Consider the following 55,934-nt stretch of genomic DNA (forward strand, 5'->3'; position numbering starts at 1 on the left):
CCCCCCCCCCCCCCCCCCCCCCCCCCCCCCCCCCCCCCCCCCCCCCCCCCCCCCCCACAAAAATAAAAACACCACAGCCCCACAACAGCTTTATGTGGTTGTATGGGGATCGTTTATTTTTAATACAGATTGGGGGGGGGGGGCGGGGGGGGGGGGGGGGGGGGGGGGGGCGAACCCACCCCGCCCCAGCCGGCCGGGCCCCCCCCCCCCCCCCCCCCCCCCCCCCCCCCCCCCCCCCCACCCCGCCTTCGACAGTTTCCCGCTATCTGTCGGAACCTGCTGCTGATGGTGGGTGCCGACCGTTGGTCGGCACGGGGTCAGAGCCCGTTGCTGCGCAACGGGCTCTGACCCCACTATTTGATGATTAGGTATCTGTGGGATTGTTCATGTCGTGCTCGAACAATTCCCCCTGCACCACCGGTTCCTTTTCGCGGAAGCCGCCCAGCCCGACACCCACCAGCCGATAGCGCGTCTCCGCTGGCAGGTCGACGCGGGCGCGCAGGGCCAGTGCGATGTCGCGCAGTTCTTCCATCGACTCCGGCGGACGTTCCGGGGTGAAGCTGCGGGTGAGAATGCGGAACTGCGCGGTTTTCAACTTCAGCACCACGGTATGGCCGACACGCTCGGTCTTGCGGGTCGCCTTCCAGGTCTTCTCTGCCAGCTGCACGATGGCCTCGGTCAGGTCTTCCAGCAGCAGGTCTTCGGCGAACGTGTCCTCCGAGGAAATCGACTGCACCTGCTGGTCCGGTTCCACCGGCCGCTCGTCGATGCCGCGTGCGCGGTTGTACAGGCTGCGGCCGAAACTGCCGAACGCTTCTTCCAGATCGATCAGTGCCCACTGCCGCAGGTCGCCGCAGGTGGCGATGCCGCGCGCGGCCAGCTTGCCTTCCATCACCTTGCCGACGCCAGGCACCCGGCTCACCGGCAACGGCAGCAGGAAGGCGTCCACCCGCTGCGGCGGAATCACGAACTGGCCATCGGGCTTGCGCCAGTCCGAGGCGATCTTGGCCAGGAACTTGTTCGGCGCGATCCCGGCTGAAGCAGTCAGGTTGGTCTCCTCACGGATCTGCATGCGGATGGTACGGGCGATATCGGTCGCCAGTTCGATGCCGCTCTTCGGCTCGGTCACGTCCAGGTAGGCTTCGTCCAGCGACAACGGCTCAACCAGGTCGGTGTGGCGCAGGAAGATCTCGCGCACCTGGCGTGACACCGCCTTGTAACGTGCGAAGTCGGGCGGCACGAAGATCGCATCCGGGCACAGGCGTTCGGCCCGCACTGCCGGCATGGCCGAACGCACGCCGAACACGCGTGCCTCGTACGATGCCGCGCACACCACCGAGCGTGCGCCGCGCCATGCCACAACCACCGGCTTGCCGCGCAGTGACGGATCGTCGCGCTGCTCCACCGACGCGTAGAACGCGTCCATGTCAACGTGGATGATCTTGCGCAGTCGGGTCATGTCAGGTGGAAAAGTCGGGGCCGGGCCGGGTGGGCCACACGCCGAAGTATGGTCGTTGCACATCAACAGGATGCGCGTATTCCCTTGAAAACACTACGGTTGCGTACGGTTGAAATGTTTGATCGGCGCAGTTTCCACGGGCATTCTCGGGCGCTTGTTTCCCTGTTCTCCGCTTCCAGGATTGTGCTTCATGACCCGTCTCCACGCGTTCAACCGCGAACAGCTGCTGGCCAGCGCACGCGGTGAACTGTTCGGCACCGCCGCCGGCCGTTTGCCCAACGACCCGATGCTGATGTTCGACCGCATCACCGACATCCGAGAGGACGGCGGACCGCATGGCAAGGGCATGGTACGCGCCGAACTGGATATCCGCCCGGACCTGTGGTTCTTCGGCTGCCACTTCATCGGCGACCCGGTGATGCCAGGCTGCCTGGGCCTGGATGCCATGTGGCAGCTGACCGGCTTCTTCCTGACCTGGCTGGGTGCACCCGGCAAGGGCCGCGCGCTGGGCTGTGGCGAGGTGAAGTTCACCGGCCAGGTATTGCCGGACGCCAAGCTCGTACGCTACGAGATCGACATCAGCCGGGTCATCAACCGCAAGCTGGTGATGGCCCAGTCGGACGCCCGCATGTACGTGGACGACCGCGAAATCTACAGCGCGCGCGACCTGCGCGTCGGCCTGTTCACCGAAACCGGGAGCTTCTGATGCGTCGCGTCGTCATCACCGGCATGGGCATCACGTCCTGCCTCGGCAATGATCTGGATACCGTTTCGGCCGCGCTGCGTGAGGGACGCTCGGGCATCACCGCCTTGGCCGACCACGCCGAAGCAGGCCTGCGCAGCCAGGTCGGTGGCCGCGTCGACCTCGACCTGGACGCCTTGATCGACCGCAAGCAGAAGCGCTTCATGAGCGACGCGGCGGCCTTCGCCTACCTGGCCATGCGCGATGCCATCGCCGATGCCGGGCTCAGCCCCGAGCAGGTCAGCAGCCTGCGCACCGGCCTGATCGCCGGTTCCGGTGGCGGCTCCAGCGAATGGCAGATCGGTGCCGTCGACCTGCTGCGCGAACGTGGCGTGCGCAAGGTCGGCCCATACATGGTGCCGCGCACGATGTGCTCGACGGTCTCGGCCTGCCTGGCCACGGCCTACCAGATCAAGGGCGTCAGCTACTCGCTGTCGGCTGCCTGCGCGACCTCGGCGCATTGCATCGGCGCCGCTGCGGACATGATCCGGCACGGTGCGCAGGACATCATGTTCGCCGGCGGTGGCGAAGACCTGCACTGGTCGATGAGCGTGATGTTCGACGCGATGGGTGCCCTGTCGACCAGCTTCAACGAAACCCCGGCCAGTGCCTCGCGCCCGTACGACAAGGACCGCGACGGCTTCGTCATTGCCGGTGGTGGCGGCATGCTGGTGCTGGAGGATTACGACCACGCCGTCGCACGCGGTGCCCACATCCATGCCGAGCTGATCGGCTATGGCGTCACCTCCGACGGTGCCGACATGGTGGCGCCCTCCGGTGAAGGTGCGGTGCGCTGCATGAAGATGGCGCTGCAGGGTGTCGATCGCCCGCTGGACTACCTGAACACCCACGGCACCTCGACCCCGCTTGGCGATGTCACCGAGCTCAACGCGATCCGCGAAGTGTTCGGCGATGCGGTGCCGCCGCTGTCTTCGACCAAGGCGTTGTCCGGGCACTCGCTCGGTGCAGCCAGCGTGCACGAGGCGATCTACTGCCTGCTGATGATGCGCGATGGCTTCGTTGCCGGTTCGGCCAACATCGGCGAGCTGGACCCGAAGGTGGAGAGCTTCCCGATCCTGCGCGAGAGCCGCGAGCAGAAACTGGATACGGTGATGTCCAACAGCTTCGGCTTCGGTGGCACCAACGCCGCGCTGGTGTTCGGGCGGGTGTGATGGGGACGGGCGTGCCGACCAACGGTCGGCACCCACCCAAGGATGTAGAGCCGAGCCATGCTCGGCTCTGTGCCAACCAAGGTTGGCACCTACCGGGGCACTGGGCCGACCAACGGTCGGCACCCACCTTACTTCGGCAGCAACGGCAGCAGCAGCGCGTGCGCGTCCACCAGGGATCCAACGATGCGGTGGCCCAGGGCACGCAGCTCTTCATCCGGATGCACCAGGTCCGGCACCTGGATCACGGTCATGCCAGCCGCCAGCGCCGCGCGCGTACCGGCCGGTGAATCCTCCAGCGCCAGGCAACGCCCGGGCACCTGCCCCAATCGCTGCGCGGCCAGCAGGTAGATATCCGGCGCCGGCTTCGGCCGCGCCACGTCGCCACTGGTGATCACCGCATCGAAATACGGCAGCAGGCCAGCAGCGGCCAGCTTGCGGTTGGCCCGCGGCTGCCGCGTGGTGGTGGCCACCGCCCGCGGTACCGCGTGCACTTTCAGCAGCTCCAGCAGTTCCAGGATGCCTGGACGCAACGGCAACCCGGTCTGCGTACGTGCCTCATACAGGTCGTGGCAACGTGCGGCCACCGCATCGATCACGCTGTCCTCGATGCCCTGCGCGCGCAGCAGCGCGTGCGAATCGCGGTCGCCGAGGCCGACCATGCGCAGGAACACCGCCTCGTCCAGGCCCAGCCCGAATTCATCGGCGGCCTGGCCCCAGCAGGCCAGCGAGACACGCTCGCTGTCGATCATCAGGCCGTCCATGTCAAAGATGACGGCGTCGGGAAGAAACGGCAGCGCAGCGATGGGGGTCATGGAGCGAACAGCGTATCCAGGTCGGTAGGGGTGAGCTGCCGCCATTGCCCTTCGTCCAGCCCCTGCAGGTCCAGCTCGCCGACGCGGCTGCGGTGCAGGGCCTGCACGTGGTTGCCGGTGGCGGCGAACATGCGGCGTACCTGATGGTAGCGGCCTTCGTGCAGCACCAGCCGCGCACGGCGCGCATCCAGCACTTCCAGTTCAGCCGGCAGCAGGGGCGTCTTCTCCGATTCCAGCATCAGCGTGCCGCTGGCGAACAGCGCCACCTCGTCGCCGCGCAGGTCCTCGCTCAACTCGACCTCATAGACTTTCGGCAGCTTCGACTTCGGCGAGATGATCCGGTGCAGCAGGCCACCATCGTCGGTCAGCAACAGCAGGCCACTGGTCTCGCGGTCGAGGCGGCCGACCGTGGACAGCACCGGATCGCGGTCGCGGAAGCGCGGCGGCAACAGGTCGTAGATAAGGCGCCCGGTGTCCTTGGTCGAACAGGTGTAGCCAGCCGGCTTGTGCAGCAGGATCGACAGCCCCGGCGGTGGGTCCAGCGGCTCGCCATCGACCCGGATGGCGTCATGCGGCACCTGGTCGTCGGCATACAGCACCTCGCCATCGGCGTCGGTGACGCGGCCTTCGCGGAACATCCATTGCACCTGCTTGCGGCTGCCATAGCCCAGGTTGGCGATGTGCTTGACCAGCTTCACTTGCCCTTCCCCTTCACGGCTTCCACCAGCTTGAAACCGTCGCGCTCGGCGACCACGCGCACCGCGCCGAAGCTGTCGTTGAGGGTGTGCTCGTAAGGCAGGTGGCGGTTGGCCACCACGTACAGGCGCCCGCCCGGGCGCAACGCCTGCGCAGCCACGGCGATGAAGCGCTGGCCGATGTCCGGGCGGTCAGCGCGCGAAGGCGTGTGGAACGGCGGGTTGCTGATGATGACGTCGTAGCCCGGCTCGATGCCGGCGGTGACGTCCTGCCACAGGAAACGCAGCGGCAGCGGTCGCGGCGGCGGCGCCAGATTGAGCTCGGCCAGTGCCAGCGCGCGCTGCTCGGCCTCGTACAGGTCCAGCGCGGTGATCTTCGGGCAGCGTTCCAGAAGTTCGCGCGACAGATAGCCGTAGCCCGCGCCGAGGTCGGCGGCGCGTCCGGCCAGGTCGGCCGGCAGGTGCTCGGCCAGCAGCGCCGACGCCGGATCGATGCGATCCCAGGCGAACACGCCCGGGCGGCTGAGGAAGCGACCGCCCACGATCGGGCGCACCGCATCCAGCGCCGACCAGCGCTTGGCCAGGTCAACGTCGTGCCGGCCCTGCAGCGGGGCGGTCCAGTACACGCGGCAGTGGCTCTTGGTCAGGCAGCCACCGAGGCCGGCCAACTGCTTGAGGTCGCCCTCGCCCGAACGCGCACCTTCGTTGTTGGACTGGCAGGCAACGATGCGGCCGCCATCGGCGACCAGCGCCAGCGCACGGGCGAACAGCGCACGGGCTTCTTCGCGCTGGCGCGGCGGCAGCACCAGCACCAACGGGTAGCGGCCCTTGCCGGCCGCGTCATCCAGCTGGCCGCTGACGGTCCAGCCGGCAGCCTGCTGCAGCGGTTGCGCGAACGGGGCGAAGCTCTGTTCGCAGTGCACCTCGCGGTTGCCGGCCACTTCGCGCAATGGCCAGCCATCGCGGGCACGCAGGAAGGCCACCGGGCCCTCCGGCCAGCGCAGGGCGCCTTGGGAGAACGGCAGGAGCAGGGTCTGCAGGGGGGCGTCGTCGCTGGAGGCCATCGGCGCGGGTACTTCAAGCGTGAGGGCCGTCCATTGTACCGGCTTGGCCGGGCCGGCCCCGGCGGCCCGCTTTGCGAAACCCGAACGGGGCCTTGATCCGCCAGAAACATTGAAACGTTCAGGGTAGAGGCTCCCCCCGGAAACCCAGGAGAACCTGCATGCGAGCCTTGTTCGTCGGTGGCGTGGTCGACAACAGTGAAATGGACCTGGAAGGCAGCCATCCGCCCGTGCACTACCCCGAGGACACCGGCGGCGGCCACTCGCGCTACCGGCTGCATCAGATCGGTCATGGTGCCGACGGCAGCGTTGCCTACGCCGTCTATGGGGCACCGGACCTGGCCGATGACGAGGTGGCGAGGGTTGCAGAGGAGCGTGCGTACGCACGCCGATTCGAGGCGACGCCGACGTTGTTCGAGCACTGACACATCCGTAGCGCCCGAGCCCACGCTCGGGCGGCGGCAGAGCCGAGCGTGGGCTCGGCTCTACACCGGATCAAGGCGCCTTGGGTGGCAGGCGGTTGATACTGGCGATTTCATCCAGCCACACATGGTGCTGCTGCACCGGCGTGTCGTAGTCATCCAGGCGCAACTGGCCGTTGCTGCCTTCATCACCAGTGGCGTTGCGGTATTGCTGCACAGTTGGCCTCACCGCCACCGTGCCGAGCAGGCGGCGGCCATCGTGCAGAATCAGTTCCACCTGCGTTTCGCCATCCAGCTGCGGCAGCAGGGCTTCCAGGCGCGCGATCTGCGCCGGATCGGTGTGGATACGTGGAGCTATACGGGACATCGGCGACCTCCTGACTGGAGGGTCGCCTATCGGCCGTGAATGTTCAGTGCAGCGCGCTGTCCGCGCGCGGCACCTGCACCTTGCGCACGGCAGCCACCAGCTGCGCTACCGAGTACGGCTTGGCCACATGCTCCTGGAAGCCCGAGGCCAGCGCGCGGCGACGGTCGTCGGCACGCGCCAGTGCAGTCACCGCCACCGCAGGCAAGGTCGCCGCATCCACGCCCATGTCCTCGCGCAAGGTGCGCACCAGCCCATAGCCATCCATGCCCGGCATGCCGATGTCGGTCAGCAGCACGTGGTATTGCAGGTGGCCGGTGTCGGCCAGCAGTGCCAGCGCTTCGCCGGCCGAACTGGCCGCAGACACGCTGGCGCCCTGCTCTTCCAGCATGCGCCGCAAGTACTCCAGCACTTCCGGCTGGTCTTCCACCGCCAGCACATGCATGCCGCGCAGCGGATACGGCTCGACGATCACCGGCTCCAGGATCGGCCCGCTGATCACTTCGCGCAGCGGCCGCCGTTCGGCATCGGGAACATGCTGGGGCAGGCGCACGGTGAAGGTCGCGCCGTGGCCGTGACCCTCGCTGGCCGCAGTGACCGTGCCACCATGCAGTTCGACCAGCTGCTGCACGATCGCAAGGCCCAGGCCCAGGCCGCCATGGCGGCGGGTGGTGGTGCCGTCAGCCTGGCGGAAGCGGCTGAACAGATGATTGAGGAATTCGGGTGCGATGCCATCACCGCTGTCACGCACGGTGATCTCCCAGTAGTTGCCGTCGGCCCGCAGCTGCAGGTCGATGCGGCCTTCAGCCGGGGTGAACTTGATCGCGTTCGAGAGCAGGTTCCAGAACACCTGCTGCAGGCGCGTGGCGTCGCCCAGCACCAGGCTGGGTTGCGTGGGCAGCTGCAGGTGCACGTCCAGCGCCTTGCCTTCGGCCACCAGTTCCTGCGCGCCGATCGCCTCACCCAGCACCGCGCACAGGTCCAGCACTTCCACCTCCAGCTGCACCTTGCCCAGCAGCATGCTGCTGAGGTCGAGCATGTCCGAGATCAGCCGCTTCTGCGCACCGGCGCTGTTGGCGATCACGTTCAGGCCCTTGTACAGCGGACTGGTGTTGTCCACTCGCTGCAGAAGCAATTCGCTCCAGCCGAGGATGGTGGTCAACGGCGTACGCAGCTCATGCGACAGCGTGGCCAGGAATTCATCCTTCAGCCGCGCCATGTTTTCCGCAGCACTGCGCGCGGCACGCTCGGACTGCAGCAGTTCCTCGCGGGCCAGCTCGATCTCGCGGCGTTCGGTCACGTCCGGGCTGCTGCCGGCCAGGCCGATGAAGCGGCCCATGCGCGAGAAGCGCGGGCGGGCGTTCATCTCCAGCCAGCGCCACTGGCCATCGGCACGGCGTGCGCGCACCAGCGCATGCATCGAGCGCTGCGCCTTCAATGCTTCCTGCAGTTCGTACTCGAAGACCGATGCGTCGTCCGGATGCACCAGGCCGCGCCAGACGTCCTCCGGCACGCGCGTCTCGTCACCGCCGAAGAACTCGCTGAAGGCACTGTTGACGAAACGGGCATGGCCGCGCTCGTCCAAGACCCACACCGGCATCGGCAGGCCGTCGGCCAGCGCACTGAAGCGGGCTTCGCTTTCGCCCAGCTCCACTTCCATCTGCTTGCGTGCGGTGATGTCGAAGAACAGGATGCCGACCTTGTCCTCGCCCGGCCGGCCCACGCGCACCGCATCCACCGCGAACGAGCGGCCCAGCGCACGCGCTTCCATCTCGAACTGGGCCGGGCGGCCGCTGCGTGCGACCTCGCCATAGATGCGGAACCAGTCCTGCTCATGGCCGGGCTCCAGCGCCGTCATGCGCTTTCCACGCGCATCCTTCAGCCCGGTGTGGCGCTCGAAGGCATCGTTGACCTCGATGAAGCGGTAGTCGACCGCACGATCACCCTCGAACAGCACCTGGATCACGCAGAAACCGGCGTTGATGCGCTCAAGCACGCCATGATGCAGGTCGGGTTCGGGCGCCGGCACCGTCATCGGTGGGCGCTCCACAAGGGGCGGCAGTGTGGACAAGGGTGTCTGTGCAGGCCAGGTTGGAGGCACAGCATCTTCCAAAGGGCGTATTCACAGCGTCAAGCGCCGTCAGTCATGGTTGACGTCGATGAATTGGCGGCAACCGCTCTTGCAGACGACGCATGCGGCCATTGCCGACACCGGGAAGCAGGATCACACTCGATCTGTGATCAACATCGCCCCCATCGAGGGGACGCAGGAGACCGTGATGAAACGCTCACTCGCGATTGCCCTGTTGGCAGGCGCCCTGGCGGCGGGCGGCGCCAGCGCGGCCCCGCGCACCGTGACCGACCCGGAAGCTCCCCGCGCATTGCAGGCCGATGGCCCGGTCAGCGTGAAGTGGGACGATCCGGCCAAGTTCACCGAAATCCGCCAGAGTACCAACCGCTTCGAAGCCGAGCGTGGCGACTGGGTGCAGCAGCTGGCACGCTACCTGCAGACCGCTGCCGCCAAACCGCTGCAACCGGGACAGACGCTTGATGTGACCCTGGTCGACATCAAGCGCGCCGGTGACTACGAGCCGTGGCACGGCCCGCGCGGCCGCGACATCCGGATCATGCGCGACATCTACCCACCGCGGATCAGCCTGCAGTACACGCTGAAGGACGCCAGCGGCCGCATCATCAGCGAGGGCGACGCGCGCCTGAGCGATACCGGCTACCTGCACAACATCGGCCTGAAGAGCGACAGCGATCCACTGCGCTACGAAAAGCGCCTGATCGACGACTGGGTGAAGCGGCAGCTGACAGCGCAGGCCACCGCAGCACGGTAGGCCGTAGGCCCATCGGCAGGTGTCGACCTTGGCCGACACGCATTCACAGCGCCGACCAGGGTCGGCCGCTACGGAAGCCGAGCCTGCGCTCGGCTCTACACGTACACCTTCGCCACGCGCTTGACCGCGCACGGCAGCTGGTAGGCACTGACGCCACAGCGCGGCGCCAGCTCCGACAGCGTCGGCGCGGAGCCCCACAGCTCCACCACGCTGCCGATGCCGGCCTGCGGATGCGCGGTCAGGTCCACCGTCAACATGTCCATCGACACGCGCCCGATCAGCCCGCCGGGCTGGCCGTCGATCAGCACCGGGGTGCCATTCGGGGCGAACTGCGGGTAACCGTCGGCATAGCCAAGCGCGACCACGCCCACGCGGGTGCGCGCCTTGGCCACGAAGCGCGCGCCATATCCCACCGGTTCACCGGCTTCAATCCAGCGATCGGCGATCACCTTGGACTGCATCGTCATCACCGGGCGCAGTCGCGCGGTCAACGCGGTGTCATCCGGCAGCGGGTTGGCGCCGTACAGCATCAGGCCCGGGCGCACCCAATCGCTGCGCACCTCCGGCCAGCCCAGCAGCGCCGGCGAGTTGCACACGCTGGTCTCGCCCTCCAATCCATCAATGGCGCGCGCGAAGGTTGCGGCCTGCTCGCGGGTGCGCTCGCTGTCCAGTTCGTCGGCACGTGCCAGATGGGTCATCAGCACGATGCGCTCGACCTGCGGCAGCGCCGACAGGCGTGCATGCGCCGCGCGGAAGCTGTCCACGTCCAGGCCGAGGCGGTGCATGCCGCTGTCCAGCTTCAGCCACACCGTCAACGGGCGCGGGCTGTCGAACGCCGCCAGTGCCTCCACTTGCCACGGCGAACCGACGGCGAACCAGAAGTCATGCTCAGCCACCAGCGCCATGTCGCTGGGCTCGAAGATGCCTTCCAGCAGCAGGATCGGCGCACGGATGCCGGCCTGGCGCAGCTCCAGTGCCTCTTCGATGGTGGCCACGCCGAATCCATCGGCCTCGCCCTCCAGCGCCTGCGCACAGCGCACCGCGCCATGCCCATAGGCATCGGCCTTGATGATCGCCAGGGCCTTGCCACCGCCCAGTTCACGGGCGAGCCGGTAGTTGCTGCGCAGGGCGCCCAGATCGATCAGCGCGCGGGCAGGACGCATGTGCGGTTCTCGAGTTGCGGCGCGTGACCGTACTGGCCGTAGCGGAAAATATCCAGGCCTTCGGTGCTGATCTGCGGCTGTCGCGCGCTCATCAGGTCGGCAAGGTAGCGGCCTGAGCCGCAGGCCATGGTCCAGCCCAGCGTGCCGTGTCCGGTATTGAGGTACAGGTTGCGGAACGGCGTGGCGCCGATCACCGGCGTACCGTCCGGCGTAGCCGGGCGCAGGCCGGTCCAGAACTGCGCGCGCGACAGGTCGCCGCCCTTCGGATAGAGATCCCTGACCACCAGTTCCAGGGTCTCGCGGCGGCGCTGCGACAGCGACAGGTCGAAGCCGGCCACTTCGGCCATGCCGCCGACACGGATGCGGTCGTCGAAGCGGGTCACCGCCACCTTGTAGCTCTCATCGAGGATGGTCGAGGTCGGCGCCATTGCCGGGTCGGTGATCGGCAGGGTCAGCGAATAGCCCTTCAGCGGGTACACCGGCAGGCGCATGCCCAGCGGTGCAACCAGCGCTGGCGAGTAGCTGCCAAGCGCAACCACGAAGCGGTCGGCGGTTTCCAGCTTGGCGTCGATGCGCACGCCGGTGATGCGGTCGCCATCGAATTCCAGGCCGGTGATGTCCTGGTCGAAGCGGAATTCGACGCCGGCATCCACGCACATCTGCGCCAGGCGGCGGGTGAACAGCTGGCAGTCGCCGGTCTGGTCACGCGGCAGGCGCAGCGCGCCGACCAGGCCATCGACGTGGGCCAGGGCCGGTTCGGCCTGGATGATGCCGGCGCGGTCCAACACCTCGTACGGCACGCCGTACTGGGCCAGGATCTCGATGTCCTGCGCCGAGGCATCCAGCTGCTGCTGGGTGCGGAACAACTGGGTGGTGCCCAGGTCGCGGCCTTCGAATTCGATGCCGATCTGCGCGCGCAGCTCGTTCAGGCAGTCGCGGCTGTACTCGGACATGCGCACCATGCGCGCCTTGTTGATCGCATAACGCTCGTGGGTACAGTTGCGCAGCATCTGCCACAGCCAGCGGTACTGGGCCAGGTCCATGCCCGGCTTGATCGCCAGCGGCGCGTGTTTCTCGAACAGCCAGCCGATCGCCTTCTTCGGCACGCCCGGCGCCGCCCACGGCGAGGTGTAGCCGAACGACAGCTGGCCGGCATTGGCGAAGCTGGTCTCCAGCGCTGGGCCGGGCTGGCGGTCGATGACCGTGACTTCAAACCCGGCCTGTCGCAGGTACCAAGCACTGGTAGTGCCGATCACGCCGCTGCCGAGAACTAGGACTCGCATGGGACTTCTCCAACCCGATCATTCCCTGCACTGGAGCGTGCCGGGGCCATAATTGGGGAAGTATAGACAGCCAATACCAGTTGATTTGCCTGAATTGAAATCAACCGGCAGGATGTTCTCCTGCAATTCATTCCCCAAGGTTGACGGCCATGGCCACCCGTACCCGCGAACTGGACAAGATCGACCGCAAGATCCTGCGCATCCTGCAGGCCGAAGGCCGCATCTCCTTCACCGAGCTGGGCGAGCGGGTCGGCCTGTCGACCACCCCGTGCACCGAGCGGGTACGCCGCCTGGAACGCGAAGGGGTAATCACCGGCTATCACGCCCACCTCGACCCGGCCGCGGTGAAGGCCAGCCTGCTGGTGTTCGTGGAGATCAGCCTGGCCTACAAGTCCGGCGACATCTTCGAGGAATTCCGCCGCGCCGCGCTGAAGCTGCCCAACGTGCTGGAATGCCACCTGGTTTCGGGCGACTTCGATTACCTGCTGAAAGCACGGATCAGTGAAATGGCCTCCTACCGAAAGCTGCTCGGCAGCACGTTGCTGACACTGCCGCATGTACGTGAGTCGAAGAGCTACATCGTGATGGAAGAGGTGAAGGAGACGCTGAGCCTGCCGATTCCGGATTGAAGCTGGGAACCGGTTGGGGTCAGAGCCCGGTCATGGCGACAGTCAGCGCTGCTGCGGATGCTTCTGCGAGCGCTGTTCCTGCTGCTTGCCGCCCTTGTGCGGCGGCTGCGGCTCCATCTGCTGTTGTTGCTGTTGCTGCTGCGGGTTACGGCCCTGCGGTTCCTTGCCGGGATGACGGTTCTGCTGGTTTTTCATGGTCGCGATCCAGTGGACGAAGGACATGCGGCGGCGGAATGCCGGCGCAGGGCCACGGTGGTCCCGCAACGGTTAATCGCAGGCGAAAAAGCAGTGATCGGCTGGATGCTGTTTTCGTGCGTTCAGCCCGCTCAGCGTCAGCCAGCAGCAAACCCTGGTGGCACCAGGGCTCAGCGCTTGATCTGCTGCCCGTCGCCGGCCGGCACGCTGTCGTAGTAGCGGCCGGTGCGCGAATCGAACACGCGGTTCGGGCCGGCCGGGCGCACGCCGGGAACAATGCGGCCATTGCGGTCATAGACCTTGTCGGCCGGCTTCGGTACCGGTGCCGGCGCGACCCGGGCCGGACCGGTGGACTTGATCGGCTGCACCGGCTGCGGCGACGGCAGCACCTGCGGTTGCGGGCGAGCGGCCTGTGGCGGTGGTGCCACGGGCTGCGGCGCCACGGTGGTCGCGCTGCGGGTCGCAGTCGGGTCGGCGGTCGGCACCTGCGCCAGCGCGACGATGGGCAACAGGGCCAGCAGCAGGGGAAGGATTGGTTTCATGGCACGCTCCGGCGTGGATCGCGTTCACCTTGCGCCCGCCCCTGTGTGCCGCCCATGAACGGCCATCACACTTGCAAGGTTGCGCTTTCACCCCCACGTTTTCCGCCATCCCCAGGCCATCGACCCCACGGAGCGCCGCCATGACCGCCTTCGACCTGACGCCCCCCACTGCCACCCAGACCGAGGCGCTGATCGCTGGCCTCAGCAGCGAGGAGCGCCGCGTGCTGCTGCAGCACGGCACCGAGGCGCCGTTCTGCGGCGTGTTCCTCGACAACAAGCGCGAGGGGGTCTACTGCTGCAGGCTGTGCGCGCTGCCACTGTTCCGCTCCAGCACCAAGTTCGATTCCGGCACCGGCTGGCCCAGCTTCTTTGCGCCGTTCGACCCGGCGCACGTGCGCGAGATCCGTGATACCAGCCACGGCATGGTGCGCACCGAGATCACCTGCGCGCGCTGCGGCAGCCACCTGGGCCACGTGTTCCCGGACGGCCCGCCGCCCACCTACGAGCGCCACTGCCTGAACTCCGTCTCACTTTCCTTCACCGGCAATGGCGAGCCCTGGCCCGATCCGTTGCAGCGTGGCGGCGCAGAAAGCGGCGTTGCGGGCTGAAACACCCCGCTGACCGATTTCACAGATTCCCTCTTCAGAAAACCGGGCGACGGGCCGACAAGGAGATATCCCCTCTCCTTGCGTCGCCCCATGCTCATCATCGTTGGATTCCTGGTCGTCATCATCAGCGTGATCGGGGGCTACCTCGGTGCCCACGGCCGCCTGGGTGCCCTCTGGCAGCCCTATGAGCTGGTCATCATCGGCGGCGCCGCGCTCGGCGCCTTCCTGGTCGGTACCCCGGCCAAGACGGTCAAGCAGACCCTGCAGGCCATGGTGGGTGTGTTCAAGGGCCCGCGCTACAAGCAGCAGGACTACATCGATGTGCTCAGCCTGCTCTATGAACTGCTCAACAAGGCCCGCCGCGAAGGCTTCATGGCGTTGGAAGACCATGTCGAGCGCCCGGCCGAAAGCGCGCTGTTCGGCAACTACCCCAAGGTGCAGGCCGACCACCACCTGATCGACTTCATCACCGACTGCCTGCGCCTGATGATCGGCAGCAACATCGAGCCGCATGAGCTGGAACCGCTGCTGGAACTGGAGCTGGAAAAGCACCACGCCGAGGCCATGGCACCCTCACAGGTGCTGACCAAGGTCGCCGACGGGCTGCCCGGTTTCGGCATCGTCGCCGCGGTGCTGGGCATCGTCATCACCATGGGCTCGATCGGTGGCGACATCGTCGAGGTCGGTGGCCACGTGGCCGGTGCGCTGGTCGGCACCTTCCTCGGCATCCTGCTGGGCTACGGCTTCGTCGGCCCGATGGCAGCCGCGATGGAAGCGCGCGCCGAGCAGGACAGCCGCATCTACGAATCGGTCAAGACCGCCCTGCTGGCCTGCCTGCGCGGTTACAACCCGAAGATCGCGCTGGAGTTCGCCCGCAAGACGCTGCCGTCGAACGTGCGCCCGGCCTTCTCCGATTTCGAGCAGCACCTGAAGACGGTCAAGTAAGCCATGGCCGAGACCAAGCCCACCGTCATCGTCCGCCGGGTCAGGAAGGCCGGCCACGCCGCCCATCATGGTGGTTCGTGGAAGGTGGCCTATGCCGACTTCGTGACCGCGATGATGGCGTTCTTCCTGGTGCTGTGGCTGATGGCCACCACCAACAAGAACGACCGTGCGGCCATTTCCGAGTACTTCCGCAACCCCAGCCCGTTGAGCGGTCAGAGCGCCACGCCGGCGCCCGGCATGGCCGGCCCGGGCGGCGCCAGCACCTCGATGATCAAGCTGGGCGGTGCCACCGACATTTCGCGTGGCAACAGCAACGACCCGTTCCAGAACCAGAAGGAAGCGGTACCGCAGCCGGTGGACCAGCAGCAGCGCGACAAGCAGCAGCTGGAAGCACTGATGAAGGAGCTGCAGGAAGCGATCAGCAGGAGCCAGGCCCTGGAGCCGTTCAAGGATCAGCTGCTGCTGGACCTGACCCCGGAGGGCCTGCGCATCCAGATCGTGGACAAGCAGAACCGGCCGATGTTCGACCTCGGCAGCGCCACGCTGAAACCGTACACGCAGCAGATCCTGCACGAGCTGGCCAACTACCTGAACCACGTGCCGAACCGGATCAGCCTGACCGGCCACACCGACATCACCGCCTATTCGGCTGCACGTGGCTACGGCAACTGGGAACTGAGCGCCGATCGTGCCAATGCCGCCCGCCGCGCGCTGGTGGACGGCGGCCTGGAGGACAACAAGATCACCCGCGTGGTCGGCCTGTCTTCATCGGTGCTGTTCGACAGGGCCGACCCGCAGAACCCGGTCAACCGCCGCATCAGCATCGTGGTGATGACCCGGGCCGCCGAAGCGGCCGCCTTGGCCGGTGCCGGTCCGCAGGTGGGGCTGTCGGCGCCGACCGCCGACCCGGACGTGCAGGCCGCGCAGGGTAAGGCGCACTGAACCGGGGTCAGATCCCTTTCCCCTGGAAAGGGATCTGACCCCACCTGCGTGCGGCCGCTACAATGGCGGTCTTTCCGTTTCCAGGTGACCCCACCCCATGTCCCAGAACTCCAAGGCCAAGCGCGACAAGCGCAAGAAGCAGCAGGCCAAGCGCCCGTTCCTGCGCCTGAATGCCCAGCAGCAGGTGCAGAACCATGCCGTGCTGACCAACGAAGACGGCCAGGTGGTGGCGGCCATCGGCCTGCAGGGCCGTGAATGGCTGCTGGCCATCGGCGGCCAGACCATGGGCAACGCCGAGAACCCGGTGCCGATGCTGGCCATGCTCAAGCACCTGGCCAACGTGCAGGAGAAGGAAGGCCGTAAGGTCAACCTGGAGTACTCCGAACTGCTGCAGAAGCTGCTGGACACCCTGGCCGCCGAATCCGGCCAGACCGCTGACGAGTACCTGGACAAGCTGGTGTCCGAGTTCGAGACCGTGGAAGCCGAAGAAGGCGAAGAAGCCGCTGAGGCCGCCGAAGGCGATGTGGTTGAAGCTGCTGCCGACGCCGAGGCCACCCCGGTCGCTGACAGCGACAGCAAGCCGCAGGCCTGAACCGGCCGCGGCGGTGACGGTCTACGTCGATGACGCGGTGCATCCCTGGCGCGGACAGCGCTGGGCGCACCTGATGGCCGACACCCTGGCCGAGCTGCACGCGATGGCGGCGCAGCTCGGCATCCCACCGCGGGCCTTCCAGAACAAGGCCAGCGGTGCCCATTACGATGTCACGGTCGAGCTGCGCGCGCAGGCGATCGCGCTTGGCGCACGAGCGATTTCCCGGCACACCGAGCGCGAACTGGTCAAGGCGGTGATCGCCAACGCCCGGGCGCAATACCGGCCATAGGCTCGGCTGCCGTTTACCTCCTGTAGAGCCGGGCCGATGCTCGGCTGCTCTACGCGAAATGCAGCCGAGCGTGGGCTCGGCTCTACATGCGCAGCGCTGCCTGCCCGCTCAGAACGGGTCGCTGCCCAGCCGGATTTCCACGTTCAGCAGCGAGCACAGCGCCAGCATCGCGTCGTCGTCACGGGTCAGCGCCATCACGCCGGTGAAGCCGTCGCTGCCGGCATCCACGCTCCACAGCGTGTAGTTGTGCTCGCGCAGGCGGTCGAAGGCGGTGGCCATCAGCTGCACGCCGTCCAGGCCTTCGGCAAAGTCCTCGTCGTCCAGGTCGCCACCCCAGTCCAGCTGCAGGTTGAAGCGCGCCGACAGCTCGTTGACCGCCGACTGCAGCGATTCCAGGTCGTCGCGCTCCACATCGAAACCGGACTGCCAGGCGATGGCGGTGAACAGCGCCGGCAGCCAGTCGCTGTCCGCTTCCAGCGGCTGCCCGTCCTCGGACAGGTGCTCGCGCCAGCGGTTGAACTGCTGCAGGGCCAACTCTTCGTCGCCCGGGTTGATCAGCACCAGCAGGTTCCAGACCCGCGCCTCGAATCCATCCTCGTCGAAGTCGTGGATGTCTTCCTCGAAGTCGAAATAGTCGCTGTTGTCGGGCATGGCGGAACGTCCTCTGGGGCAGGCCGGCATTCTACGGTTTATCCTGTGCCGCTGAAGCCGGCCTTGGTGGCCGTCACTGTGAATGAAGCGATGAGCGATACCCCTCCCGACCACCTGGCGATCAACCCGGCCAGCCCCTTCCATGATGCGCAGGCGCTGGAGCGCGGCGTCGGCGTGCGTTTCAACGACGTCGAGCGCGACAACGTCGAGGAATACTCGGTCAGCGAAGGCTGGATCCGCGTGCAGGCCGGCAAGGCCCGCGACCGCCGCGGCAACCCGATGACGATCAAGGTCAAGGGGAAGGTCGAGGTGTATTTCCTGGACCAGAAGCCGGAATAACCGGCACCGGCATGTAGAGCCGAGCCTGTGCTCGGCTGCTTTTCGTTCCGGGTTCATGACGCCTGAAGCAAGCGCAGCCGAGCATGGGCTCGGCTCTACATGCCAGGGCGGAATCCGCGTCAGCGTCTGCAACGCCCGGTCCCAGGCGTCATTCGCGCTTGCGCGATTCCAGCAGGTCCAGGTTGCGGATCAGGCGCCGCGAGATCTCATCGGAGATCACCCCGCGCCGGGTCAACCGGAACAGTTCCTCGCGCTCGGCATTGAGGCCGGCGCTGCGCAGCTGGCGGTACCCCAGCTCCATGCGCCGCACCTTCTCCGGGTCCACGTCGGGCCCATCGTTGTCCTTCTCCAGGTGCCGCTGGTACAGCAGGCTCACCCGCGAGGCAGCGTCGTTGTACAGCTGCACGTTCTCGGTGTTCTGGTTCATCACCAGCTGCTGGCGCATGCGCTCGACCCCGGCCAGCGCGGCCTTTGACGACAGCCGGCGTGCCAGGTCCTCTTCCTTGCGCTCGCCCGAATCGGCCGGCAGCTGCAGGCCCTTCAGCAGCTGCGGCAGCGCCACGCTGGCGCCGACCAGCGAGAACAGGATCACCGCCGCGGCCAGGAAGATCACCAGGTCGCGCGCCGGGAACGCGCTGCCATCAGGCAGGAACAACGGCAGGGTCAGCACGCCGGCCAGGGTGATCGCACCGCGCACGCCGGCCACCGAGGTCGCCACCACGATGCGCCAGTTCGGTGCCTCGCCGCGTTCCAGGCCTCGGCGGCGTGCACGCAGCAGGTTCCAGCGCAGCGACAGCCATACCCACAGCAGGCGCAACAGGATCAGTGCCAGGTTGATCACCACTACGTACACCAGCAGCCACCACGCGCTCTGGTGGCCGGTCTCGTTCATGGTGGTGGTGGCACGTTCGACAATACCGGGCAGCTGCTCGCCCAGCAGCACGAACATGATGCCGTTGAAGCTGAACTGCAGCATGTTCCAGACGCCCGCGCGCTGTACGCGCATGCTGCCGGAGACACGGCCGGTCAGCTCGACGTAGCTCATCGCGATACCGGCGGCGACTGCGGCGAGGATGCCCGAGGCATGGATTTCTTCGGCCAGCAGGTAGGCCGCGAACGGGATCAGCAGGTTGACCAGCATCGCCGCACCCGGTTCCTCGCCGAAGCGGCGCCACAGCCAGCGCTGGAACGTGGACACGCCGAGGGTAACCGCCACGCCCACGGCCAGGCCGGCCACCGCCACCCACACGAAGGTCAGCGAGGCCGTGGCCAGCGAGAAGGAACCGGTCATCACCGCCGCCACCGCGAAGCGGAAGCAGACCAGGCCGGACGCATCGTTGAGCAGCGACTCGCCTTCCAGGATGTGCATCAGTCGCTTGGGAATCGGTGCCTTGGAAGCGATCGCGCCGACCGCCACCGGATCGGTCGGCGAGACGATGGCCGCCAGCGCAAAGCACACCGCCAGCGGCATCACCGGAATCATCCAGTGGATCAGCAGGCCGGCACCGATGACGGTGAACACCACCAGGCCGAACGCCAGCTCGAGGATCGCGCCCTTGTCGCGGAACAGGCCCTGCTTGGGGATGCGCCAGCCATCCAGGAACAGCAGCGGCGGCAGGAACAGCAGGAAGAACACTTCCGGCTCCAGCGCGTGGCCGCGGTTGAACACCCCGGCGATGACCGCGCCCAGGCCGATCTGCACCAGCGGCAGCGGCAACGAGAACGGGAGGACGCGAACCAGGTAGCCGCTGGCGACAACGGCCACCAGCATCGCCAGGACGACTTCAATGGTATGCATGCTTCTTCCAGGAAGCGGCGCGCGGGGAGGCTCGAAGGCCAGCGCCGGAAACCCGGAAAAAACTACCACATGCGGCCATGAGCGCGACGGCCGGGGCGGTCGCGCGTCAGCCCCGGCTCATGCCCCGTCGAAGCGGTACAGGTCCATGGCGAGGAAGCCGGCATCGATGCCGGCATCGATGCGGCGCGCACCGAAGCTGTCCTCGCCGGCTGCGCCCATCGCGAAGAACAGCGGCAGCAGGTGCTCGTCGGTCGGGTGCGCGCGTTCGGCGAACGGCGCCTGCCGGCGGTAGTCGAACAGGGCCTGGCGATCATCGGCGGCCAGGCGCTGTTCCACCCATTCGATGAAGGGCCGCACGTACGGCGCTTCCTTGCCGTCCTGGTAGTCGCCCCAGTCGTGCAGGTTGTGGGTGATGCTGCCCGAGCCGACCAGCAGCACGCCCTGCTCTCGCAGTGGCGCCAGCGCGCGGCCCAGCGCGAACTGGTGCCCGGGGCCGAGCAGCGGCTGGATCGACAGCGGCACCACCGGGATGTCGGCTTGCGGGCGCAGCAGCCGCAGCGGCACCCACGCGCCATGGTCGAGGCCACGCTCAGGGTCGAGCGCCACCGGCAGGCCGGCAGCGGCGATGCGGCCGGCCACTTCTTCGGCCAGCGCCGGATCGCCCGGCGCCGGGTACTGCAGTTCGAACAGTGCGCGCGGGAAGCCGCCGAAGTCATGGATCGTCGGCGGCTGCGGATGCGCGCCGACCTGCGGCTGCCGCCCCAGCCAGTGCGCCGAGGCCATCACGATGGCGCGCGGCGTCGGCAGGTCGCGCGCCAGCTCGGCCAGGCGCACGCCGACCTGGCCCGGATGCAGGGCGGTCATCGGCGAACCATGGGAGATGTACAGCGAAGGCAGGCGGGACATGGAATCCTCCGGTTGCAGGGTCAGGCGGCGATCAGCGCGAACGCAGGGTCCACTTGCCGTCGCCGACCAGGAACAGCACCACCAGCGCCAATGCCCAGAACGCCGGGTATTCCCAGCCGCCGCCGGCATTGGCGAAACCGAAGCCGTTGGCGCCGTGCACGGTGACGATGGTGCCCAGCAGCAACGGGACGCCGGCCAGGCCCACCCAGCGCGCGTAGATGCCCAGCAGCAGCGCAGTGGTGATCACCAGCTCGGCGCCGATGGTGAGGTAAGCCAGCACGCCGGGCAGGCCCAGCGATTCGAAAAATGCCGCCGTACCGGCCGGGGTGAATACCAGCAGCTTGATCAGCGCATGGACCAGGAACAGCACGCCCAGGGCCAGGCGCAGCAGGGTGGCACCGTACGGGGCCAGCGGCGAGACAGGAGCGGTCGTGGTGTGCATGGCAAAGCACCTTGACGGGAGTGGAGACAGGTTATTGCGCCTTCATGAGACGATAAATACGATCGTTTGACCTTATTTATTTCAGAAGGCGCAACAATGGACACCCTCGAGGCGATGCGCGTGTTCGTAGCGGTGGTCGAGCGCAACGGCTTCAGTGCCGCGGCACACGCCCTGGACATGTCGACCGCCGGCGTCACCCGCCAGGTCGCGGCACTGGAAAAGCGCCTGTCCACCCGCCTGCTCCACCGCACCACGCGGCGGGTCAGCCCCACCAGCACCGGCGCCGCCTATTACGCCCAGTGCGTGCGCCTGCTGGCCGAGTTCGACGCGCTGGAGGCCAGCATCGGCGCGCAGGCGCTGGAACCCTCCGGCACGCTGCGCATCAACGCACCGGTCAGCTGGGGCATCGCCCGCCTTGGCCCGTTGCTGGCCAGCTACCGCGAGCGCTTCCCGCAGGTGGAACTGGATCTGGCCCTGTCCGACCGCCTGGTGGACATGGTCGAAGAAGGCTACGACGTGGCCATCCGCATCACCCGCGAGCCGAGCCCGGCGCTGATCGCGCGCCGGCTGGGCGAATCGCGGGTGAGCCTGTGCGCGGCGCCGTCCTACCTGGCTGCACGCGGCACCCCACAGACGCCGCAGGACCTGCAGGATCACGCGTGCCTGAGCTACAGCTACTGGGCCGCTGGCGACCACTGGCCGCTGCAGGGACCCGGCGGTGAAGTGAAGGTGGCGGTGAACAGCCTGCTGCACGCCAACAACGGCGACGTGCTGCGCGAAGCGGCGATTGCCGGCATGGGTGTGATCCTGCAACCCGACTTCCTGCTGAAAGACGCGCTGGCCGATGGCCGCCTGGTGCGCGTGCTACCGGAATGGGAGGCCTCGCCGATCGGCATCTTCGCGGTGTATGCCAGCCGTAGCCACCTGGCGCCGAAGGTGCGCAGTTTCATCGACCACCTGGTGGAGGCCGGGGTGTAGCCGAGTCTCGCGCTTGCCGGCCAGCGGCCGGCACTACCGTCATGCTTCCGTCTGATGCTTGCCGGCCAGCGACCGGCACTACCGTCATGCTTCGGCCGGGCGCCTGCCGGCCAGCGGCCGGCACTACCGTCATGCTTCGGTCGGATGCCTGCCGGCCAGCGGCCGGCACTACCGTCATGCTTCGGTCGGATGCCTGCCGGCCAGCGGCCGGCACTACCGTCATGCTTCGGTCGGGCGCCTGCCGGCCAGCGACCGGCACTACCGTCATGCTTCAGTCGGGTGTGCTGGCCGCTGGCCGGCAAATACGAAAATCCGTAATGTTTCGGTCGGCTAGTGCCGGCCGCTGGCCGGCAAATACGAAGCCCCGATCAGGCAGGGACTTCATCCAGCGCGTCGATGATCCGCTCCAGCGGCGCCGGCCGCCCCAGCAGGTAGCCCTGCACCTGGTCGCAGCCGTGCGCGGCCAGCCAGTCCAGCTGCCCCGGCGTTTCAACGCCCTCGGCGATGATGGTCAGGCCCATGCTGTGGCCGAGCGACAGCAATGCGCGGCAGATCGAGGCGTTGCGCGGATTGGTTTCCACGTCGGCGACGAAACTGCGATCGATCTTCAGGATGTCCAGCGGCAGGTGTTGCAGGTAGGACATGCTGGAATAGCCGGTGCCGAAATCATCCAGCGACACGCGGATGCCCTGCTCGTGCAGGCGTTGCATGGTCTGCATCGCCTGCGCCGGCTTGCGCATCAGGCTGCTCTCGGTCAGCTCCACGTGCAGTGCGCCGCGAGCCAGTCCGAACTCCTGCTGGACGCGGGTGAATTCGGCCACCAGGTCGCTGTTGAAGAACTGCACTGCCGACACGTTGACCGCGATCGGCAGCTCGCCCCAACCGGCCTCGACCAACCGGCGCTGTGCCTTCGCCGCGGCGCGGATCACCCAGCGGCCCAGTGCCAGGATCAACCCGGTGTCCTCGCACAGCTGGATGAACTCGTTGGGCGGGATGAAGCTGCCATCGGCCTGCGGCCAGCGCAGCAGTGCCTCCAGCGCGGCCGGGCTGCCATCGCTGGCATGCCGGATGGGCTGGAAATACAGCTGGAACTCGTTGTCGATGGCGGCGTGGATGCGCCCGGCCAGGCGCAGGCGGTCGGCCAGCCGCGTGGTCACTGCCGCATCGAACCAGACCACCACGTTGCCCTCGGCACGCGCCGCGTGCGCGGCCTGTGCGGCCATGCCGATCACCTGCTCGGCGCTGTGGCCGTCACCGGCAGTGTGTACGGCCACACCGATGCGCGGTTCGAACTGGTGCAGCGAATCCTTGCCACGCATCGGCGCTGACACGATCTGCAGCAGGTCATCCAGCACGCGCTGGGTATCGTGCTCGGCCCCGATCGCGAACACGAAGTCTTCCGCCGGCTGGAATGCCAGCGTGCCGCAACGCGCCCCCAGTCCACCGAGCCGGGTCGCCATCGACTGCAGGACCGCATCGCCGATCTCGCGGCCCAGCGTATCGGCCACAAGCTGCAGGCCACGCAACTGCACGAAGGCGATGGTGTAGCCCTGCTGCTGCTCGTCCAGCTGTTCGGTCAGGGCGCGCACGTTGAGCAGGCCAGTGGCCGGGTTGTGCCGTGCCCGATAGGCCAGGTCGCGCTCGTAGGCCAGCCTTTCGCTGACATCCTCGGCCAGCACGAGGCACGCCGGCTGTCCATCGAAATCGAGTTTGGACAGGTGTGCGCGCACCTCGAACACACTACCGTCCTTGCGCCGGTGCAGGCGCACGGTCGCGTCCGGAGGATCGCCCACCTGTGCGCGCTGGATGGCACCCCGCACCTCGTCCCAGCCTTCGCGCGGGCGGATGTCGAGGATGCTCATCGCCAGGAACTCGTCGCGGCTGTAGCCGTACTGGCGCACCGCAGCGTCGTTGACCTCGATGAAGCGCAGCGTATCCGGGTCGAACACCCAGAACGGTGCAGGATTGCGGTCGAACAGCAGCCGGAAGCGCCGTTCCACTTCGCTCACCTGCTCGCGCGCCTGGTAACGCTCGCTCAGGTCGGTCAGCGCGCCGATCATGCGCCGCTCGCTGTCGGCCACTTCCACCCGCTGCCCACGCGCGCCCACCCAGCGCACCTCGCCCCCGGGCAATACCAGGCGGAACACCTGGTCGAGCACGGCGCCGCCGGCGAATGCCTGGTCAAAGGCATGCTGCAGGCGCGCGGCATCGTCGCGGTGCACGCGTGCGAAGAAATCGGCCACCGGCAGCGCATCGGTCTGCACGCCAAAAATCTCGCGCGCCAGCGGCGACCAGCGCAGCAATGCGGCGTCCTCATCCACGTACCAGGTACAGACACGACCGACCTGGTGCGCAAGACGCAGCTCGGCGTGGCCTGTTTTCAGCTCCTCGGCCATCGCCTGCTGGCTGCGGGTGCTGCGCCGCACGGCGTACAGCAGCACCAGCAACACCGCGATGTAAGCCAGTACGATCGCCACCAACGCCTGCAGGTACGGCCACCACGGCGCCAGTACGTCTTCGTCGGCCAGGCCGACCTGCACCGCCAGCGGGCTGTGTTCCAGCGTGCTGATGGTCATGATGCGCGGTACGCCGTCGACCACACCCGGCACGCTGCCCAGCTCGACCACCGCCTGCGTGCCGAGCAGGTCACGGCGCGGCAGGCCGTAGCGGCGGCCCACCGTGCCGTGCGGATCAGGCACGCGGGCCAGCATGTAACCCTCGGCATCGCTGATCGAGACCAGTCCGTTGGGGCCGACATCGAGGCCGCCGACGATGCGTTGCAGTTCGCCACAGCGCAGCCGTGCCAGCAGCCAGCGTTCGCCGGCCATCGGCAGCGCCAACGGCACCACCCAACCGCCATCGCTGGCCCGCTGCGGCGGGCCGATGTACAGGGCGCTGCCCTGGCCACGACGCTGCGGGTCGGTCCACAGCGGCAGCTGCAGGTCGCCCTCGCCGGCCGTCAACGGTCGGCCATGGCGGTCGAGCACGGCGATGCTGTGCAGTTCGGCATGCCGGCCCAGCACCCCGCCGATGGAGGCATCCATCAAGGCCGGCGCCTGCGCCGGCACGCTGCGGAACAGCTCGGCGGCGTCGGCGGCGATGCCGGACATGGCGCGCTCCAGGTTGCGCAGTTCCAGCGCCAGCAGGCGCTCGCTGCCCACCGCCAGCGCCCGGCTCTGCCGCTGTGCCGCTTCCAGGCGGCGGTGGTAGTCATTGACCAGCATGAGGGTCAGGCCGGTTACCAGCAGCACGCCCAGCAGCACTCCGCCCCAGGTAATGGCGCGCAGCGGGCGGGCCAACGCGCGTTTCAGCGCGAGCATCGGCGGGTGTTCCTTGTGCAGTCGGCTGGCTTCATGCGCGAACGAATCCTCCACGTCCCCGACCTCAACGGCCGGTGCACGCCATTCTTGACGCCTGACCCGCCCCCGCATGGCCACCTCCCCGTGTCCGCGCAGGGCTCCAGGGTCCAGCATGCACCACCCCGGTGACGGCGTGAAGATCGCGTCTGCGCGTTCAGCCAGATCCTGCACAGGACGGGCGGCGCAAGGACGCGGCCAGTGGCGCCGGAGCGGATTAGACTTGGGGTTTTCCGCTGCAAGAGAAGTCCATGTCCAAGCTGCGCCGTCCCACCCTGGCGCTGGCCATCGTTGCCAGCCTGTCCCTGGCCGCCTGTGACCGCCCGGCCGAACCGGCCGCCGGTGCCACCGCGCCGGCCGATGCCGCCCCCGCTGCGGCCAAGCCGATGCTGGGCAGTTTCGGCTTCGATGCCAGCGGCATGGATCGCAGCATCGCCGCCGGCGACGACTTCTTCGGCTTCGCCAATGGCACCTGGGTGAAGAACACCGAGATTCCGGCCGACCGCTCGCGCTTCGGCAGCTTCAACGTCATTGCCGAGAAGACCCTGGCCGACACCCGCGCCATCCTTGAAGGGGCGGCCGGCAACACCAAGGCCAGCGGTGACGACAAGCTGATCGGCGACTACTACGCTGCCTACATGGACGAAGCCGGCATCGAGCAGCGCGGCGTTGCACCCGTGGAGCCGCAGCTGAAGGCGATCGATGCGATCGCCGACAAGGCCGGGCTGGCCCGCGCCCTCGGCGGCGACCTGCGCGCCGACGTCGACCTGCTCAATGCCACCAACTTCTACACCGACCGCCTGTTCGGCCTGTGGGTGTCGGTGGACCTGCTGCAGCCGGACCGCACCGCGCCGTACCTGGTGCAGGGCGGGCTGGGCATGCCCGACCGCGATTTCTACCTGGGCGGCGGCCGCATGGCCGAGCTGCGCAAGCAGTACCAGGCCTACATCGCGCAGATGCTGCAGCTGGCCGGTGTGGCCGATCCGGCCGGCAAGGCGCAGCGCATCCTGGCACTGGAAACGAAGATCGCGCAGGCGCATGCCACCCAGGAAGAAACCAATGATGTGACCAAGGGTGCCAATCCGTGGACCCAGGCCGACTTCAATGCCAAGGCGCCCGGCATGGACTGGAACGCCTTCCTCGACGCGGCCGCGCTGGGCAAGCAGCAGGACTTCATCGTGTGGCAGCCCAAGGCCGTGGCCGGCCTGTCCAGGCTGGTCGCCACCGAGCCACTGGAGGTGTGGAAGGACTACCTGGCCTTCCACGCGCTGGACCGTGCCGCCGCCTACCTGCCGAAGAAGTTCGCCGATGCCCGCTTCGCCTTCCATGGCACCGCGCTGAGCGGCACGCCGCAGCAGAGCGACCGCTGGAAGCGCGCCGTGGATGATGCCAACCATGCCGTCGGCGAAGCGATCGGCAAGCGCTATGTCGAGAAGCACTTCGACGCGAAGACCAAGGAACGCGCGGACGAGATGGCCAAGAACATCATCGCCGCCTTCGCCAAGCGCATCGACGCGTTGGCGTGGATGTCCCCGCAGACCAAGGCGAGCGCCAAGGCGAAGGTGGCCGGCCTGACCGTGGGCATGGGCTATCCGGAAAAGTGGCGCGACTACACCGGCCTTGAGATCCGCCGTGATGACCCGCTGGGCAATGCGCAGCGCGCCGAGCTGTTCGAGTACCAGCGCAACATCGCCAAGCTGGGCAAGCCGGTCGACCACAGCGAGTGGGCGATGCTGCCGCAGACCATCAACGCGATGAACGTACCGCTGGAGAATCGCCTGGTGTTCCCGGCCGCGATCCTGCAGCCGCCGTTCTTCGACGGCGCCGCCGACGACGCGGTGAACTACGGTGCGATCGGCGCGGTGATCGGCCACGAGATCAGCCATGGCTTCGACAACGCCGGCGCGCTGTTCGATGAAACCGGCAAGCTGCACAACTGGTGGACCGCCGAGGACCTGAAGCAGTTCAACGCCGCCGGTGATGCGCTGGCCGCGCAGTTCAGCAGCTACGAGCCGTTCCCCGGCGTGCATGTGAACGGCAAGCTGACCCTGGGCGAGAACATTGCCGACGTGGCCGGCCTGGGCACCGCCTACGATGCCTACCAGCTGTCGCTGCAGGGCAAGCCGGGCCAGACCCTGGAAGGCTTTACCCCGGACCAGCGCTTCTTCCTCGGCTTCGCCCAGGCGTGGCGCAGCAAGAGCCGCGAGCAGGCGCTGCGCAACTCGCTGCTGACCGATGTGCATGCACCGGGCCAGTTCCGCGCACTGACCGTGCGCAACATCGACGCCTGGTACCCGGCGTTCGAGGTGAAGGAAGGCCAGAAGCTGTACCTGGCCCCGGACAAGCGGGTCAAGGTGTGGTGATGTAACCGGAACGGGCGCCGCAAGGCGCCCGTTTCACTTGCGGGTAGCTGCCAACCTTGGTTGGCGCTTCCGCGGCACCGCGAAAAGCGTGCCAACCAAGGTTGGCACCTACCAGGCAACCGCGGGCCACTCGCGCAGGATCTCCACCGGCGCGCCCATGCGTGCACAGGCGCGGCTGGCGAGGCCGTCGGGCAGCGCACGGCGGAACAGCGGCGCCATGCCCTGCATCAGCTTCGCAGACGCCGCAGCCTGGGCGCGCTGACGGCCACTGCGTGCAAGCATGCCTTCGGCCCAGTCCGGCAGCAGCGCCGCGCCCGCACCGAGGAACACCTCGCGCGACAGCCCCGGCACCGGTACCGGCAGGCGCACGCCGGACAGCACCTCCAGCACCTCGCGCGAGCGCTCATCCACACGCAGCTCCGGCTGACGTGCACAGAAGTACGCCGCCACTTCCGCTTCGCTGCGCGGCACATCCACCGCGCCCAGTGCCTCGGCCACGCAACGGTACTCGTCGTAATAGCGATCGGCGATGTGCGCCGGCACCTCGCGCCCGTAGCGTCGGAACCCCTGCAGGAAACCGAAGGCTTCGGTCACGTGCACCCAGGTCAGCAACTGCGGATCGTCGGCGGCGTAGGGCTCGCCCTGCGCGGTCTGGCCGCGGATCTGCGCATGGATGCGGCGCACCCTGGCCACCAGCGCCTCCACCTCGCCGCTGGGCGCATAGCTGGTGCCGGCGACGAAGGCGGTGGTGCGGCGCAGCCGACCCACCAGGTCCTGGCGGAAATTGGAGTGGTCATAGACCCCGGCCAGCGCGCGTGGGTGCAGGGTCTGCAGCATCAGCGCGCACAGGCCACCGGCGAGCATCGAGGGAAATTCGGCGTGCAGCCGCCAGGTGACGCTGTCCGGCCCGAACCAGCCCGGGTCGCCCTGCGGATGGTCGTAGTCGATACCACTCTGGCCGCGCGGGAAGGCGTCCAGTACCCAGCGTCGGATCGGCGCCGTGACGGGGCGGGAGAGTCGCTGCAGCAAAGCCGGCATCACAGGTCCAGGAGAGGCGGAAGAACAGTCGCGTCTTGCGCGGTTGGCTCCGATTCTCGGCGATCACGCCTCCGGCGGCGAGCCTCCCCGCTCAGCGACGGTTTCATGTGCGGCCGCAGCACGTTTCACCCTGCGACATCCTGTCGCAGGCCGTGACTGCGCTGCTGCATTGCATCAATTTTCACTCCCGCCGGTCAAACCCTTGCGCCGCTTGGCATTGCCCCCATTGCACGGCTCGCTGGAAGTGCTAGAACTGGATCCGCCACACCGTCCAATGCTGATCGACGCACGTTCCACAAGGAGCCAGCCATGATTGCCTTGTTCAAGGGTTTGGGAATTCTGCTTCGCGACAACGAGCTCTACAGCAGCCCGTTCGACAAACAGGTGGCGCACTGGCGCAACCTCAGCGAGCAGCAGATCCGCGATGAAGTGGCTGTGCTGGCCCAGGCCAAGTGCCAGTGGCTGATCGCCTCGATCGTCGGCTGGCAGGCGGCCTCGCTGCTGATCCTGGGCCTGATCGCCAACTACCTGTGGCGCGACGACTTCCATATCACCTTCACCCGCGTGGTGATCGTGTTCGGCTCGTGGGTCTCGATCCTGTTCGTGATCTGGTTCATGGCCAACATGTTCGATCAGCAGGCCGGCTTCGAGCGCTGGATGAAGGCGTTCAACAGCCGCGCCCGCATCAGTTCCAAGGCCGACAGCGTGGAGCACGTGGCCGAGGCGCTGGACCTGGCCGAGCACTACCCGGAAGTGCTGGACTATAAGCAGGCGGTCACCGCCAGGCGCGAACTGCGCCACGAGGACATCCGCATCATGACCGAGATCGGCCGGATGAAGCAGCACTCCGAACTGGTCGGCCGCCTCAACCATGTGGGCGAGACCGAGCACCATCACGACCTGACACTGCAACCTGCCTACTGAGCCTTCAGGGAAGCGGGGGGACCCACACTGCCACCGTGATCACTCACGGTGGCAGTGTTCTATCGGGTCCTGGCTGACGCACTGGCGGAAGCCGTCGGGTAGCCCACGCATGGCCTCGGTCTTGCCTGCTGCAACGGCGAACCGGCGCAGCGGCGGTGTGGTGCACGCGGCATCGGTGCTGCACGCTGGGTCCAGCACCAGGTAATGGCAGTGGCCACTGCTGCTGGCAATGCACTGAAAGCGCGCCTCGCCATCGACCACCGTACTCTTGCTGTACAGCGTGTCCACGCCGTTGGCATGGGTGCGGGTGATCGAGGTGTTGCGGGATTTTTCGCAGCCGGCCAGTGCCAGCACGGCAACGCACGCAATCAGCAGACGGGACATGTTCATTCCTCGGTGCAGGGGGATGCGGCTGCGGCTACATGCCGCGGAACAGGCTCATGAACGGCTGGCTGACCACCAGCGTCTCCGTGCGCCCGCGCAGGCGCAGCACGCCGCGCCCGGTATCGTCGCGGCTGACCGCCGCCACTGCCTTCATGTTGACGATGGTCGAACGATGGATCTGGCGGAAGTGCTGCGCATCGAGCACTTCCAGCAGCTCGCGTAATGGCGTGCGCAGCAGGCTTTCGCCGCTGGCGGTGACCACGGTCGTGTACTTGTTGTCCGCGCGGAAGTACGCCACGTCTTCCAGCATGATCAGCTGCGTCTCGCGCCCGTTGCTGGCGGTGATCCAGGCCAGTGGCGGGCGCTCGGCCGCGCCCTGCGACGGGCCCAGCCGCTGCAGCAGGCGCTCGAGCACGGCATCGTCCTGGCGCGTCGATGGCAGCCGCGACAGGATGCGTTCGCGGGTGGCCAGCAGGCGCTCGTCGCTGACCGGCTTCAACAGGTAATCCATCGCGCCCTGCTCGAACGCATCGATGGCGTACTGGTCGTAGGCGGTGACGAACACTACCTGGGTGCGCGGGCTCAGCTCGGACAGCGCGCGTGCCACCTCGATGCCGCTGATGCCAGGCATGCGGATATCGAGAAAGGCGATGTCCGGCTGCTTCTCGGCCAGCTGCTCCAGCGCGCTGGCGCCGTCCTCGCACTCGGCCACCAGCTTCAGGTCCGGCCACAGCCGGCGAAGTTGCTCCACCAGCGACTGCCGCAGCAGTTCTTCGTCTTCAGCGATCAGTGCCTCAAGCGGCATGGCTGCGCTCCTTGTGCGACTGCGGCAGGGTCATGGTCGCTGCCACGCCACTGGGGAAGTTGGCGACGATCGCCACGCCGGCCTGCTCACCACAGGTCAGGCGCAGGCGCTCGCGCAGGTTCTTCAGGCCGATGCCGGTACCACTGGTGCCCTGGCCGAAGCCGAGCCCATCGTCGGCCACGGTCACCGTCACGTGGTCATCGAAGCCGCGCGCCAGGATCCAGATCGTGCCTCCGCCGGGCTTGGGTTCAAGGCCATGCTTGATCGCGTTTTCCACCAGCGTCTGCAGCGCCATCGCCGGCAGGTGCACGCCATGCAGTTCGCTGGGCACCTGCACTTCCACCGCCAGCCGTGCGCCCATGCGGATGCGCAGGATCTCCAGGTAGGCGCGGGTGCGTTCCAGCTCCACGCCCAGCGTGGACACCGATTCGTCCACCTGTGGCAACGAGCTGCGCAGGTACTGGATCAGGTGGCCGAGCATCTGCTCGGCCCGTGCCGGGTCGGTGCGGGTCAATACCTGCGCGTTGGCCAGCGTGTTGTAGAGGAAGTGCGGTTCCACCTGCGCATGCAGCAGGTTCAGCCGCGCCACCGACAGTTCCTTTTCCACCTGGGTCTGTTCGGCCGCAGCCTGTTCGTCGCGGCGCTGGTCGGCGACGCGGCGACTGATCGCACGGGTGACTGCTTCAGCGTTCTCGAAGTTGCTGCCCTCGTCCAGCGCCAGCAGGTCGGCCCACCAGCCGGCATCGGGTTCGAACAGCAGGGTAACGGTGCTGGTGCCCTGCCCCGGCGTGACCGTTGCCAGCACGCTGTTGCGCTTGATCGCCAGCCGCGCAGGCAGGTTCCAGCGCGACGGCTGGCGGCCATTCCAGAGATCGACCCGGCGCACATAGGCGCGCACCTGCAGGCTGCCGGCCGAGCTTTCCACGTCTTCCACGCGGGGTAGTTCGGAGATCGCCGCCTCCACCACCGAGAAGGCGTGGCCGGCGTCCATCGGCAGTTCGATCTGGCGGCGCTGGCGACCGGACAGGGTGGTGGCGTCCAGGCGACCGGCCACCAGCCAGACCCGGCGGATGTGGGTGATGGCACTGCCCAGCGCGGAAATGATCAGGAACATCGCCAGCAGGCCGAAAATCCAGCCCGGGCCATCGTTCATGCCACTGAAGATGCCGCTCCAGACCATGCCAGCGACGAACAGCGCCGCAGCCCAGGCCAGCAGGTGACGGAACAGGAGTGAGAGGCTGGCGAACACGGCGGCGCCTTGGAGGAAGGAGGTGAGCCGAGCATAGGGCGGCCGGCACTACCGGTGCTTCTTACTTGCGCTGGCCGGCGCTGGCGTCACGCACGGCGCGGAACGACTCGTCCTTGCTCCAGTTCGGCCAGGCACGGGAGTTGGCCAGCTGGTTGCCCAGCGTGTACAGCACTTCCAGGTCGCGGGCGGCACCGGCGAACACCCAGTCCGGCTGCCATTCGTCGCCCTGCTGGTGGTAACGCTTGGCGGTGTAGTCCTCGGAGGCTTTCTTGCCTGCGGCGACGCCACCGTCCACCCAGTCCTGGCCGGCCGACCAGGACAGCGCCGGCACGCCACGCTTGGCGAACGGGAAGTGATCGGAGCGGAAGAACAGGCCCGCTTCCGGCTTCGGGTCCGGCGTGTAGCGGATATCCCAGCCCTTGGCCACGTCCTTCAGCTGGTCCAGCAGCTCGAAACGCGCGGCGCCGTAGATGCCGAAGTCACGCGACGGGCCGAACGGCGCCATGCCGTCCATGTTGATCACCGCCACGGTCTTTTCCAGCGGGTACAGCGGATGGGTGGCGTAGTACTCCGACCCCAGCAGGCCCTTTTCCTCGGCGGTGACCGCCAGGAACAGCAGCGAGCGCTCCGGGCGCTTTTCCTTGGCGAAGCCACGGGCAAGCTCGATCAGCGAGGCGGTACCGCTGGCGTTGTCCAGTGCGCCGTTGAAGATGCGGTCGCCACGCGCGTCCGGCTCGCCCACGCCGATGTGGTCCCAGTGCGCGCTGTAGATGATCGTCTCGTCCGGGTGGCGGCTGCCTTCCAGGCGTGCGGCCACGTTGTGCGAGGTGATCACTTCGGTCTTCACCGCGTACTTCGCGTCCAGGCTGGCGCCGGTCAGCGGCACCGGGGTGAAGTCGCGCTGCTGCGCCTTCTTCTTCAGCGCCTCGAAGTCCTGCCCGGCGGAGCGGAACAGCTCCACCGCCAGGTCGCGCTGGATCCAGCCTTCCAGCAGCGGGTGGCTTTCGGCCGGGTTGTCGCGCACCACGTCGAACATGGTGTTGGTGTTGGAACCGGCCACGGTGGCCCAGCCATAGGAGGCCGGTGCGGTCTCGTGCACGATCAGCACGCCCAGTGCACCCTGGCGCGCGCCTTCCTCGTACTTGTAGGTCCAGCGGCCGTAGTAGGTCATGCCCTTGCCGTCGAAATCACCCTGGCCGGTCTCGAAGTCCGGATCGTTGATCAGTACGACGGCGATCTTGCCCTTCAGGTCCACGCCCTTGAAGTCGTCCCAGTTGCGCTCCGGCGCTTTCACGCCATAGCCGAGGAACACCAGCGGGGCCTTGCTGATGTCGACGTTGCTGGCGCCGTTCATGGCGGCGCGCACGGCAATCTGCTTGCCCTGCTCCAGCGCAACGGTCTTGCCGCCCTGGTGCAGCGCCAGCTGCGGTGTGCCGACGATGTCGCCCTTGCGCAGCGGCACGGCCTGGGTCCACAGGCGCTTGCCGTCCTTCAGGTCGCCGCCCGGCTGCAGCCCGGCATCGGCGAACTGCTTGCTGAGATAGGCGATGGTCTTCTCTTCGCCAGCGGTGGCCGGCGAGCGGCCTTCGTAGGCGTCGGAGGCCAGTTCCTTGACGTCGGCGGAGATCCGCGCGCCATCGAATTTCGGGGTGGCCGCCATCAGTGCGCTCGACACCGACAGGGCCAGCACGCCCAGTACCACTCGTTTCATTGCTCTCTCCAGCAGGGAAATCCTTCTGGAGTGTAATGGGATTCGGCAGGGCTGCGCCCTGCGCCTGCCGAAACAACGGCAACAGCCGAAGCAACAGCAAAAGCTGGTTTCCTGAGGGTAGGCGGGGTGGGTCCGGCTGCTGTTGGTGGGGTCTCGACCTTGGTCGACACGAACGGAAACACGAAGGGGTCAGATCCCTTTCCCGGCAGGAAAGGGCTCTGACCCCATCTGTGTGTTGCTTGGGCGTGTTACCAGTTCGGGTCTTCGGCCGGGGCGGCAGCAGGCTTGGGCTTCGGCTTGGCCACCGGGCGCGCGGCGGTAGCCGGTGCTGCCGAGGCCGTTGCGCCAGCAGCAGCGGCAGCCGGCTTGCTGCCCAGCTTCTGGCGCAGTTCGATCTGGCCCGGACGGAAGCCGCCGCGCATCGCGTCAACGCCATCTTCGATGGTGCCGTACGAGGTCTGCGCAGCCACGCGGTCGATGCGGATGGTGCAGCACGGGTGTTCGCTGCGGCCCAGCGAACGGCCGGTCTGCGGGTCCTTCAGTTCCTCGCCCAGGCGCACGGCCTGCCAGCGCTGGCCGGCCTGCACGGTGTCACCGCCCTGGCTCAGCACCACCTGGTCACCGTCCACCGACACCACCGATACCGGGAACAGCGTGGTGACGATGCTGGTGCCGATCTGGCCGGACAGCGATTCCATCATCGCCGCAGCCATGTTGCGGCCGTTGACCACACGCGGCAGGGTGCTCGGGCCGGTCGAGGCCAACTGGTGGTCGAAGCTGTCGGACATCACCACCTGGCCGGTGGTGGCGTTGATCAGGCGCAGGGTGATGCGGCCGCCACCGGAATACGAGGTCACCTGGCGGTCGGACATGCGCAGGTTGCGCACGCTGCGCGGGTACTCGAAGCGTTCGATGGTCGGGATCAGGATCAGGTCGGTCGCCAGCTGCTGGCCGACGCGGGCAGTGTCCTGCAAACGCACGTTGCCGCTGTTGATGTGGTCGATCTCGGCCTGCAGTTCGTCGCCGAACTCGCGATCCAGCACGATGAAGCGCTGGGTCTGGGTCAACGTGTCGGACAGGCGTGCGCGGATCGCGTCGGCCACTTCATCGGCGCTCACGCGGCCATCGCCCACGGCATAGCTGCCGGCCTTCGTACGCGGCAGCGCGACCACGATCTTCGGCTTGCCCTGCTCGTCCGGTGCGCGGTACTGGGCGATCTGGGCACGCACGCGTACCTTCCAGTAGCTGCGCATGCTGCGGTGGGTCACGTCGGAATCGAACGAGCTTGCGCCACGCTTGGCATCGACGCTGACCTTCTCGTCGTAGCTTTCCCTGACGCTGGCCGAGGCACCGCCGCCCTTGGCCGTGGCTTCGCCAGAGGCGCTGGCAGAGGCCGAGCCCTTGAAGCTCCAGCCTTCATCGCTGGCGCGCACGCGGGCGATGGTTTCCTCGTCCAGCTGCCGCACTTCGTCCTGCGACAGGATTTCATAGCCCAGCACCGCGCCCTGCGAGCCGGCGATCATCTGCTGGGTGAACGCGTCGGCGCGGATATCGCCGACGTGTTCATCATCCACGTCCACATGCAGGCCTGCGCGCAGGCTCTGCATCTGGCTGGCCACGCGTACGCCGTTGACCTGCGCCACCGCCGACTGCAGCGCCGCCAGCACCGCCAGTTCCGGGGTGCTGCCGATGCCGTCGGCCTCGCGCGCGACCTGGGTGGTGCCGCCGAAATCCGGCGTGCCACGCAGGGGCGCTGCTTCCACTGGCGCATTGCTGGCCAGTGCACTGGTTGCCTTGTCCTTGGCGGGTGTGGGCGCATCGGCGGCCGGGGTGTCCTGCTTGCCGCAGGCTGCAAGCAGCACGGCAGCCAGGCCCAGGCCGATCAAACGGGAGGTCGTACGCATGGGGTTGATCCTCGGATCAGATCGAGTCGAGCATCGAATCGGCGTTCGACGGCACCTTCACCTTGCTCTTCTTGGCGAAGGTCACGGCCGACTTGGTCGAGCCGTACAGGCCCTGGATGAAGCCCGGCGATTCCTTGGCCACCCATGCACCGGCAGCCAGCTTACGGCCGACGGTCGCCATCTGGGTGGCGCCCAGGTTCTTCATGCCGGCGGTGAAGTTGCTGGCTTCGCCGCCCAGCTTCTGCGCTTCGGCAGCCGACGCCAGCAGCGAGACCAGGCCTTCGGCATAGTGCTGCTTGGATTCAGCGTTCAGCTCCGGCTGCGCGGCCTGGCGCTCGTCGATCGCGGCCTGAGCGGCTTCGCTGACCGACACCGACTTCTTCATCGCATCGACGCTGACCGAACCCGACGACAGCGCCTGGCGCTCGGCTTCCAGCAGCTGCACCTGCTCGGCCAGGCCGAAGGCACGGGCGAACGAGGTCTGGGCCTGCAGCGAGTGCGACTGCGAGCTGACGAAACGACGCACCAGTGCTTCCTGCGCGGCTTCATCCGGTGCGACGGCGCTGGAGGCGCTGCTGCTGGAGGTACCGGTGGCGGCGCCGGCCAGGTCCTTCAGCTTGCCCAGGCCAGCGTGCGCCGGCATCGACAGGGTGGCGGCCGCGATGGCCAGGACAAGAGCGGTATTGCGGATCATGTGAGAGTCCTTTGGGAGAGACGGCCGCGGTGCGGCACGTGGGGAATCGGTAAGCCCCGGTGGATGCCGAGCGCGCTCGGCACCCACGGGGGCGGCGGATCAGCGGACCGCCTTGACGTTCAGTTCGTTGATCATCTGCTGGGCGGCCTTTTCGGCAGCCAGCTGCAGGGCATTGGTACGGGCCACGGTTTCATTCGGGCCGGTGCCGGAGAACTGCACCGGGCCGACCGACGACACGGTGCGCGGGAAACGACCGGTCACATCCAGCACCTTGCCGGTGACGGTGACGAACACGCGGGTGTTGCCACTGGCCGGATCACGGTCGCGCATGCCGATGTCGAGGGTGCCGACGGCGATGTACGGAATGTTGGCCGCACGGATGCCGTTGGCGGTGTCACGCAGGGTGGCCGGGGCCAGGTCGTTGCCGGTGCTGAAGTCCTTGCGGATGCGCTCGATGCTGAGCAGGCCACGCGATTCGCCTTCCACGTATTCGGCTTCAACCACTTCGTAGCCCGCGGCGCTGAAGGCCCCGGTCATCGCGGTGTTGACCTCGGCGGCGTTGGCCACCTTCCAGGTGATGTTGTCGGCGCGCGCGGTGGTGCTGCCGCCGCTGGTGACCGACACCGAACCATTCTGGTTGATGCTGCCGTTGGTGCTGACCGAGTTGCCGCGGAAGCTGTCGCCCTCACGGGTGTTCTCGCTGTAGCTGCTGCTGGCGTCGACGCGGCGGTATTCCTTGTCCTGGAACGACTGCACGGTGTCCTGCGAGCGCGCCATGAACAGGAAGGTCAGCAGCGAGCGCTGCGCGGCGGTGGCACCGGCCACGGCCGAACCCGCATCCAGCTTGGTCTGCAGCAGGGTGGTGTTGATCTCGGCACGGACGGTGACGGTGTAGGTCTTGGCTTTCTTGTCTTCGGTGTCCGACAGCGGCACAGCGCTGAGCACGTAGCGGTCGATCTCACCGATGAACTCGGCGCGGCGCGCTTCGAACAGGCGCAGCTTGGCCGCACCGGTTTCGGCGATGTACGCCTCCAGGGCATTGACCTTGGCCTTGTTCAGGGCCTGGGCACGGGTATCGGCACTCAGGCGCAGGCCGTAGCTGGCCGAGCCGGTGCCGCGCGAACTCGCGGTCTGCGCAGCGACCGGCGAGGCCACCACCAGCGCGATGAGGATGAGCAGGATGGTACGCATCAACGACATGACTTGATCAACTCCTGGAGGGCTTGGGTCTGCTGTTGCAACGGGCGGCCGCCCGGCTTCTGTTCGTCCAGCCAGGCGCGCGAATCGGCACGCTTGGCGGCGGCGCCGGCGAAGGCGTCGAGCCCGGCCAGCAGGGTTTCGTAGCTGGCCGACCACTGGTCGACCTGCCACTGCGTGGCCGGCACCACCTTGGTGGCGCCCTTGCGCAGTGGCTGTTCGAAATAGACCTTCCCCGAGAACGGCTCGGTCACCTTGGCGGTGAAGAAGGCGCCGAACAGCATCGTCTTCATCGCCGGGGTTTCCTCGATCACACCGCTCTTCAGTGCATCGACCTGCAGGTTGATGACGTAGTCGGGCTCGGGAATCTTCAGCTGGTAGACCTTGCCGTCGGCAAAGCGGGCAGCCATCGCGCCACCGATCGCCTGGCCCGAGGCCGGCGGCAGCAGCCCGACGCCGGTGTTGGACGACAGCGTCTTGGACAGTTCATGGGCGAGGGTGGCGCGCAGCGGCGCTTCCCACTTCGGGTCGGGCAGCTTGGCGCGGACCGCGTCGGACAGGGTTACACCACCGACCTGCAGACGGCGCACCGCCGCGTCGGGCAACCTGGCCTGGGCGAGGCTGGCCGCCAGCACCTGCGACAGGCTGGTATCGGCGCCGCCATACAGCAGATCGGCGACGATCGCGTCGATATCGTCGTTGTCCGGTCGGTAATCCTGCACGTCGATGCGCTGCAGGGTCAGCGGATAGGACGCGATCACCTGGCGCTCGCGGAAGTCGAAGAACAACGCCTGCAGCGCCACTTCCACCAGCACCTTGTACTGGTCGCCGATCGGCTCGACCGAGACCAGTTCGCGGTCCAGCGCGGCGGCCAGCACGGTGGCGCTGGTGGTGCCGTCGAGCATCGCCACCGGCTGGTCGATCAGCTCCAGGTGGGCCGGTGCGCGGCGCTTGAGCGACTGCGCCAGCGTCTGGTTCAGCGGGATCAGGCCACGCCGTTCCAGCACCGCATGCGCATGTGGGGTGGTCGCCTGCACGGCGGCGGCGTCAGCGGTATAGGCAAAACCGGCCCAATAGGCCTGCTGCGATTTGTCCGCGGCCTGCACGGCCATCGGCCATACGGCCAGGCACAGGGCACAGGCAAGCAGGCGCGCAAAAGCGCGCGATGCGCTCTTCGTCCTTGAATACATCCAACCGCTCCTCGGTCAATACGCACGGAATGCGGGCGCTGATGCGTCCGCTGGGCGCGAAACATAGCCGCTAAGGCGCGCGGCGACAAGTGCTGTCCTTGTCGGCTCAGTCCGTGGGGGGCAGGCCCGCCCGCTGCCGCAACAGTCCACGCTCGGCCTGGTTCTGGCTGAGCCGAGCCGCCTCGCCAAAAGCGTCACGCGCATCCTGCTCGCGCCCCAGTGCCTGCAACAGCTCGCCACGCACCACCTGCAGCGGCGCGTAGTCACGCAGGCGCGCGTCGACCAGCAAGGGCTGCAGCTGCGCCCAGGCGGCAAAGGGGCCGTCGCTGCGCAGGATCGCCACCACCCGGTTCAATGCCACCACTGGCGAAGGCTGCACCTGCAGAAGCTGTGCATAGAGCGCAGCAATGCGCGGCCAATCGGTATCCTCGGGGCGGCGCGCCGCTGCATGGCAGGCCGCAATGCGCGCCTGCAGCACGTAGGGATCGTCGCCACCACCCGCGGCCAGCGCACGCGCCAGCACCTGCTGCCCACGTTCGATCTGCAGCCAATCCCAGCGTGCGCGGTTCTGCTGGTCCAGCAGCACCGGCACGCCCTGCGCGTCCACCCGCGCCGCTGCGCGCGAGGCCTGCAGCTCCATCAGCGCCAGCAGGCCCAATACCGGCGGCACCGGCAACCGATGGGCCAGGATGCGGGCCAGCCGCAGCGCTTCCTCGCACAGCGTCGGGCGCATCCAGTCGTCGCCGGCGCTGGCCGCATAGCCTTCGTTGAACACCAGGTAGATCGCCTCCAGCACCGAGGCCAGGCGCTCCGGCATCGCCTCCGCGCGCGGCACTTCATAGGGCACCTGCTTCTGCGCCAGGGTGCGCTTGGCGCGCACGATGCGCTGGGCGATGGTCGGTTCCGGCTGCAGGAACGCGCGCGCGATCTCCACGGTGGTCAGGCCACCGAGCAGGCGCAGGGTGAGCGCCACGCGCGCATCGGCCGGCAGCACGGGATGGCAGGCCACGAACATCAGCCGCAGCAGGTCATCGCCCAGGTCGTCCTCCAGCGCCTGGCTGTCATCGGGTGCCGGCAGCGCCGCCGGATGCAGTTCCTCGCCCCATTGCGCGTGCTGCTGAGCCACACGTTGGTGCTGGCGCAGCACATCGATGGCACGGTTGCGCGCGGTGGTCATCAGCCAGGCTCCGGGGTTGTCCGGGATGCCCTGCTCCGGCCAACGCTCCAGCGCGGCCAGCCAGGTGTCCTGGGCCAGTTCCTCGGCACGGCCGACATCGCCACCGAGCAGCCGCGCCAGGCGCGCGATCAGCACTGGCGACTCCATCCGCCAGAGGGTTTCCAGACGCTGCGTCAGTGCGGGCTCGAGCATGCGCCGATCACAGCACGCAGGCCCGGCCCGCACAAGCGCCGCAGCTCACGCTTCAACAATCGGCTTGAAGCCGCCCCAGAACATGCGCTTCGTATCGAACGGCATGTCCTTCGGGCCCAGCGACGCCAGTCGCGGGTCGGCCATCACCTTTGCGTTGATGCGGTCGCGTGCCGCGCGCGAGCGGAACACCACGAAGGCGACGATCACCGTCTCGCCCGGTTTCGCCTTGACCGCGCGCGGGAACGAGGTGCTCTTGCCCGGCTCCACATCGTCGGCCACGCATTCCATGTACTGCAGCGCGCCATGGTCCTTCCACACCGCGCCGGCCTTGCGGGCAAGGCGGCGGTAGGCCGCCACCTTGTCCTGCGGGCACGGCAGCACGTAAGCGTCCACGTAAGCCATGCGGGTTCTCCTGCGGCGGCCGTCAGCCCGGCTCGCCGTCCATGTGTGCGATCTCCCAGAGATGGCCGTCCAGGTCCTGGAAGCCACGCTGGTACATGAAGCCGTAGTCGCGCGCCGGCTGCGGTTCGCTGGCGCCGGCGGCCAGGGCCTTGTCCACCAACTCGTCAACGGCCTTGCGACTGGGTGCCGAGAGTGCGTTGATCACTTCGGTGTGGGTGTGCGCGTCGGCAATCGGCTTGTTGGTGAACTGCTGGAAGAAGGGCTGGGTCAGCAGCATCACGTAGATGCTTTCGCTGATGACCATGCCGGCCGCGTCGTCGTTGGTGTAGGTCGGATTGAAGCTGTAGCCCAGCGCGGTGAAGAACGCCTTGGACTTCTCCAGGTCCTGCACGGGCAGGTTGACGAAGATCATCTGCGGTTGTGGTGCACTCATCGTTGAAGCTCCTTGTGGATGACAGAGGCGGGATCAGGGCTGCTTCATGCAGTTGACCATCCACGGCTTGCCGTAACGGTCGATCAGCATGCCCCAGCGATGTGCCCAGAACGTTTCGCCGATCGGCATCTGCACCTGGCCACCTTCGGCCAGCGCGGCGAACACGCGTTCGGCTTCTTCGATGCTGTCGACATCGACATTGATGGTGGTCGAGCCGCCCTCGCCTCCGCCGGGGCCGTCGGCTGCCATCAGGATGGCGTTGCCGATCTCGAGCTGGCTGTGCGCGACGTGGTCGAGGGTTTCCGGCGGCATTTCGTTGCAGCCCGGCGAGCCATCGGAGGGCGGCATGTCGCGGTACTTCAATTCCGAGGTGACCTGGCCACCGAGTGCCTTGGCATAGAACGCCATTGCCTCGTGGGCCTGGCCGCTGAAGCCGAGGAAGGGAATCAGTCTCATGGCAATACTCCGTTGTGCGGTTCAGGGTGGTAGTGCCGGGGCGTGCCCGGTTGGGAGAGGAATCGGGTCAGCCTTCCAGCTGTGCACGCAGACGCTGTTCCTGCTGCTGTAATTCGGGGGTGAAGGCTTCACCAAAGTCTTCTGCGGAGATCAGGGGACGCAGTTCCAGCGTGCCGCCCTCGCCGAACGGCGCACGGCTGGCCCATTCAACGGCCTCGTCCAGCGACCGCACCTCCCACAGCCAGAAGCCGGCGATCTGTTCGCTGGCAGGACCGAACGGACCGGCCTCGACCTTGGGTGCCCCGGCGCCGAAATGAATGCGACGGCCGCGCTGGGTGGCGTGCAGGCCTTCACCGGCCAGCATGATGCCGGCGGCCACCAGTTGTTCGTTGAAGGCGCCCATTTCGGACAGTTCCTGTTCGCTGGGCATGCGGCCGGCTTCGGAGTCGGCGTTGGCCTTCACGATCACCATCACTTTCATTTTGGTCTCCCGTGGGACGCGTGGTGCGTGCCCTTCACTGGGTACAACGAACCAGGGGACTGGGAATCGACACGTCTGTTGGAAATTTTTTTTCTTCCGCGGAAAGCGGGCCTTCGGCGAGGGTCGGCGAAGGCGCCGCTTCCCGCGCTGCAACATGCCCGTGCGCAATCCTGCGCCATCATGGGCACCCGCCCCCGCCAGGACCGCGCCATGCAGCAGTACCTGCTTCTGATCTACATCGAGCCTGCCCTGCTGCAGGCCCTGCCCACCGAAGAATTCAACGCGCTGATGCGCGACTGCCTGGCCCATGCCGACAAACTGCAGGCCGAAGGCACCCTGCTGGCCGCACAGAAGCTGCAACCGGTCGACACCGCACAGACGCTGCGCGTACGTGATGGCCACAGCCGCGTACTGGATGGCCCCTTCGCCGAGACCCGCGAACTGCTGGCCGGCTTCAACCTGATCGTAGCGCGCGACCGCGACGACGCCATGCGCATCGCCCGCGACTTCCCGTGGGCACGCTTCGGCAGCATCGAAGTGCGGCCGCTGGAAGACATGGACGCCGAGCGCGAACGCTGCGGCGCCCCGGCTGCGGCTATGGCAGCAGCCGTACCCTGATCTCGCGCGGACCGACGCCTTCGTTGCCGCTGTAGTCGCGCACGCTGGCGCGCACGACGTACTCGCCCGGCGGCAACGCCGCCGGCTGCCAGCGTCCGGTTTCCATCAGGCCATCACGCACGGTGTTGGTGGCCAGGTAGCGGAACCGGGTCACCGCGCTGCCATGCACGGTGATGCCGCTGTCCGGTGCGTAGGCCACGCGCACTGCTTCCCGCTGCGGCGGCATGCGGTTGAACACGATGTTCCAGCGCGGCTGCTCGTAGCCCTGCAGCGGTTGTCCCGTAGCATCGAGGATCTGGTAACCCACCTGGTACATGCCCAGGCGGCGTCGTGGCAGATTGTTGTCGACCTGGTCCCAGGCCTCCACCACGATCTGCACGCCACGCCCCTGCCGCGCAACCATCACCACGCCATCGCTGCCTGCGGCCATCGGCTGGTCGTTGTCGTCCAGCAGTGCTACATCAGTGATGCGCGGTGCGAAGTGATCGGCGTAGTTATGGAAGCCAAGCGCCACCGCATTGGTCTCGAAACCACCGGTGCCCACCGCCAGGTGCACGTGCGCCTGGTTGTTGATGCTGCCCAGGCGGTCACCCACGTGGATGCGCATGCCACGGCGCACGCGCATCCGCTGCAGCTTGCCCTGCTCGTCGTACAGCGCCTGCCAGCGCGCGTCGAACGGCACATCGCGCGGGGTGCGGCCGACGCGCATGTGGATGTACTTGAGGCGGTCCACCGCAAGGCCCTCGGCCTGCTCGCCCAGGTTCCAGGCCGCCACCGGGCTGCTGATCTTGCCATCGGCAATCGCCAGCACGGTCTGGCCCACATCACCGCGCACGTCGAAGCCGCCATGCAGGTGGTGGCGGCTCTCACCGCTGAAGTTGCCGCGCACTTCGCCCAGGGTGCCGACCACTTCGTGCCAGCCGTCCTGCGGTGCGAGCGGCCAACGGCCCCCCGTCTTCGGCAGCGCGGCATCAGCGGCCGGGCCGACCAGTGCCGGTGTCGGCAGTTCGCCCACCGGCAGCGGGCGCAGGCGATGCAGGCGGTAGCCTGCGGCGTCGGCCGCGAGCACGCTGCCATCGGCATCCATCGCCAATCCACTGGGGCGGGCCAGGCGCGGCAGGCGACCATTGCCGACCAGCGCGATCTGGTGGCCCTGCGGCGTCACCTGCACGATGCGGCCATCCAGATCACCCACGTACAGCACGCCGTCGTGGGTGGTGGCCAGCGACAGCGGCCCATTGATCACGCCACCGGCGGCGACCACGGTGCTGACCGTGCCATCGGCCCCCACCCGGCGCACGGCGTTGTTGAACAGATCGGCCACCAGCAAGGCACCCTGCGCGTCGAAGGCCAGCGCCACTGGCGTATCGAAACGCGCAGCGGCGCCCACGCCATCGGCAAAGCCTGGCCGATCACCACCAGCCAGGGTGCGCACACTGCCATCGGTACCGATCACCCGGATGCGGTCATTGAACGTGTCCGCCACGTAGACCTGGCCCTGCGCGTCCACCGCAACGCCCATCGGTGCATCGAAGCGCGCCTGCGTGGCCGGGCCGTCGGCGTGGCCCTGTTCGCCACCGGCCAACGTGGTCACCTGGCCATCGGTGCCGATGCGGCGGATCGCATGGTTGCCGGTGTCGGCCACGTACAGGTTGCCCTGCGCATCGCCGGCAATGCCCGAGGGCGTATTGAAGCTGGCCTGCAGCGCAGGGCCATCGACACGGCCCTCACCCTGCCCGGCCACGGTTTCAACGCGGCCATCGGGCAGGCGGCGGCGGATCCGGTTGTTGTCACCGGCATCGGTGAAATAGACACTGCCATCGGTGCCGCGCAGCAGTGCATACGGGTCGGCGAAGCGCGCCTGCGCGGACGCACCGTCGCGGTCACCGGGGTGGCCATCACCCGCCAGCGGCTCGATCTGCGCGGTCCAGGCCAAGGGCGTGGGCACCGGGCCGGCAGGGCCGGCCAGCGTTTTCAGCGGGGTGTCCCACCAGGTTGCAGCCAAGCCCACCGCCGTTGCCAACGCCACCCCTGCCGCCATCCATTGCCACCGTTCCATCGTGTTGCGCTGCCTCTGTTTGCTGCTTGAAGAGGCACCGACAATAGACGCTGCGCGTGCGATCCGCCACGGCCGATCATGCGGCTGAAGGCCAGGATTCGCTTCGTCGTGCTTGTCCTCGCTGGCCGTAGCAGGTTCAATGCGGTTCCCACGGATGGAGATTCTCCATGCCCCGCGCTCTCCCCCTCACCGCACTGCTGCTGGCCGCATTGGCCAGTGCGCCCGCCTCCGCTTCGATCACGGTGGCCCCGCAGAAGCCATCGGCCACCGCCGATGCAGTACACGCGGCGTACGCCACGCGCTGGGATGAAGCCATCCAGCAGGCACGCGGCGGCAATACGCTGGGTGCACTGATCAGCATGGAGCGGCTGATGGAGGATCCGTTGCTGGACGACTTCGATGCCGAGCGTCGCGGCCGCGCCTCGCAGGTCGCCGGCTGGACCGCTCTGATGCAGAAGAAGCCGGATCAGGCCCGCCGCTACCTGCAGCGGGCGCAGGAGGCCCTGCCGGAGGATGCACAGATCCTGCTCACCCTGGTGTCGGTGGAACTGTCGGACAACCAGCCGGCCGCAGCCACCACCTTGCTGGTGAAGGCACTGCGGCACGCCGACGCGCCGCTGCCGATCGATCACCACGCGGTCAACTACCTGCAGTACCGCCTGCGTGACCAGCCGCAGAAGCGCATGGACCTGCTGCAGGCGCTGTTTGACAACGGCTGGAAGAGTGGCGGCCTGGAACCCACCGGGCTGTGGCTGGCGCTGGCCACGCTGCAGGCCGACAACGGCCGTGGCGACAGCATTCCGGCCACGCTGGCGCGCATCGACAGCCCGGCCGAGATCATCCGCCTGCGCAGCGACAAGCGCTTCGATCGCTATGTCGATCGCGGTGACGCGCGTTTCGATCCGGTGCAGGCGGCACAGCGCCACCTCGATGAACTGCGTGTTTCCGGCCTGCTCGACCGCGCACTGGACGCGCGCATGGCCGAGTTCAGCACCACCTTGCTGATGCTGGACCGCAACGAGGAAGTGCTGTCGTTGACCGAGGGCATGGCCGCTGCCGCCAGCAACGGCGAATCGCCTGCCGCCACGGAAGCGGAATGGGTGGCCTGGCTGCTCAACAGCCGGCTCACCGCACTGCGCCGGCTGGGCCGGACCGATGAGGCACTGGCCACGGCGAAGCAGGCCGCCCGCATCGGCGCGCTCGGCCCGGATGGTGTCGAGCACCAGATGAATGTCGGCTTCGTGTTCAGTTCGCTGGGACGCATGCAGGACGCTGCGCAGGCCGTGAATGACATGCCGGGCCTCGCCGGTTACGGCAAGGCCGCACAGGCGCTGCTGCAGTTCGCCGCGGCCCGCGAGCGCGGTGATGCCAAGGCGCGCGATGCAGCACGCGCGGTGATCCTGGCCCAGCGCGACGATGCCCGCCTGTTCCACCGCGAAATGCTGCTGGAAGAAGGCGACCTGGACGGTGCCGCCGCCGTGCTGATCGAACAGCTGCGCTCGCCGGTTGAACGCGGTGAAACCCTGGCCAGCCTGCAGGACATGCGCACCTATCCGTCATTGCCGGGCGATGTGCGCATCGATGCCGCGTGGCGTGCACTCAAGCAGCGTGCCGACGTGCAGGCCGAAGTGGTACGCGTCGGCCGCATCGAGCGCTACGACCTGGTCAGCACTTCCACCTCGCGCTGAGCGGCTTTTGTGTAGAGCCGAGCCGATGCTAGGCTGCAATTGGCGCAGCCGAGCGTCGGCTCGGCTCTACAACGCCACGTGCAGGCAGCACCGTCCGCTAGCGGGCTGGCACTTCGGTGCGGATGCCCATCGCTTCGCGGTAGCGCGCATACAGCGCCATCACCTTGTCCACATAGGCCAGGGTTTCGGCGTAGGGCGGCACGCCCTTGTAGCGGGTGACCGCACCGATGCCCGCGTTGTAGGCAGCCGCCGCCAACGGGCGATCGCCGTTGTAACGGCGTAGCAGTGCGCGCATGTAGCGCGCGCCGCCCTCGATCGACTGCTGCGGCGAGAACGGATCGCGCACGCCATATTCCTGTGCGGTCTCCGGCATCAACTGCATCACGCCCTGTGCGCCCTTGGTCGAGACCGCCAGCGGATCGAAATTGCTTTCGGCATGGGCGATCGCACGCAGCCAGGCATCGTCGACGCCGGTAGCTTTGGCCGCGGCCTTGAACTGCCTGGCGTGCTGCGCGAGCTGCGGCGTGCCGACCTTGCCCAGGCCCTCGTGTGCAGGCTCGCCCGGCGGCGTGGCCACGGTGAACTTCAGGAATACCCGCGAGCCGGGCAGGTTGCGGGTGGAATAGACCAGCACGCCGTCCTGCTCGCGCTCGTACAGCACACCACTGAACACGCCCATGTTGCCCCACAGGTTCGGGGCCTGGATGGCGTTGTCGTCGATCTCCTTCGGCGTGCACCGCGATCCCGGCTCCGGTGCGGTGGCCAGGCTGACGGTGTTGCCCTGCACGCAGCGATAGACCGTGCGCGCGGCAGCCATCCCGGGCCACAGGATGGGCAGCAGCACCAGTGCAAGCAGGAGAGGTCGATGGGACATGGCGGCCGGATGATCCGGCCGCGCCCGCGAATGTTGGGTGAATGGGCGGTTGGCAGGGCTGCGCCCTGCACCCGCGGTAGTGCCGGCCGCTGGCCGGCAACCTCAACGGCAACGGCAGCGGCCGATTTCCTGCGGCTGACAGTAGATCCACGCCCTGCGTGGATGAAACTCTCTGGAGACGATGGATCAATCGATGGAACGGAGACGTTGGATCACTTCGCGGCCTTCCGGCGCACCCAATACCCCGCGCCCAGCAGCACGAACCACACCGGGCTGGCGATCAGCGCCTGGCGGGTGTCGACCTGCAGGCTCAGCAGCACCAGCACGGCGGCGAAGAACACCAGGCAGGCCCAGCACATGGCGACGCCGCCGGGCATCTTGAAGATCGAGGCAGCGTGGCGCTCCGGGTAGCGACGGCGATAGGCCATGTAGGCCACCAGGATCAGCGACCAGACGAAGATGAACAGCACCGTCGCCAGCGTCGTCACCAGGGTGAAGGCGGTCACCAGGTTCGGAATCAGGTAGATCAGCAGCGTGCCGCCCAGCAGGCACAGGCACGAGAACAGCAGGCCACGGGCCGGCACCGCAGCGCGCGACAACTTCGACAGCCCGCGCGGAGCGTGGCCCTCTTCGGCCAGGCCGTACAGCATGCGGCTGGTGGAGAAGATGCCACTGTTGGCCGAGGACGTGGCCGAGGTCAGCACCACGAAATTGATCAGGCTGGCCGCGGCGGGAATGCCGGCCAGCACGAACAGCTGCACGAACGGGCTCTTGTCCGGCACCACCTGCCGCCACGGGGTGACCGCCATGATCGCGATCAGCGCCAGCACATAGAAGATGATGATGCGCACCGGGATCGAGTTGATTGCCTTGGGCAGGTTGCGCTCGGGGTCGGCGGTTTCGGCGGCGGTGGTGCCGACCAGCTCGATGCCGACGAAGGCGAACACCGCAATCTGGAATCCAGCGAAAAAACCGACCAGGCCCATCGGGAACATGCCACCGTCATTCCACAGGTTCGACAGCGACGCGGTGTGGCCGCTGGGTGAGGTGAAGCCCCACGCCACCAGACCGGCGCCGGTGATGATCAGCGCACAGATCGCCACGATCTTGATCAGCGCGAACCAGAATTCCATTTCACCGAACAGCTTCACCGTCACCAGGTTCAACGCCAGCAGCAGCATCACGCAGGCCAGCGCCGGTTTCCAGGCTTCAAGCCCCGGGAACCAGAACTGTGCGTAGGAGGCGATCGCGATCACGTCGGCAATGGCGGTGACGATCCAGCAGAACCAGTAGGTCCATCCACAGAAGAACCCGGCCCACGGGCCGAGCAGGTCGGTGGAGAAATCGATGAAGGATTTGTACTGCAGGTTGGACAGCAGCAGCTCGCCCATCGCACGCATCACGAAGAACAGCATCGCGCCGATGATCAGGTAGACGAAGACGATGGACGGGCCGGCCAGGCTGATGGTCTTGCCCGAGCCCATGAACAGGCCGGTGCCGATGGCACCGCCGATGGCGATCAGTTGCAGGTGGCGGTTGGACAGGCTGCGGCGCAGGTGCTCGGGGGGCGTGGCGGGCTCGGTCATGGGCGCGGGAAGGGGCGGGCGAAGCGTTCGACGGTAGTCCTCCGCGACGCCGAGCGCCAGCGCCAGACGGCCCCATTGCGTCAAAGCAGGCCGCTTTCACCACAATGTGACCGAATACCGTATTGATCCCATTCCGCCCGGCCCGGTGCCATGCTGAGATAGCCGCATCTGCCCAAGGACCGGCCCGACCATGCGCCCTGCCCCGCCCGCCCCGCTGGAGCCCCGGCCATGAGCCGCCTGCGCGTCATCATCGGCGGTACCGCACTGGCCCTGCTGGCCGCTGCGGTGCCGATCGCGGTCATGGCCTACGCCACCTGGGACCGCGCGGTCAGCGTCGAACAGCAGCGCCTGCGCGACATCGCCGATCGCACCCTGCGCCGCTCCGACCTGTCCTACCAGGAGGCGCTGGCGGCGCTGAAATCCGCCGAAGCCGGTGCCTACGTGTCCTGCAGCCCCGAGCACATCCGGCGCATGCAGACCCTGGTGATGACCACCCCATCGATTGACCAGATGGGCTACTTCGAAGGAGGCAAGCTGCGCTGCACCTCCTGGGGGCCGTTCCTGTCGGATGTGGATCAGCCCAGGCCGGACCACGTCACCAGCGACGGCGCCGGCATCGCAGTGGACGTGCGCCCGGAAATAAGCGGGCGACGCCAGGTGCTGGCGATCCTGTATGGGTCCTACGACGCTCTGGTGGACCCACGCCGCTTCGTCGATGTCATCGCCGACCCGAATGTGCGGCTGGCACTGGCCAGCCCCGATGGACGCCTGCTGGCCAAGCAGTCGGGCATGGATCCGGAGCTGCTGCAGACGCTGCTGCGCGACCCCGGCGAGGGCCTGGACCACACCACCTTGTTCGCCACCGCGCGCAACGAGGAGTGGCTGGCGATCGCCACCACCCCGCGCACCGCGCTGGCCGCCGCGTTCCGCCAGCAGGCGTGGCTGTACGTGCCGGTGGGCCTGCTGCTGGCCGCCGCCGGCGCCGGGCTGGTGATCTGGCTCTCGCGCCGCCGCCTGTCGCTGCGCGGTGAACTGGCCACCGCCATCCGCCGCCGCGAGCTGTACCTGCATTACCAGCCGATCATCGAACTGGACACCGGCATCTGCGTCGGCGCCGAGGCCCTGGTCCGTTGGCAGCGCCCGGATGGCACCCAGGTGCGACCGGACCTGTTCATTCCGCTGGCCGAAGAGGCGGGCATGATCGCCGACGTCACCGACCTGGTGATCGAGAACGTGGTGCGCGACATGCGCGAGCTGCTGGTGGCCGATCGCAGCGCCCACATCGCGATCAACCTCGCCGCCGAAGACATCAGCAGCGGCCGCGCCCTGAAGATGATCTCCCGGCACATGGCCGGCAGCGGCATCCTGCCGCAGCAGATCTGGATGGAGGCCACCGAACGCGGCTTCCTCGACCTGGACCGCGCGCGCACCATGCTCGCCGCCGCCCGCCGTGCCGGCCACAGCGTGGCCATCGACGATTTCGGCGTCGGCTTCTCCAGCCTGCAGTACCTGGAACAGCTGCCACTGGATGCGCTGAAGATCGACAAGTCGTTCATCGATGCGATCGGCACCGAAAGCGCGACCAGCCCGGTCACCCCGCACATCATCGACATGGCCAAGGAGCTGGGCCTGTGGGTGGTGGCCGAGGGCGTGGAAACCGAAGCGCAGCTGGCCTACCTGCACAGCCGGCATGTGGAATTCGGTCAGGGCTGGCTGTTCTCGCGGCCACTGCCACGCGATGAATTCATTGCCTTCCATCACAAGCGGCAGCAGCAGTACGGTCCTGCACGCGAACACATGCAGAACCCGCGCAGCGTGCCGATCGAACAGGTGCCACTGGAGTGAGGCACCCCGGCAGTGCCGGCCGCTGGCCGGCACCACCTGACCCGTGATCGCCGCCTACGCCCACGCCTTCGGGCGTGCCAGCAGCCACGCGGCGGTCACCGCCAGCAACAGCAACGGCAGCCATCCCAGCTGACGGGGGCCGCTGGCCTGCAGCAGCATGCCGCCCGCTACGCCCCCGCCGGCGATGGCCAGGTTCCAGCCGGTCACCAGCATCGACTGCGCCAGATCGGCCGCAGCCCCGGCACGCCGGGCCAATGCGGTCTGGAACAGGGTCGGCACCGCGCCGAATGCCACGCCCCACAGGATCGTCGCCAGCAGCAGTACCGCTGCCACGCCGGGCCACACCAGCAACGCCAGCACCGGCACGATGAAGCCGATCACCGCTGCCCACACCAGTGCGTGCAGGTGGCGATCCACGCCCCAGCCGGCAATGCCGATGCCAGCGATGGCTGCCACGCCGAAGGCGAGCAGCAGCCGGTCCAGCCATGCACCGGCGCCCGCATCGACCGCCAGCGGCTCGATGTAGGTGTAGAGCACGTTGTGCGCCAGCACGTACAGCGCCATCACCAGCAGCGCACTGCGTACACCGGGCAGGCGCCACACGGTCGCCAGCGAAGTGCGTTGCCCGGCCCCGGCGGCCGGCAGCGCAGGCAACGCCCAGCGCGCGTAGGCCAGCAGCAGCAGGCCCAGCACGCTCATCAGCGCGAACGCCCAGCGCCAGCCGATCTGCTGGCCCAGCAGTGTCCCCGCCGGCACCCCCAGCGACAGCGCCAGCGGCGACCCGACCATCGCGACCGCGATGGCCCGCCCCTGCAGCGACGGCACCACCATGCGCGCGGCGTAGCCAGCCACCAGCGACCACAGCAGGCCACCACTCACCCCGGCCAGGAAACGCGCAGCGAGGATCAGTGCATAGCTGCTGCTCAACGCGGTCAGCGTGTTGACCACTACGAAGCCGGCGATGGCCGCCAGCAGCAGCGGGCGTCGTGGCAGGCGCTGGGTCAACGCGGTCATCGGCAGCGCCGCCATCACCGAGCCCAGCGCATACACACTGACCAGCTGGCCCACGGCAGCATCACTCACGCCCAGGCTCTCGCCCATCGGCCGCAGCACGCCGGCCGGCAGGGTCTCGGTCAGCAGGGTGATGAAGCCGCCGCCGGCCAGCGCCAGCAGGCCGGCCCACGGCAGGCGCGTGGCCTCGCCCGCCGGACTGGCTGCATCGATGGCATGGCCGCTCATCGCGTGGTCTCCAGGTCGGCATAGACCGCGTCGCGCAGTTCATCGACAAACGCGCCATCCATGCCTTCGTACAGCGTGTTGGTCAGCGCCACCACGCTCAGCCCGCGCGCCGGATCGACGAACCAGCTGTGCCCGTACGCGCCGCCCCAGCGCCAGCTGCCCACGCCCTGCGGGGTACCACTGGCGGCGGCATCACGCAGCACCGCAAAGCCCAGCCCGAAGCCCCAGCCGGCAGGCTCCGGCGGCCCCTGTTCGCCCACCTGCGGGCTGGCCATCTCTGCCGCCAGCGCACACGGCAGCAGGTCGGATGTGCGCACGTCTCGCAGCGCCTCCAGCACTGCCATCACCTCGTCGGCGGTGCCGACCAGGCCCGCACCGGCCGAGGCGAAGCGGCTGGCATCGGTGGCGCGCGCAAGGCTGTACTCGATGCCGACCGTGCCCTCGAACGGCGCGACCATCTCGCCTTCCTGCAGGCGATGCGGCTGCGGCGTGTCGCTCACATAGGGCGTTGCCAGGCGCTCGGCAGCGCGCGTGGCGAACGCCGTATCGCGCAGGCCCAACGGGGCAGCCAGCAGACGCTCGAACAGCGCCTGCAACGTTTCACCGGTCGCCGCTTCGGCCACCGCACCGGCCACGTCCACGCCCAGCGAGTACAGCCACTGGCTGCCCGGTTCAAACAGCAGCGGCGCCTGTGCGATACGGCGCACGTTCTCGGCCAGGGACACCGGGCTGGCGTCCATGCCATCGCTGACGCCGGCCCGGGCGTACGGTCCGTGCGCATCGGCTTCCAGGAAGCGGTAGCCCAGCCCGCTGCTGTGGCTGAGCAGCTGGCGCAGGCTGATCGGCGGCCTGCGGCCATCGGCCAGCGCCGGCCGGAAATCCGGCAGCCAGCGCTGCACCGGCGTATCGAGGTCGAGCACGCCTTCGGCCACCAGGCGCAGGATCACCGTGCTCAGCAGTGGCTTGCTGACCGAGGCCAGCCGGAACAGCTGGTCGCGCTGCATCGGCATGCCCGACTCCCGCTCGGCCAGCCCGGTCGCGCTGGCGTGGCGCAGCACGCCATGTTCGCGCACCAGCACCACCGCACCGACCAGGCGCGTCGGGTGGACCTGCTGCAGCACGCGCTGCACCAAAGGCAGCGTCGGTGCGCGTTCAAGTGAAAAAGCGGCATTCATCGCGGTGATCCGTGGGGGAGAGGCCCGCCACGTTAGGCAGCACGGCGCGGCGCAAAAAGCCGGTTGCGGCTCCGGGCATCATGGACCGTGCAGTCCGCAATCGGCATGATGGCCGGAACTGCAAGGCCGCAAGGGCCAGCGCCCGTCCCGCACCACAGTGTTGCGGTGGCGCCGCCGCCCGCCGCGAGCACACGACCCTACCCTGCCGCTTTCATTGCCCCTACGCCGATGTCAGTCCTGGACAACCTCGCCAACCTGCAGACCTTCGTCCACGCCGCCGACACCCGCAGCTTCGTCGAGACCGGGTGCCTGCAGGGCATCTCTGCTTCCGCCGCCGGCAAGTGCGTTGCACGGCTGGAGCATGCGCTCGGCGTGCGCCTGTTCCACCGCAGCACCCGCAGCATCACCCTCACCGCCGAAGGCCAGCTGTTCCTGGCGCGCTGCCGGCGCATCCTCGACGAACGCGATGCGGCCCGCACCGAGCTGGCACAACCGCACGCCACGCCCAGCGGCACGCTGCGCATCAGCCTGCCGCTGGTCGGCGACCTCACCCTGCCGTTGATGGCCGAGTTCATGGCGGCGTACCCGGATATCCGCCTGGATCTCGACTTCAGCGATCGCCTGGTCGATGTCATCGAGGAAGGCTTCGATGCGGTGCTGCGCGTGGGTGAACCCAGCGACTCGCGGATGAACGCACGCCGGCTGGGGGTGTTCCCGCGCCGTGTCATCGCCTCGCCGGGCTACCTGCAGCGCCGCGGGGTTCCGCGCACGCCGGCGGAACTGATGCAGCACACGCTGCTGCACTATCGCTTCCCCACCACCGGCAAGCTGGAGCCGTGGCCGATCCACTGGCCCGACGATCAAACGCCACAGGAACTTCCGGTGCACATGGTGGCCAACACCATCGAAGCACGGGTGGCGCTGGCGCTGCGCGATACCGGCCTGGCCTTCGTGCCGGTGCACTCGGTGCGCGAGGCGCTGGCCGACGGCCGCCTGGTCACCGTGCTGGAAGATCACGTGCACTCCTGCGGCACCTTCCACCTGTTGTGGCCCTCGGGCCGCCACGTGCTGCCGAAGCTGCGGGTGTTCATCGACTTCGTCGGCGCCCGGCTGGGTACCGTGCCGTAGATCCACGCCATGCGTGGATGCTCAAGGTCAGCCGAGCATGGCTTGGCTCTGCCGCTGCACGCAGCCATTCAGCCAGCCCCGTTATACTGGCCCCTCATTCCTCCAAGAGGCTCGCGACCGATGCGCCATTGATGCCGCCGTCTTCCCATTAGACGGCCTGACTCTTCCCGCCCCTGCGCGCAGGGGAGAACCCGGCATCCATGGAGGTCGCATGACCCCGCATTCCCTTACGCTCGATCGCGTGTCGTATCGATTGGCAGACGGCCGCCCGCTGTTCGCCGATCTGACGTTTTCCTTCGAACCCGTCGCCACCGGTCTGGTCGGTGCCAATGGCACCGGCAAGAGCGTGCTCGCACGCCTGCTCGCCGGCCGGCTGCTGCCCGACAGCGGGCAGATCCGCCGCAGCGGCCGCATGTTCCTGTTGCCGACACCCGGCTATCCACCCGCCGGCACGGTCGGCGAACTGGCCGGCGTCGGCGAGGCACTGGCCGCGCTGCAACGCATCGAAGCCGGCGGCGTGGACGAAGCCGATTTCGCCTGCGTCGGCGAGCGCTGGGATCTGCGCGAGCGCCTGCGGCAGCAATGGCAGGTGCTCGGGCTGCCCGGCGATCTCGATCCCGCCCAACCCGCTGCGCGCCTCAGTGGCGGGCAGGCCATGCAGGTGGCGCTGTCCGGCGCCTGGGCCAGCGGCGCCGAGTGGCTGATCCTGGACGAACCCAGCAACCACCTCGATGCCCGCCATCGCCAGCAGTTGTACGAACGGTTGCAGCAGTGGCGCGGCGGCCTGCTGGTGATCAGCCATGATCGCCAACTGCTGGCGCACATGCAGCAGATCGTCGAGCTCGACGCGCGCGGACTGCATCGCTATGGCGGGCCGTGGCAACACTACGCCGACGCGCGGGCCGCCGAGCGCGAAGCGGCCGCTGCGCAGCTCGACCACGCCCGCGCCCAGCACCGGCAGCAGCAGCGCAGTGCGCGCGAACAGCACGAACGGCAACAGCAACGCCAGGCGCGCGGCAATCGTGATGCGAAGCAGGCCAACCAGGCACCGATCCTGCTCGGCCGGCAGAAGCAGCGTGCCGAGGCCAGCCATGGCCGCGCGCAGCAGGTACAGGCCGAGCGCCTGCAGGCCAGCGCAGAGCAGCTGCGCGCTGCGGCCTCGGCGGTTCACGCCACACCGGAGCTGGCACTGTTTGCCAGTGAGGGCGAGCGAGGCAGCGCACGACTGCTGCAGGCCGAGTCGCTGGTGCTGCCGCATGGCTGCCGCGCGCCGTTGCAGCTGGAGATCCGCCGCGGCCAGCGCATCGCCGTGGTCGGCGACAACGGCAGTGGCAAGTCCACGCTGTTGCGCGTGTTGGCCGGCCAGCTGCCTGCACGCAGTGGCACCGTGCAACGGCATGCGCCGCTGGCGCTGCTCGACCAGCAGCTGCTGGGACTCTCCGGCGAACGCAGCATTCTCGACACCGTGCAGGCTGCCAACCCGGCGGCCGATACCGGTGAACTGCGCACACGGCTGGCCCTGCTCGGGTTGGACGCCCAGCGCATCCAGCGTGCCGCCCACCACCTCAGCGACGGCGAGCGGGTGAAAGGCGCGCTGGCCAGCGTGCTGTATGCCGATCCAGCACCGCAGCTGCTGCTGCTCGACGAGCCCGGCAATGCGCTGGATCTGGGTGCCCTGCAGGCGCTGGAAGCACTACTGGTGGCCTGGCCGGGCGCGTTGGTGATGGTCAGCCACGACCGGCACCTGCTGCAGGCGCTGCGGCCGACGCAGGTGTTGCAGGTGAGCGCCGAGGGTTGGCAGTGGCGTGACGCCTTGTAGATCCACGCCATGCGTGGATGGCGTATCGACCAGGGGTAGTGCCGGCCGCTGGCCGGCAACCCATGGATCCTCAGT

At 67.8% G+C, this 55,934-nt stretch carries 53 protein-coding genes; 19 read left to right on the forward strand and 34 right to left on the reverse strand.

Features of this window, described 5'->3' with window-relative positions:
• Positions 1-364 precede the first annotated feature (364 nt).
• Positions 365-1,459, reverse strand: a complete 1,095-nt coding sequence (dinB, locus tag WDC87_RS13390; protein WP_088496438.1) for a DNA polymerase IV — start codon at positions 1,457-1,459, stop codon at positions 365-367.
• A gap of 190 nt (positions 1,460-1,649) precedes the next feature.
• On the opposite strand from dinB, the gene fabA reads away from it, so the two are divergent.
• Both fabA and fabB read left to right on the forward strand, forming a co-directional pair.
• Complete coding sequence (gene fabA, locus WDC87_RS13395) at positions 1,650-2,165, forward strand: 3-hydroxyacyl-[acyl-carrier-protein] dehydratase FabA (protein WP_005415130.1); 516 nt, start codon at positions 1,650-1,652, stop codon at positions 2,163-2,165.
• Positions 2,165-3,373: a beta-ketoacyl-ACP synthase I gene (gene fabB, locus WDC87_RS13400; protein ID WP_005415129.1), complete on the forward strand. Its 1,209-nt coding sequence runs from the start codon at positions 2,165-2,167 to the stop codon at positions 3,371-3,373. The genes fabA and fabB overlap by 1 nt, the downstream gene beginning before the upstream one ends.
• A 128-nt stretch (positions 3,374-3,501) precedes the next feature.
• Here the strand turns inward: fabB and WDC87_RS13405 are convergent, their stop codons facing one another.
• Genes WDC87_RS13405 through WDC87_RS13415 form a run of 3 tightly spaced genes read right to left on the reverse strand, consistent with a single transcriptional unit; the run spans position 3,502 to position 5,944 of the window.
• Positions 3,502-4,185, reverse strand: coding sequence for an HAD family phosphatase (locus WDC87_RS13405; RefSeq protein ID WP_072167739.1), 684 nt, complete (start codon positions 4,183-4,185; stop codon positions 3,502-3,504).
• Complete coding sequence (locus WDC87_RS13410) at positions 4,182-4,883, reverse strand: pseudouridine synthase (protein ID WP_252745124.1); 702 nt, start codon at positions 4,881-4,883, stop codon at positions 4,182-4,184. Before WDC87_RS13410 ends, WDC87_RS13405 begins: the two co-directional genes overlap by 4 nt.
• Positions 4,880-5,944, reverse strand: coding sequence for a class I SAM-dependent methyltransferase (locus WDC87_RS13415; protein WP_252745125.1), 1,065 nt, complete (start codon positions 5,942-5,944; stop codon positions 4,880-4,882). Before WDC87_RS13415 ends, WDC87_RS13410 begins: the two co-directional genes overlap by 4 nt.
• Before the next feature lie 158 nt (positions 5,945-6,102).
• Between WDC87_RS13415 and WDC87_RS13420 the strand changes: the two genes are divergently transcribed.
• Positions 6,103-6,366 (forward strand): hypothetical protein, encoded by a 264-nt coding sequence (locus WDC87_RS13420; protein ID WP_005415125.1) that lies wholly within the window; start codon positions 6,103-6,105, stop codon positions 6,364-6,366.
• A 70-nt stretch (positions 6,367-6,436) separates the two neighbouring features.
• On the opposite strand, the gene WDC87_RS13425 is transcribed toward WDC87_RS13420, so the two are convergent.
• Both WDC87_RS13425 and WDC87_RS13430 read right to left on the reverse strand, forming a co-directional pair.
• Entirely contained in the window at positions 6,437-6,730 is a 294-nt protein-coding gene (locus WDC87_RS13425; protein ID WP_252745126.1) for a DUF3247 family protein, read from the reverse strand.
• A gap of 43 nt (positions 6,731-6,773) precedes the next feature.
• Positions 6,774-8,762 carry an ATP-binding protein gene (locus tag WDC87_RS13430; protein ID WP_005415123.1) on the reverse strand — a complete coding sequence of 663 codons (1,989 nt, stop codon included), beginning with the start codon at positions 8,760-8,762 and terminating at the stop codon, positions 6,774-6,776.
• Between the two features lie 244 nt (positions 8,763-9,006).
• Here WDC87_RS13430 and WDC87_RS13435 point away from each other — a divergent pair, with 244 nt between their 5' ends.
• The gene (locus tag WDC87_RS13435) at positions 9,007-9,570 is read left to right on the forward strand and encodes a DUF3016 domain-containing protein (RefSeq protein WP_032953886.1); all 564 of its coding nucleotides are present in this window, start codon (positions 9,007-9,009) and stop codon (positions 9,568-9,570) included.
• Positions 9,571-9,665: 95 nt separating this feature from the next.
• Here the strand turns inward: WDC87_RS13435 and alr are convergent, their stop codons facing one another.
• Positions 9,666-10,733, reverse strand: a complete 1,068-nt coding sequence (gene alr / locus WDC87_RS13440; protein WP_088496435.1) for an alanine racemase — start codon at positions 10,731-10,733, stop codon at positions 9,666-9,668.
• A complete protein-coding gene (locus WDC87_RS13445; protein ID WP_088496434.1) occupies positions 10,712-12,016 on the reverse strand; it encodes a D-amino acid dehydrogenase in 1,305 nt (434 codons plus the stop codon). Before WDC87_RS13445 ends, alr begins: the two co-directional genes overlap by 22 nt.
• Before the next feature lie 149 nt (positions 12,017-12,165).
• Here WDC87_RS13445 and WDC87_RS13450 point away from each other — a divergent pair, with 149 nt between their 5' ends.
• Positions 12,166-12,645: a winged helix-turn-helix transcriptional regulator gene (locus WDC87_RS13450; RefSeq protein ID WP_005407919.1), complete on the forward strand. Its 480-nt coding sequence runs from the start codon at positions 12,166-12,168 to the stop codon at positions 12,643-12,645.
• A 42-nt stretch (positions 12,646-12,687) separates the two neighbouring features.
• On the opposite strand, the gene WDC87_RS13455 is transcribed toward WDC87_RS13450, so the two are convergent.
• A complete protein-coding gene (locus tag WDC87_RS13455; protein WP_072167733.1) occupies positions 12,688-12,867 on the reverse strand; it encodes a lana protein in 180 nt (59 codons plus the stop codon).
• Between the two features lie 143 nt (positions 12,868-13,010).
• Complete coding sequence (locus WDC87_RS13460; protein ID WP_111201836.1) at positions 13,011-13,382, reverse strand: classical arabinogalactan protein 4; 372 nt, start codon at positions 13,380-13,382, stop codon at positions 13,011-13,013.
• Positions 13,383-13,522: 140 nt separating this feature from the next.
• Here WDC87_RS13460 and msrB point away from each other — a divergent pair, with 140 nt between their 5' ends.
• The 5 genes from msrB (at position 13,523) to WDC87_RS13485 (ending at position 16,758) form a co-directional block, all read left to right on the forward strand.
• Positions 13,523-13,990 carry a peptide-methionine (R)-S-oxide reductase MsrB gene (gene msrB, locus WDC87_RS13465; RefSeq protein ID WP_005415117.1) on the forward strand — a complete coding sequence of 156 codons (468 nt, stop codon included), beginning with the start codon at positions 13,523-13,525 and terminating at the stop codon, positions 13,988-13,990.
• A gap of 90 nt (positions 13,991-14,080) precedes the next feature.
• The gene (gene motA, locus WDC87_RS13470) at positions 14,081-14,935 is read left to right on the forward strand and encodes a flagellar motor stator protein MotA (RefSeq protein WP_005407915.1); all 855 of its coding nucleotides are present in this window, start codon (positions 14,081-14,083) and stop codon (positions 14,933-14,935) included.
• Positions 14,936-14,938: 3 nt separating this feature from the next.
• Positions 14,939-15,877: a flagellar motor protein MotB gene (motB, locus tag WDC87_RS13475; protein WP_088496432.1), complete on the forward strand. Its 939-nt coding sequence runs from the start codon at positions 14,939-14,941 to the stop codon at positions 15,875-15,877.
• A gap of 97 nt (positions 15,878-15,974) precedes the next feature.
• Positions 15,975-16,469, forward strand: a complete 495-nt coding sequence (locus WDC87_RS13480) for a hypothetical protein (RefSeq protein ID WP_088496431.1) — start codon at positions 15,975-15,977, stop codon at positions 16,467-16,469.
• 13 nt (positions 16,470-16,482) lie between these two features.
• Entirely contained in the window at positions 16,483-16,758 is a 276-nt protein-coding gene (locus WDC87_RS13485) for a DUF4031 domain-containing protein (RefSeq protein ID WP_061478631.1), read from the forward strand.
• A 108-nt stretch (positions 16,759-16,866) separates the two neighbouring features.
• On the opposite strand, the gene WDC87_RS13490 is transcribed toward WDC87_RS13485, so the two are convergent.
• Complete coding sequence (locus tag WDC87_RS13490; RefSeq protein ID WP_061478630.1) at positions 16,867-17,409, reverse strand: hypothetical protein; 543 nt, start codon at positions 17,407-17,409, stop codon at positions 16,867-16,869.
• Between the two features lie 90 nt (positions 17,410-17,499).
• Between WDC87_RS13490 and WDC87_RS13495 the strand changes: the two genes are divergently transcribed.
• Entirely contained in the window at positions 17,500-17,748 is a 249-nt protein-coding gene (locus WDC87_RS13495) for a DUF3297 family protein (protein WP_005415112.1), read from the forward strand.
• Between the two features lie 148 nt (positions 17,749-17,896).
• On the opposite strand, the gene WDC87_RS13500 is transcribed toward WDC87_RS13495, so the two are convergent.
• The 3 genes from WDC87_RS13500 to WDC87_RS13510 form a co-directional block, all read right to left on the reverse strand.
• Entirely contained in the window at positions 17,897-19,546 is a 1,650-nt protein-coding gene (locus tag WDC87_RS13500; protein WP_088496430.1) for a Na+/H+ antiporter, read from the reverse strand.
• A gap of 117 nt (positions 19,547-19,663) precedes the next feature.
• Positions 19,664-20,452 (reverse strand): class III extradiol ring-cleavage dioxygenase, encoded by a 789-nt coding sequence (locus tag WDC87_RS13505; RefSeq protein ID WP_072167728.1) that lies wholly within the window; start codon positions 20,450-20,452, stop codon positions 19,664-19,666.
• Between the two features lie 31 nt (positions 20,453-20,483).
• Positions 20,484-20,894: a DoxX family protein gene (locus WDC87_RS13510; RefSeq protein WP_061478627.1), complete on the reverse strand. Its 411-nt coding sequence runs from the start codon at positions 20,892-20,894 to the stop codon at positions 20,484-20,486.
• A 96-nt stretch (positions 20,895-20,990) separates the two neighbouring features.
• Between WDC87_RS13510 and WDC87_RS13515 the strand changes: the two genes are divergently transcribed.
• Positions 20,991-21,872 carry a LysR family transcriptional regulator gene (locus WDC87_RS13515; RefSeq protein ID WP_088496429.1) on the forward strand — a complete coding sequence of 294 codons (882 nt, stop codon included), beginning with the start codon at positions 20,991-20,993 and terminating at the stop codon, positions 21,870-21,872.
• Positions 21,873-22,240: 368 nt separating this feature from the next.
• Here WDC87_RS13515 and WDC87_RS13520 read toward each other — a convergent pair whose 3' ends face one another.
• Positions 22,241-25,303 (reverse strand): EAL domain-containing protein, encoded by a 3,063-nt coding sequence (locus tag WDC87_RS13520; RefSeq protein WP_252745133.1) that lies wholly within the window; start codon positions 25,301-25,303, stop codon positions 22,241-22,243.
• 176 nt (positions 25,304-25,479) lie between these two features.
• Here WDC87_RS13520 and WDC87_RS13525 point away from each other — a divergent pair, with 176 nt between their 5' ends.
• Positions 25,480-27,591, forward strand: coding sequence for a M13 family metallopeptidase (locus WDC87_RS13525; RefSeq protein WP_072167725.1), 2,112 nt, complete (start codon positions 25,480-25,482; stop codon positions 27,589-27,591).
• Between the two features lie 108 nt (positions 27,592-27,699).
• Here WDC87_RS13525 and WDC87_RS13530 read toward each other — a convergent pair whose 3' ends face one another.
• Positions 27,700-28,629, reverse strand: coding sequence for an oxygenase MpaB family protein (locus WDC87_RS13530; protein ID WP_072167724.1), 930 nt, complete (start codon positions 28,627-28,629; stop codon positions 27,700-27,702).
• A gap of 309 nt (positions 28,630-28,938) precedes the next feature.
• Here WDC87_RS13530 and WDC87_RS13535 point away from each other — a divergent pair, with 309 nt between their 5' ends.
• Entirely contained in the window at positions 28,939-29,553 is a 615-nt protein-coding gene (locus tag WDC87_RS13535; RefSeq protein WP_049411437.1) for a hypothetical protein, read from the forward strand.
• 39 nt (positions 29,554-29,592) lie between these two features.
• Here the strand turns inward: WDC87_RS13535 and WDC87_RS13540 are convergent, their stop codons facing one another.
• The 13 genes from WDC87_RS13540 to WDC87_RS13600 all read right to left on the reverse strand — a co-directional run bounded on the left by WDC87_RS13540 (position 29,593) and on the right by WDC87_RS13600 (position 41,828).
• The gene (locus WDC87_RS13540) at positions 29,593-29,937 is read right to left on the reverse strand and encodes a hypothetical protein (protein WP_031270794.1); all 345 of its coding nucleotides are present in this window, start codon (positions 29,935-29,937) and stop codon (positions 29,593-29,595) included.
• 34 nt (positions 29,938-29,971) lie between these two features.
• Positions 29,972-30,742 carry a LytTR family DNA-binding domain-containing protein gene (locus WDC87_RS13545; protein ID WP_088496427.1) on the reverse strand — a complete coding sequence of 257 codons (771 nt, stop codon included), beginning with the start codon at positions 30,740-30,742 and terminating at the stop codon, positions 29,972-29,974.
• The gene (locus tag WDC87_RS13550) at positions 30,732-31,991 is read right to left on the reverse strand and encodes a histidine kinase (RefSeq protein WP_069140068.1); all 1,260 of its coding nucleotides are present in this window, start codon (positions 31,989-31,991) and stop codon (positions 30,732-30,734) included. Before WDC87_RS13550 ends, WDC87_RS13545 begins: the two co-directional genes overlap by 11 nt.
• A gap of 61 nt (positions 31,992-32,052) precedes the next feature.
• A complete protein-coding gene (locus tag WDC87_RS13555) occupies positions 32,053-33,702 on the reverse strand; it encodes a M28 family metallopeptidase (protein ID WP_072167722.1) in 1,650 nt (549 codons plus the stop codon).
• 248 nt (positions 33,703-33,950) lie between these two features.
• Complete coding sequence (locus WDC87_RS13560; protein WP_252745127.1) at positions 33,951-35,606, reverse strand: CsgG/HfaB family protein; 1,656 nt, start codon at positions 35,604-35,606, stop codon at positions 33,951-33,953.
• A 16-nt stretch (positions 35,607-35,622) separates the two neighbouring features.
• Positions 35,623-36,300 carry a hypothetical protein gene (locus tag WDC87_RS13565; protein ID WP_252745128.1) on the reverse strand — a complete coding sequence of 226 codons (678 nt, stop codon included), beginning with the start codon at positions 36,298-36,300 and terminating at the stop codon, positions 35,623-35,625.
• Between the two features lie 99 nt (positions 36,301-36,399).
• Complete coding sequence (locus WDC87_RS13570; protein ID WP_061478618.1) at positions 36,400-37,500, reverse strand: hypothetical protein; 1,101 nt, start codon at positions 37,498-37,500, stop codon at positions 36,400-36,402.
• On the reverse strand, positions 37,491-38,687 hold the full coding sequence (locus WDC87_RS13575) for a hypothetical protein (RefSeq protein WP_088496425.1): 1,197 nt from the start codon (positions 38,685-38,687) through the stop codon (positions 37,491-37,493). The genes WDC87_RS13570 and WDC87_RS13575 overlap by 10 nt, the downstream gene beginning before the upstream one ends.
• Positions 38,688-38,793: 106 nt before the next feature.
• Complete coding sequence (locus WDC87_RS13580) at positions 38,794-40,056, reverse strand: sigma-70 family RNA polymerase sigma factor (protein WP_072167719.1); 1,263 nt, start codon at positions 40,054-40,056, stop codon at positions 38,794-38,796.
• Positions 40,057-40,101: 45 nt separating this feature from the next.
• Positions 40,102-40,458, reverse strand: a complete 357-nt coding sequence (locus tag WDC87_RS13585) for a DUF1428 domain-containing protein (protein WP_032128771.1) — start codon at positions 40,456-40,458, stop codon at positions 40,102-40,104.
• Positions 40,459-40,480: 22 nt separating this feature from the next.
• Entirely contained in the window at positions 40,481-40,891 is a 411-nt protein-coding gene (locus WDC87_RS13590) for a VOC family protein (protein WP_005415091.1), read from the reverse strand.
• A gap of 33 nt (positions 40,892-40,924) precedes the next feature.
• Positions 40,925-41,347: a VOC family protein gene (locus WDC87_RS13595; protein WP_088496423.1), complete on the reverse strand. Its 423-nt coding sequence runs from the start codon at positions 41,345-41,347 to the stop codon at positions 40,925-40,927.
• A gap of 67 nt (positions 41,348-41,414) precedes the next feature.
• The gene (locus tag WDC87_RS13600; RefSeq protein WP_032953878.1) at positions 41,415-41,828 is read right to left on the reverse strand and encodes a YciI family protein; all 414 of its coding nucleotides are present in this window, start codon (positions 41,826-41,828) and stop codon (positions 41,415-41,417) included.
• A gap of 210 nt (positions 41,829-42,038) precedes the next feature.
• Between WDC87_RS13600 and WDC87_RS13605 the strand changes: the two genes are divergently transcribed.
• The gene (locus WDC87_RS13605) at positions 42,039-42,446 is read left to right on the forward strand and encodes a YciI family protein (protein ID WP_049413606.1); all 408 of its coding nucleotides are present in this window, start codon (positions 42,039-42,041) and stop codon (positions 42,444-42,446) included.
• Here WDC87_RS13605 and WDC87_RS13610 read toward each other — a convergent pair.
• Complete coding sequence (locus WDC87_RS13610; RefSeq protein WP_252745129.1) at positions 42,424-44,505, reverse strand: gluconolaconase; 2,082 nt, start codon at positions 44,503-44,505, stop codon at positions 42,424-42,426. The two genes, WDC87_RS13605 and WDC87_RS13610, sit on opposite strands and share 23 nt — an antisense overlap.
• Positions 44,506-44,672: 167 nt before the next feature.
• Between WDC87_RS13610 and WDC87_RS13615 the strand changes: the two genes are divergently transcribed.
• Entirely contained in the window at positions 44,673-46,193 is a 1,521-nt protein-coding gene (locus WDC87_RS13615) for a tetratricopeptide repeat protein (protein WP_252745130.1), read from the forward strand.
• Between the two features lie 97 nt (positions 46,194-46,290).
• On the opposite strand, the gene WDC87_RS13620 is transcribed toward WDC87_RS13615, so the two are convergent.
• Both WDC87_RS13620 and cycA read right to left on the reverse strand, forming a co-directional pair.
• Positions 46,291-47,067 carry a lytic transglycosylase domain-containing protein gene (locus tag WDC87_RS13620; RefSeq protein ID WP_088496303.1) on the reverse strand — a complete coding sequence of 259 codons (777 nt, stop codon included), beginning with the start codon at positions 47,065-47,067 and terminating at the stop codon, positions 46,291-46,293.
• A gap of 212 nt (positions 47,068-47,279) precedes the next feature.
• Complete coding sequence (gene cycA / locus WDC87_RS13625; protein ID WP_336331304.1) at positions 47,280-48,653, reverse strand: D-serine/D-alanine/glycine transporter; 1,374 nt, start codon at positions 48,651-48,653, stop codon at positions 47,280-47,282.
• A 228-nt stretch (positions 48,654-48,881) separates the two neighbouring features.
• On the opposite strand from cycA, the gene WDC87_RS13630 reads away from it, so the two are divergent.
• Positions 48,882-50,498 (forward strand): EAL domain-containing protein, encoded by a 1,617-nt coding sequence (locus WDC87_RS13630; RefSeq protein WP_336331305.1) that lies wholly within the window; start codon positions 48,882-48,884, stop codon positions 50,496-50,498.
• Positions 50,499-50,552: 54 nt separating this feature from the next.
• On the opposite strand, the gene WDC87_RS13635 is transcribed toward WDC87_RS13630, so the two are convergent.
• Both WDC87_RS13635 and WDC87_RS13640 read right to left on the reverse strand, forming a co-directional pair.
• Positions 50,553-51,737 carry an MFS transporter gene (locus tag WDC87_RS13635; RefSeq protein WP_252744486.1) on the reverse strand — a complete coding sequence of 395 codons (1,185 nt, stop codon included), beginning with the start codon at positions 51,735-51,737 and terminating at the stop codon, positions 50,553-50,555.
• On the reverse strand, positions 51,734-52,912 hold the full coding sequence (locus WDC87_RS13640; protein ID WP_252744487.1) for a serine hydrolase domain-containing protein: 1,179 nt from the start codon (positions 52,910-52,912) through the stop codon (positions 51,734-51,736). The genes WDC87_RS13635 and WDC87_RS13640 overlap by 4 nt, the downstream gene beginning before the upstream one ends.
• A 228-nt stretch (positions 52,913-53,140) precedes the next feature.
• Here WDC87_RS13640 and WDC87_RS13645 point away from each other — a divergent pair, with 228 nt between their 5' ends.
• Together WDC87_RS13645 and WDC87_RS13650 are read left to right on the forward strand one after the other, a co-directional pair.
• Complete coding sequence (locus tag WDC87_RS13645; RefSeq protein WP_301655310.1) at positions 53,141-54,040, forward strand: LysR family transcriptional regulator; 900 nt, start codon at positions 53,141-53,143, stop codon at positions 54,038-54,040.
• A gap of 211 nt (positions 54,041-54,251) precedes the next feature.
• Positions 54,252-55,859 (forward strand): ATP-binding cassette domain-containing protein, encoded by a 1,608-nt coding sequence (locus tag WDC87_RS13650; protein ID WP_053505807.1) that lies wholly within the window; start codon positions 54,252-54,254, stop codon positions 55,857-55,859.
• Positions 55,860-55,934 lie beyond the last annotated feature (75 nt).

Origin of the sequence: Stenotrophomonas maltophilia group sp. Smal12 (assembly GCF_037079935.1) — a bacterium.
GTDB classification, from domain to species: domain Bacteria; phylum Pseudomonadota; class Gammaproteobacteria; order Xanthomonadales; family Xanthomonadaceae; genus Stenotrophomonas; species Stenotrophomonas sepilia.

Coding starts and splice junctions, on each gene's coding strand:
- WDC87_RS13535 (WP_049411437.1), top strand. CDS start 28,939: ATGATTGCCTTGTTCAAGGGTTTGGGAATTCTGCTTCGCGACAACGAG.
- WDC87_RS13490 (WP_061478630.1), bottom strand. CDS start 17,409: ATGCCCGACAACAGCGACTATTTCGACTTCGAGGAAGACATCCACGAC.
- WDC87_RS13605 (WP_049413606.1), top strand. CDS start 42,039: ATGCAGCAGTACCTGCTTCTGATCTACATCGAGCCTGCCCTGCTGCAG.
- WDC87_RS13430 (WP_005415123.1), bottom strand. CDS start 8,762: ATGACGGTGCCGGCGCCCGAACCCGACCTGCATCATGGCGTGCTTGAG.
- WDC87_RS13570 (WP_061478618.1), bottom strand. CDS start 37,500: ATGTCGTTGATGCGTACCATCCTGCTCATCCTCATCGCGCTGGTGGTG.
- WDC87_RS13515 (WP_088496429.1), top strand. CDS start 20,991: ATGGACACCCTCGAGGCGATGCGCGTGTTCGTAGCGGTGGTCGAGCGC.
- WDC87_RS13575 (WP_088496425.1), bottom strand. CDS start 38,687: ATGTATTCAAGGACGAAGAGCGCATCGCGCGCTTTTGCGCGCCTGCTT.
- WDC87_RS13545 (WP_088496427.1), bottom strand. CDS start 30,742: ATGCCGCTTGAGGCACTGATCGCTGAAGACGAAGAACTGCTGCGGCAG.
- WDC87_RS13650 (WP_053505807.1), top strand. CDS start 54,252: ATGACCCCGCATTCCCTTACGCTCGATCGCGTGTCGTATCGATTGGCA.
- WDC87_RS13530 (WP_072167724.1), bottom strand. CDS start 28,629: ATGCCGGCTTTGCTGCAGCGACTCTCCCGCCCCGTCACGGCGCCGATC.
- WDC87_RS13540 (WP_031270794.1), bottom strand. CDS start 29,937: ATGTCCCGTCTGCTGATTGCGTGCGTTGCCGTGCTGGCACTGGCCGGC.
- WDC87_RS13560 (WP_252745127.1), bottom strand. CDS start 35,606: ATGCGTACGACCTCCCGTTTGATCGGCCTGGGCCTGGCTGCCGTGCTG.
- WDC87_RS13595 (WP_088496423.1), bottom strand. CDS start 41,347: ATGAGACTGATTCCCTTCCTCGGCTTCAGCGGCCAGGCCCACGAGGCA.
- WDC87_RS13455 (WP_072167733.1), bottom strand. CDS start 12,867: ATGTCCTTCGTCCACTGGATCGCGACCATGAAAAACCAGCAGAACCGT.
- WDC87_RS13435 (WP_032953886.1), top strand. CDS start 9,007: ATGAAACGCTCACTCGCGATTGCCCTGTTGGCAGGCGCCCTGGCGGCG.
- WDC87_RS13645 (WP_301655310.1), top strand. CDS start 53,141: ATGTCAGTCCTGGACAACCTCGCCAACCTGCAGACCTTCGTCCACGCC.
- WDC87_RS13525 (WP_072167725.1), top strand. CDS start 25,480: ATGTCCAAGCTGCGCCGTCCCACCCTGGCGCTGGCCATCGTTGCCAGC.
- motA (WP_005407915.1), top strand. CDS start 14,081: ATGCTCATCATCGTTGGATTCCTGGTCGTCATCATCAGCGTGATCGGG.
- WDC87_RS13630 (WP_336331305.1), top strand. CDS start 48,882: ATGAGCCGCCTGCGCGTCATCATCGGCGGTACCGCACTGGCCCTGCTG.
- WDC87_RS13510 (WP_061478627.1), bottom strand. CDS start 20,894: ATGCACACCACGACCGCTCCTGTCTCGCCGCTGGCCCCGTACGGTGCC.
- WDC87_RS13480 (WP_088496431.1), top strand. CDS start 15,975: ATGTCCCAGAACTCCAAGGCCAAGCGCGACAAGCGCAAGAAGCAGCAG.
- WDC87_RS13635 (WP_252744486.1), bottom strand. CDS start 51,737: ATGAGCGGCCATGCCATCGATGCAGCCAGTCCGGCGGGCGAGGCCACG.
- WDC87_RS13460 (WP_111201836.1), bottom strand. CDS start 13,382: ATGAAACCAATCCTTCCCCTGCTGCTGGCCCTGTTGCCCATCGTCGCG.
- WDC87_RS13445 (WP_088496434.1), bottom strand. CDS start 12,016: ATGCGAGTCCTAGTTCTCGGCAGCGGCGTGATCGGCACTACCAGTGCT.
- msrB (WP_005415117.1), top strand. CDS start 13,523: ATGACCGCCTTCGACCTGACGCCCCCCACTGCCACCCAGACCGAGGCG.
- WDC87_RS13425 (WP_252745126.1), bottom strand. CDS start 6,730: ATGTCCCGTATAGCTCCACGTATCCACACCGATCCGGCGCAGATCGCG.
- WDC87_RS13420 (WP_005415125.1), top strand. CDS start 6,103: ATGCGAGCCTTGTTCGTCGGTGGCGTGGTCGACAACAGTGAAATGGAC.
- WDC87_RS13505 (WP_072167728.1), bottom strand. CDS start 20,452: ATGTCCCGCCTGCCTTCGCTGTACATCTCCCATGGTTCGCCGATGACC.
- WDC87_RS13415 (WP_252745125.1), bottom strand. CDS start 5,944: ATGGCCTCCAGCGACGACGCCCCCCTGCAGACCCTGCTCCTGCCGTTC.
- WDC87_RS13555 (WP_072167722.1), bottom strand. CDS start 33,702: ATGAAACGAGTGGTACTGGGCGTGCTGGCCCTGTCGGTGTCGAGCGCA.
- WDC87_RS13500 (WP_088496430.1), bottom strand. CDS start 19,546: ATGCATACCATTGAAGTCGTCCTGGCGATGCTGGTGGCCGTTGTCGCC.
- motB (WP_088496432.1), top strand. CDS start 14,939: ATGGCCGAGACCAAGCCCACCGTCATCGTCCGCCGGGTCAGGAAGGCC.
- WDC87_RS13565 (WP_252745128.1), bottom strand. CDS start 36,300: ATGATCCGCAATACCGCTCTTGTCCTGGCCATCGCGGCCGCCACCCTG.
- WDC87_RS13585 (WP_032128771.1), bottom strand. CDS start 40,458: ATGGCTTACGTGGACGCTTACGTGCTGCCGTGCCCGCAGGACAAGGTG.
- WDC87_RS13600 (WP_032953878.1), bottom strand. CDS start 41,828: ATGAAAGTGATGGTGATCGTGAAGGCCAACGCCGACTCCGAAGCCGGC.
- WDC87_RS13580 (WP_072167719.1), bottom strand. CDS start 40,056: ATGCTCGAGCCCGCACTGACGCAGCGTCTGGAAACCCTCTGGCGGATG.
- WDC87_RS13615 (WP_252745130.1), top strand. CDS start 44,673: ATGCCCCGCGCTCTCCCCCTCACCGCACTGCTGCTGGCCGCATTGGCC.
- WDC87_RS13495 (WP_005415112.1), top strand. CDS start 17,500: ATGAGCGATACCCCTCCCGACCACCTGGCGATCAACCCGGCCAGCCCC.
- WDC87_RS13405 (WP_072167739.1), bottom strand. CDS start 4,185: ATGACCCCCATCGCTGCGCTGCCGTTTCTTCCCGACGCCGTCATCTTT.
- fabB (WP_005415129.1), top strand. CDS start 2,165: ATGCGTCGCGTCGTCATCACCGGCATGGGCATCACGTCCTGCCTCGGC.
- WDC87_RS13620 (WP_088496303.1), bottom strand. CDS start 47,067: ATGTCCCATCGACCTCTCCTGCTTGCACTGGTGCTGCTGCCCATCCTG.
- cycA (WP_336331304.1), bottom strand. CDS start 48,653: ATGACCGAGCCCGCCACGCCCCCCGAGCACCTGCGCCGCAGCCTGTCC.
- WDC87_RS13520 (WP_252745133.1), bottom strand. CDS start 25,303: ATGCGGGGGCGGGTCAGGCGTCAAGAATGGCGTGCACCGGCCGTTGAG.
- WDC87_RS13590 (WP_005415091.1), bottom strand. CDS start 40,891: ATGAGTGCACCACAACCGCAGATGATCTTCGTCAACCTGCCCGTGCAG.
- fabA (WP_005415130.1), top strand. CDS start 1,650: ATGACCCGTCTCCACGCGTTCAACCGCGAACAGCTGCTGGCCAGCGCA.
- WDC87_RS13450 (WP_005407919.1), top strand. CDS start 12,166: ATGGCCACCCGTACCCGCGAACTGGACAAGATCGACCGCAAGATCCTG.
- dinB (WP_088496438.1), bottom strand. CDS start 1,459: ATGACCCGACTGCGCAAGATCATCCACGTTGACATGGACGCGTTCTAC.
- WDC87_RS13610 (WP_252745129.1), bottom strand. CDS start 44,505: ATGGAACGGTGGCAATGGATGGCGGCAGGGGTGGCGTTGGCAACGGCG.
- WDC87_RS13640 (WP_252744487.1), bottom strand. CDS start 52,912: ATGAATGCCGCTTTTTCACTTGAACGCGCACCGACGCTGCCTTTGGTG.
- alr (WP_088496435.1), bottom strand. CDS start 10,733: ATGCGTCCTGCCCGCGCGCTGATCGATCTGGGCGCCCTGCGCAGCAAC.